This is a genomic window from Bacillus sp. AFS029533 (assembly GCF_002585125.1).
GTDB lineage: Bacteria > Bacillota > Bacilli > Bacillales > Bacillaceae_G > Gottfriedia > Gottfriedia luciferensis_B.
The window spans coordinates 1-57671 of the sequence record NZ_NUQC01000027.1 but is presented as its reverse complement, the minus strand read 5'-3'; the positions used below and the strand labels follow the sequence as shown (position 1 = coordinate 57671).

64 protein-coding genes (1 of these 64 running past the window's edge) are annotated in these 57671 nt (G+C 32.5%); 16 read left to right on the top strand and 48 right to left on the bottom strand.

The window, feature by feature from the left end; genetic code table 11:
• The 6 genes from COE53_RS15735 to rluB form a co-directional block, all read right to left on the bottom strand.
• Positions 1–1687, bottom strand: the 5' portion of a protein-coding gene (locus tag COE53_RS15735) for an ATP-binding protein (RefSeq protein ID WP_098948371.1). It extends 74 nt beyond the left edge of the window; only the first 1687 of its 1761 coding nucleotides appear in the window; the start codon lies at positions 1685–1687; its stop codon lies beyond the left edge, outside the window.
• Positions 1687–2406: a response regulator transcription factor gene (locus COE53_RS15730; RefSeq protein ID WP_025672290.1), complete on the bottom strand. Its 720-nt coding sequence runs from the start codon at positions 2404–2406 to the stop codon at positions 1687–1689. The genes COE53_RS15735 and COE53_RS15730 overlap by 1 nt, the downstream gene beginning before the upstream one ends.
• Positions 2407–2640: 234 nt before the next feature.
• Complete coding sequence (gene ccsB, locus COE53_RS15725; protein ID WP_069031836.1) at positions 2641–3807, bottom strand: c-type cytochrome biogenesis protein CcsB; 1167 nt, start codon at positions 3805–3807, stop codon at positions 2641–2643.
• A 20-nt stretch (positions 3808–3827) separates the two neighbouring features.
• Positions 3828–5444 carry a cytochrome c biogenesis protein ResB gene (gene resB, locus COE53_RS15720; protein ID WP_069031835.1) on the bottom strand — a complete coding sequence of 539 codons (1617 nt, stop codon included), beginning with the start codon at positions 5442–5444 and terminating at the stop codon, positions 3828–3830.
• A 28-nt stretch (positions 5445–5472) separates the two neighbouring features.
• Positions 5473–6000, bottom strand: a complete 528-nt coding sequence (resA, locus tag COE53_RS15715) for a thiol-disulfide oxidoreductase ResA (protein ID WP_069031834.1) — start codon at positions 5998–6000, stop codon at positions 5473–5475.
• Between the two features lie 281 nt (positions 6001–6281).
• Positions 6282–7010, bottom strand: coding sequence for a 23S rRNA pseudouridine(2605) synthase RluB (gene rluB / locus COE53_RS15710; protein WP_069031833.1), 729 nt, complete (start codon positions 7008–7010; stop codon positions 6282–6284).
• A 241-nt stretch (positions 7011–7251) separates the two neighbouring features.
• Between rluB and COE53_RS15705 the strand changes: the two genes are divergently transcribed.
• Complete coding sequence (locus COE53_RS15705) at positions 7252–7530, top strand: hypothetical protein (RefSeq protein ID WP_069031832.1); 279 nt, start codon at positions 7252–7254, stop codon at positions 7528–7530.
• Positions 7531–7598: 68 nt separating this feature from the next.
• Positions 7599–7871: a hypothetical protein gene (locus COE53_RS15700; protein ID WP_069031831.1), complete on the top strand. Its 273-nt coding sequence runs from the start codon at positions 7599–7601 to the stop codon at positions 7869–7871.
• A 454-nt stretch (positions 7872–8325) separates the two neighbouring features.
• Here COE53_RS15700 and COE53_RS15695 read toward each other — a convergent pair whose 3' ends face one another.
• The 13 genes from COE53_RS15695 to COE53_RS15635 form a co-directional block, all read right to left on the bottom strand.
• On the bottom strand, positions 8326–8799 hold the full coding sequence (locus tag COE53_RS15695) for an S-ribosylhomocysteine lyase (RefSeq protein ID WP_069031830.1): 474 nt from the start codon (positions 8797–8799) through the stop codon (positions 8326–8328).
• Between the two features lie 28 nt (positions 8800–8827).
• Positions 8828–9469: a class I SAM-dependent DNA methyltransferase gene (locus COE53_RS15690; RefSeq protein ID WP_069031829.1), complete on the bottom strand. Its 642-nt coding sequence runs from the start codon at positions 9467–9469 to the stop codon at positions 8828–8830.
• A complete protein-coding gene (locus COE53_RS15685) occupies positions 9470–10624 on the bottom strand; it encodes a bifunctional cystathionine gamma-lyase/homocysteine desulfhydrase (RefSeq protein ID WP_069031828.1) in 1155 nt (384 codons plus the stop codon). It lies immediately after the preceding gene.
• 3 nt (positions 10625–10627) lie between these two features.
• Complete coding sequence (locus COE53_RS15680) at positions 10628–11548, bottom strand: PLP-dependent cysteine synthase family protein (RefSeq protein WP_069031827.1); 921 nt, start codon at positions 11546–11548, stop codon at positions 10628–10630.
• Between the two features lie 687 nt (positions 11549–12235).
• On the bottom strand, positions 12236–12766 hold the full coding sequence (locus COE53_RS15675; RefSeq protein WP_069031826.1) for a spore maturation protein: 531 nt from the start codon (positions 12764–12766) through the stop codon (positions 12236–12238).
• Positions 12767–13360, bottom strand: a complete 594-nt coding sequence (locus COE53_RS15670) for a nucleoside recognition domain-containing protein (protein WP_069031825.1) — start codon at positions 13358–13360, stop codon at positions 12767–12769.
• Positions 13353–14498 (bottom strand): D-alanyl-D-alanine carboxypeptidase family protein, encoded by a 1146-nt coding sequence (locus COE53_RS15665; protein ID WP_420488136.1) that lies wholly within the window; start codon positions 14496–14498, stop codon positions 13353–13355. Before COE53_RS15665 ends, COE53_RS15670 begins: the two co-directional genes overlap by 8 nt.
• A gap of 144 nt (positions 14499–14642) precedes the next feature.
• Positions 14643–15566, bottom strand: coding sequence for a superoxide dismutase (locus COE53_RS15660; RefSeq protein WP_069031823.1), 924 nt, complete (start codon positions 15564–15566; stop codon positions 14643–14645).
• A 152-nt stretch (positions 15567–15718) separates the two neighbouring features.
• Positions 15719–16705, bottom strand: coding sequence for an aromatic acid exporter family protein (locus COE53_RS15655; RefSeq protein ID WP_084006687.1), 987 nt, complete (start codon positions 16703–16705; stop codon positions 15719–15721).
• Between the two features lie 168 nt (positions 16706–16873).
• Complete coding sequence (locus COE53_RS15650; RefSeq protein ID WP_069031822.1) at positions 16874–17368, bottom strand: DUF3907 family protein; 495 nt, start codon at positions 17366–17368, stop codon at positions 16874–16876.
• 18 nt (positions 17369–17386) lie between these two features.
• Positions 17387–17782, bottom strand: a complete 396-nt coding sequence (locus tag COE53_RS15645) for a hypothetical protein (protein ID WP_069031821.1) — start codon at positions 17780–17782, stop codon at positions 17387–17389.
• A 72-nt stretch (positions 17783–17854) separates the two neighbouring features.
• The gene (scpB, locus tag COE53_RS15640) at positions 17855–18436 is read right to left on the bottom strand and encodes an SMC-Scp complex subunit ScpB (protein ID WP_069031820.1); all 582 of its coding nucleotides are present in this window, start codon (positions 18434–18436) and stop codon (positions 17855–17857) included.
• Positions 18436–19206, bottom strand: a complete 771-nt coding sequence (locus COE53_RS15635) for a segregation/condensation protein A (protein ID WP_069031819.1) — start codon at positions 19204–19206, stop codon at positions 18436–18438. Before COE53_RS15635 ends, scpB begins: the two co-directional genes overlap by 1 nt.
• 209 nt (positions 19207–19415) lie before the next feature.
• Here COE53_RS15635 and COE53_RS15630 point away from each other — a divergent pair, with 209 nt between their 5' ends.
• Positions 19416–19532, top strand: coding sequence for a YjcZ family sporulation protein (locus COE53_RS15630; RefSeq protein ID WP_084006686.1), 117 nt, complete (start codon positions 19416–19418; stop codon positions 19530–19532).
• A gap of 111 nt (positions 19533–19643) precedes the next feature.
• Positions 19644–20147 carry a DUF309 domain-containing protein gene (locus COE53_RS15625; protein WP_069031818.1) on the top strand — a complete coding sequence of 168 codons (504 nt, stop codon included), beginning with the start codon at positions 19644–19646 and terminating at the stop codon, positions 20145–20147.
• A 552-nt stretch (positions 20148–20699) separates the two neighbouring features.
• Here COE53_RS15625 and COE53_RS15620 read toward each other — a convergent pair.
• Entirely contained in the window at positions 20700–21059 is a 360-nt protein-coding gene (locus COE53_RS15620; RefSeq protein WP_069031817.1) for a GNAT family N-acetyltransferase, read from the bottom strand.
• A 330-nt stretch (positions 21060–21389) separates the two neighbouring features.
• Here COE53_RS15620 and COE53_RS15615 point away from each other — a divergent pair, with 330 nt between their 5' ends.
• On the top strand, positions 21390–22019 hold the full coding sequence (locus tag COE53_RS15615) for a cupin domain-containing protein (protein ID WP_069031816.1): 630 nt from the start codon (positions 21390–21392) through the stop codon (positions 22017–22019).
• Between the two features lie 337 nt (positions 22020–22356).
• Here COE53_RS15615 and COE53_RS15610 read toward each other — a convergent pair whose 3' ends face one another.
• Positions 22357–22794 (bottom strand): peptidylprolyl isomerase, encoded by a 438-nt coding sequence (locus tag COE53_RS15610; RefSeq protein WP_069031815.1) that lies wholly within the window; start codon positions 22792–22794, stop codon positions 22357–22359.
• A gap of 222 nt (positions 22795–23016) precedes the next feature.
• Between COE53_RS15610 and COE53_RS15605 the strand changes: the two genes are divergently transcribed.
• Positions 23017–23850, top strand: a complete 834-nt coding sequence (locus tag COE53_RS15605) for a DUF1002 domain-containing protein (protein ID WP_069032241.1) — start codon at positions 23017–23019, stop codon at positions 23848–23850.
• Between the two features lie 561 nt (positions 23851–24411).
• Here the strand turns inward: COE53_RS15605 and COE53_RS15600 are convergent.
• The 11 genes from COE53_RS15600 to COE53_RS15550 all read right to left on the bottom strand — a co-directional run bounded on the left by COE53_RS15600 (position 24412) and on the right by COE53_RS15550 (position 32453).
• Positions 24412–25872 (bottom strand): spore germination protein, encoded by a 1461-nt coding sequence (locus COE53_RS15600; RefSeq protein ID WP_069031814.1) that lies wholly within the window; start codon positions 25870–25872, stop codon positions 24412–24414.
• Positions 25869–26432 carry a stage V sporulation protein SpoVABEA gene (spoVAEA, locus tag COE53_RS15595; RefSeq protein ID WP_069031813.1) on the bottom strand — a complete coding sequence of 188 codons (564 nt, stop codon included), beginning with the start codon at positions 26430–26432 and terminating at the stop codon, positions 25869–25871. The genes COE53_RS15600 and spoVAEA overlap by 4 nt, the downstream gene beginning before the upstream one ends.
• A 3-nt stretch (positions 26433–26435) precedes the next feature.
• Entirely contained in the window at positions 26436–26786 is a 351-nt protein-coding gene (gene spoVAE / locus COE53_RS15590; protein ID WP_069031812.1) for a stage V sporulation protein AE, read from the bottom strand.
• A gap of 11 nt (positions 26787–26797) precedes the next feature.
• On the bottom strand, positions 26798–27805 hold the full coding sequence (gene spoVAD / locus COE53_RS15585) for a stage V sporulation protein AD (protein WP_069031811.1): 1008 nt from the start codon (positions 27803–27805) through the stop codon (positions 26798–26800).
• Positions 27806–27818: 13 nt separating this feature from the next.
• Positions 27819–28271: a stage V sporulation protein AC gene (spoVAC, locus tag COE53_RS15580; protein ID WP_069031810.1), complete on the bottom strand. Its 453-nt coding sequence runs from the start codon at positions 28269–28271 to the stop codon at positions 27819–27821.
• 12 nt (positions 28272–28283) lie between these two features.
• Entirely contained in the window at positions 28284–28700 is a 417-nt protein-coding gene (locus COE53_RS15575) for a stage V sporulation protein AB (protein WP_069031809.1), read from the bottom strand.
• The gene (locus COE53_RS15570; protein WP_069031808.1) at positions 28693–29316 is read right to left on the bottom strand and encodes a stage V sporulation protein AA; all 624 of its coding nucleotides are present in this window, start codon (positions 29314–29316) and stop codon (positions 28693–28695) included. Before COE53_RS15570 ends, COE53_RS15575 begins: the two co-directional genes overlap by 8 nt.
• A 286-nt stretch (positions 29317–29602) precedes the next feature.
• Positions 29603–30358, bottom strand: a complete 756-nt coding sequence (sigF, locus tag COE53_RS15565; protein WP_069031807.1) for an RNA polymerase sporulation sigma factor SigF — start codon at positions 30356–30358, stop codon at positions 29603–29605.
• A 12-nt stretch (positions 30359–30370) separates the two neighbouring features.
• Positions 30371–30811 (bottom strand): anti-sigma F factor, encoded by a 441-nt coding sequence (spoIIAB, locus tag COE53_RS15560; protein ID WP_025672021.1) that lies wholly within the window; start codon positions 30809–30811, stop codon positions 30371–30373.
• The gene (spoIIAA, locus tag COE53_RS15555; RefSeq protein WP_069031806.1) at positions 30811–31161 is read right to left on the bottom strand and encodes an anti-sigma F factor antagonist; all 351 of its coding nucleotides are present in this window, start codon (positions 31159–31161) and stop codon (positions 30811–30813) included. The genes spoIIAB and spoIIAA overlap by 1 nt, the downstream gene beginning before the upstream one ends.
• 128 nt (positions 31162–31289) lie before the next feature.
• Positions 31290–32453: a D-alanyl-D-alanine carboxypeptidase family protein gene (locus COE53_RS15550; protein WP_069031805.1), complete on the bottom strand. Its 1164-nt coding sequence runs from the start codon at positions 32451–32453 to the stop codon at positions 31290–31292.
• Between the two features lie 192 nt (positions 32454–32645).
• Between COE53_RS15550 and COE53_RS15545 the strand changes: the two genes are divergently transcribed.
• The 3 genes from COE53_RS15545 to COE53_RS15535 are packed head-to-tail and all read left to right on the top strand — an operon-like array spanning position 32646 to position 34903.
• A complete protein-coding gene (locus COE53_RS15545) occupies positions 32646–33029 on the top strand; it encodes a GntR family transcriptional regulator (protein WP_069031804.1) in 384 nt (127 codons plus the stop codon).
• A gap of 1 nt (position 33030) precedes the next feature.
• Positions 33031–33909 carry an ABC transporter ATP-binding protein gene (locus tag COE53_RS15540; protein ID WP_180242436.1) on the top strand — a complete coding sequence of 293 codons (879 nt, stop codon included), beginning with the start codon at positions 33031–33033 and terminating at the stop codon, positions 33907–33909.
• A complete protein-coding gene (locus COE53_RS15535; RefSeq protein WP_069031802.1) occupies positions 33902–34903 on the top strand; it encodes an ABC transporter permease subunit in 1002 nt (333 codons plus the stop codon). Before COE53_RS15540 ends, COE53_RS15535 begins: the two co-directional genes overlap by 8 nt.
• Before the next feature lie 76 nt (positions 34904–34979).
• Here the strand turns inward: COE53_RS15535 and COE53_RS15530 are convergent, their stop codons facing one another.
• Positions 34980–36278, bottom strand: coding sequence for an NCS2 family permease (locus tag COE53_RS15530; protein ID WP_069031801.1), 1299 nt, complete (start codon positions 36276–36278; stop codon positions 34980–34982).
• Between the two features lie 357 nt (positions 36279–36635).
• On the bottom strand, positions 36636–36935 hold the full coding sequence (locus tag COE53_RS15525) for a hypothetical protein (RefSeq protein ID WP_069031800.1): 300 nt from the start codon (positions 36933–36935) through the stop codon (positions 36636–36638).
• A gap of 339 nt (positions 36936–37274) precedes the next feature.
• On the opposite strand from COE53_RS15525, the gene COE53_RS15520 reads away from it, so the two are divergent.
• Entirely contained in the window at positions 37275–37748 is a 474-nt protein-coding gene (locus COE53_RS15520; RefSeq protein WP_069031799.1) for a hypothetical protein, read from the top strand.
• 126 nt (positions 37749–37874) lie between these two features.
• Here COE53_RS15520 and COE53_RS15515 read toward each other — a convergent pair whose 3' ends face one another.
• The 13 genes from COE53_RS15515 to COE53_RS15455 form a co-directional block, all read right to left on the bottom strand.
• Positions 37875–38819: a nucleoside hydrolase gene (locus tag COE53_RS15515; protein WP_069031798.1), complete on the bottom strand. Its 945-nt coding sequence runs from the start codon at positions 38817–38819 to the stop codon at positions 37875–37877.
• Positions 38820–39476: 657 nt separating this feature from the next.
• Positions 39477–40784, bottom strand: coding sequence for a pyrimidine-nucleoside phosphorylase (locus COE53_RS15510; RefSeq protein ID WP_069031797.1), 1308 nt, complete (start codon positions 40782–40784; stop codon positions 39477–39479).
• Positions 40785–40880: 96 nt separating this feature from the next.
• On the bottom strand, positions 40881–41699 hold the full coding sequence (locus tag COE53_RS15505) for a purine-nucleoside phosphorylase (RefSeq protein ID WP_069031796.1): 819 nt from the start codon (positions 41697–41699) through the stop codon (positions 40881–40883).
• Between the two features lie 13 nt (positions 41700–41712).
• The gene (gene deoB, locus COE53_RS15500; RefSeq protein ID WP_069031795.1) at positions 41713–42894 is read right to left on the bottom strand and encodes a phosphopentomutase; all 1182 of its coding nucleotides are present in this window, start codon (positions 42892–42894) and stop codon (positions 41713–41715) included.
• Positions 42895–43180: 286 nt separating this feature from the next.
• The gene (locus COE53_RS15495; RefSeq protein ID WP_069031794.1) at positions 43181–43882 is read right to left on the bottom strand and encodes a TerC family protein; all 702 of its coding nucleotides are present in this window, start codon (positions 43880–43882) and stop codon (positions 43181–43183) included.
• A 327-nt stretch (positions 43883–44209) separates the two neighbouring features.
• Positions 44210–44956: a type I methionyl aminopeptidase gene (map, locus tag COE53_RS15490; protein WP_069031793.1), complete on the bottom strand. Its 747-nt coding sequence runs from the start codon at positions 44954–44956 to the stop codon at positions 44210–44212.
• Positions 44957–45140: 184 nt separating this feature from the next.
• Entirely contained in the window at positions 45141–46067 is a 927-nt protein-coding gene (xerD, locus tag COE53_RS15485; RefSeq protein WP_069031792.1) for a site-specific tyrosine recombinase XerD, read from the bottom strand.
• A gap of 6 nt (positions 46068–46073) precedes the next feature.
• Complete coding sequence (locus tag COE53_RS15480; protein ID WP_056466929.1) at positions 46074–46292, bottom strand: YqzK family protein; 219 nt, start codon at positions 46290–46292, stop codon at positions 46074–46076.
• Between the two features lie 201 nt (positions 46293–46493).
• Positions 46494–46943 carry a ferric iron uptake transcriptional regulator gene (gene fur, locus COE53_RS15475; protein ID WP_056466931.1) on the bottom strand — a complete coding sequence of 150 codons (450 nt, stop codon included), beginning with the start codon at positions 46941–46943 and terminating at the stop codon, positions 46494–46496.
• A 67-nt stretch (positions 46944–47010) separates the two neighbouring features.
• Positions 47011–47661, bottom strand: a complete 651-nt coding sequence (spoIIM, locus tag COE53_RS15470; RefSeq protein WP_069031790.1) for a stage II sporulation protein M — start codon at positions 47659–47661, stop codon at positions 47011–47013.
• Between the two features lie 251 nt (positions 47662–47912).
• Positions 47913–48779 (bottom strand): alpha/beta fold hydrolase, encoded by an 867-nt coding sequence (locus COE53_RS15465; protein WP_069031789.1) that lies wholly within the window; start codon positions 48777–48779, stop codon positions 47913–47915.
• A 501-nt stretch (positions 48780–49280) separates the two neighbouring features.
• On the bottom strand, positions 49281–49967 hold the full coding sequence (locus COE53_RS15460; protein WP_069033358.1) for a DUF975 family protein: 687 nt from the start codon (positions 49965–49967) through the stop codon (positions 49281–49283).
• Positions 49968–50045: 78 nt separating this feature from the next.
• Complete coding sequence (locus COE53_RS15455; protein WP_069033359.1) at positions 50046–50591, bottom strand: NUDIX domain-containing protein; 546 nt, start codon at positions 50589–50591, stop codon at positions 50046–50048.
• A gap of 90 nt (positions 50592–50681) precedes the next feature.
• On the opposite strand from COE53_RS15455, the gene mciZ reads away from it, so the two are divergent.
• The gene (mciZ, locus tag COE53_RS24500; protein WP_139116353.1) at positions 50682–50831 is read left to right on the top strand and encodes a Z-ring formation inhibitor MciZ; all 150 of its coding nucleotides are present in this window, start codon (positions 50682–50684) and stop codon (positions 50829–50831) included.
• 37 nt (positions 50832–50868) lie between these two features.
• Positions 50869–51777, top strand: a complete 909-nt coding sequence (locus COE53_RS15450) for an aldo/keto reductase (RefSeq protein ID WP_069033360.1) — start codon at positions 50869–50871, stop codon at positions 51775–51777.
• A gap of 28 nt (positions 51778–51805) precedes the next feature.
• Here the strand turns inward: COE53_RS15450 and COE53_RS15445 are convergent, their stop codons facing one another.
• Entirely contained in the window at positions 51806–52303 is a 498-nt protein-coding gene (locus COE53_RS15445) for a GrpB family protein (RefSeq protein WP_069033361.1), read from the bottom strand.
• A 355-nt stretch (positions 52304–52658) separates the two neighbouring features.
• Between COE53_RS15445 and COE53_RS15440 the strand changes: the two genes are divergently transcribed.
• From COE53_RS15440 to hcp, 4 genes are all read left to right on the top strand, one after another.
• Positions 52659–53135, top strand: a complete 477-nt coding sequence (locus COE53_RS15440; RefSeq protein ID WP_069033362.1) for a MarR family winged helix-turn-helix transcriptional regulator — start codon at positions 52659–52661, stop codon at positions 53133–53135.
• The gene (locus tag COE53_RS15435; protein WP_069033363.1) at positions 53135–54652 is read left to right on the top strand and encodes an MDR family MFS transporter; all 1518 of its coding nucleotides are present in this window, start codon (positions 53135–53137) and stop codon (positions 54650–54652) included. The genes COE53_RS15440 and COE53_RS15435 overlap by 1 nt, the downstream gene beginning before the upstream one ends.
• Positions 54653–54827: 175 nt before the next feature.
• Positions 54828–55907, top strand: coding sequence for a glycerophosphodiester phosphodiesterase (locus tag COE53_RS15430; RefSeq protein ID WP_286162583.1), 1080 nt, complete (start codon positions 54828–54830; stop codon positions 55905–55907).
• Positions 55908–56202: 295 nt separating this feature from the next.
• Complete coding sequence (gene hcp / locus COE53_RS15425) at positions 56203–57492, top strand: hydroxylamine reductase (protein ID WP_069033364.1); 1290 nt, start codon at positions 56203–56205, stop codon at positions 57490–57492.
• Positions 57493–57671: the final 179 nt, after the last annotated feature.

Genomic DNA, 57671 nt, shown 5'->3' with positions numbered 1-57671 from the left:
CATGTGCTGTTACAATATTTTTAACGATTGATAATCCTAAACCCGTTCCACTTCTACCTCTTGTACGAGCTTTATCCGCTTTATAAAAACGTTCAAATACAAATGGTAAATCTTCTTTTGAAATCCCTGCACCTGAATCAATAAAATTAAATGTAGTTGATCGTTCATTTTGATTTACTGAAACAATTATTCTTCCATTTTCATTCGTATGTCTTATAGCATTATCAATTAAATTTGTAAAAACCTGTTCCATTCGATCCTCATCTATGTATATATTTATTTGTGGAATGTTGTCGATTTCTCCAAATAGCTTAATATTTTTTTCCTTTGCTAAACCTTTAAACTTACGTAAAATTCGATCTACAAATTGTACTAGAGGAACGAACTCTCTATTTAATTCAGTAAATCCGTTCTCCATTCTTGCTAAATCTAACAAATCATTTACTAATCGACCCATTCTAAGTGACTCATCATAAATGATTTGTGACAATTCTTGCATCTCTTCTTTGGATTCAGCTACACCATCAACAATCGCTTCGCTATAACCTTGTAATAAAGAAATAGGCGTACGTAGTTCATGAGAAACATGCGCTATAAAATCTTTTCTCATCTTTTCTAAACGTCTTTGTTCTGTAACATCCCGAATCACCGCTACAACGCCTCTTATATTCGTTTGATTATATAGGGGGGACATTAAAACTTGCCAATTGCCTTGATCGAAATTTAATTCTATAAATTGCTTTTTCTCACTTTCGACTACTAATACAAATAAATCTAATAGTTCCTTCGTTAAAACAAGTGAAGAAGGTTCTTCAAATTGATCATCATTAAGCATTTTCAAAAAGCGTTCAGCTGGTGGATTTGATGTCACGATTTCACCTTCTTTATCAATCGAAATTACACCATCTACCATACTTGTAATAATATTAGAAACTTTCTCCTTCTCTTGTTTTAATGCATTCATATTAAAATTTAATTGTTTACTCATCTTGTTAAATGAATAGGCAAGTTCTCCAATTTCATCACTTGAATGGATTGGTACTTTCACATTAAAATCCCCTGAAGTCATACTACTTACAACTTCTTTCATCTTTCTAAGAGGTGCTGTAATTTTAGAAGAAAGAAAGAATGAGAAAAATGTTGTTAACACGATTCCAATAGATGCCGCGAGCAAGACAAAGTTAGTCGTTTGGTGAATCATCACTTTTACAGGTTGTAATGTTTGGTATATAAATACAGCTCCATTATTGGAGTTTGTATGTAATGGAACACCTACAACTAATTTTTCTCTCTCACTATTTTCACCATATACAAGTCTTTTACTGACCTCTTTATTATCAGTTAACGTTTTACTTAAATTTTCATCACTTTTTATTTCTTTAAAAGGTAGCTCCTGTATTCCATAAGTATTATTCGAATACCATGGCTCTTGACCGTCAATAGAAATGATTACTCTTGAATATCTACTAACAATATTATTTGATAAATACTCAATATTGGAGATTGATTGACCATTTTCTATTAATTGTGCAATTTTTGTGGCATCATCTTTCATATTTTGTACTTGAAGGTCAATATAAAATTTTTCAAAAAATCCTATTAAGACAAAGGTCAAGAATGATAATACAAGAGAGACTAGTAAGATAATTGTCAGCCAAAGCTTTCCGACTAAACTTCTTACGATCATTACTCCTGACCTACTTCAAATTTATAACCGACACCCCAAACCGTGACGATCATTTTCGCAGCATCCTCAGAGCTTTTACTTAATTTTTCTCTCAGTCGTTTTACATGTGTGTCTACGGTACGTAAATCTCCGAAAAAATCATATTGCCAAACTGATTTTAATAAGGTTTCACGATCAAATACTTTGTCAGGTGCTTTCGCTAAAAACAACAGTAGTTCGTATTCTTTTGGCGTTAAACTGATCTCTTCTCCTTCAACAATTACTTTATGAGCATCATTATCAATCGTTAGATGCGGAAACACAACGATATCCTTCGCTGAAGAATTGTCTGAGGTAAATACCGGTACAGGAGAAGAACGTCTTAATAGAGCTTTAACTCGAAGAACGACTTCACGCGGACTAAATGGCTTAACGATATAATCATCTGTACCAACTTCAAAACCTTGAACTCGGTTTGTTTCTTCACCTTTTGCCGTTAACATGATGACAGGAGTTGTTTTTGTTTTTCGTAATTCCCTACAAACTTCAATTCCATCAATTTTAGGCATCATCAAATCTAGTACGATTAAGGAATATTCATTCTTCAATGCTAAATTTAAAGCATCCTCGCCGTTTTCAGCTTCATCAATACTATAACCATCACGTTCCAAATACATCTTTAACAATCGTCTAATACGATCCTCATCATCTGCTATTAATATTTTTATATTTTGATCCATAATTTCGACCCCCTCTTCATAATTTTACATAATAAAAATTGTATATTCTAGTATAATTTGTGAACATTTTTACATAATTCTTAGAATTTATTATTTCCATAAAATAGTGAAAAAAAACTAGGAAGTAAGTGCACCATTTTTAAGGAACCACATTTAAATATATGTGAATCGAAAATATAAATTAGATAAAAAGCCCTGTAAAGGAAGGTTTATCCTTTACAGGGCTCTATTTAATTACGCATATGAGTGTAAGCCTGCAATGATTAAGTTAACAGCAATTAAGTTAAACATAATAATTGCAAATCCTAGTACGGCTAACCAAGCAGAATTTTCACCTTGCCAATTTCGTTTGAAACGAAGATGTAAGAACACTGCATAGAATAACCATGTTATTAATGCCCAATCCTCTTTTGGGTCCCAGCTCCAGAACTTTGTCCAAGCAATTTGAGCCCAAATCATTGCAAAGATTAGACCACCAAGTGTAAATACCGGAAAACCAATTGCTACAGCACGGTATCCGATTTCATCTAATAATTCACTATCGACTTTTTGTACAAAAGGCTGTAAAAATGCACCAATTCGTTTTCTTAAAATTAAACGGATGATTGCATATAATGCCGCTCCAGCAAAAATTGACCAAATTACAGTGTTTAATTTCTTAGCATTAACCATAGCTGGCACTTCTGCAAGGGCTTCAAAACGATCTTTTGTAGTCAATTCACCTTTATGTGGACCAACAATTGATGGTAGATTATAGACCATTTCTTCTTGTACTTTATCTTTATTAATCCAATTATATTTTGCTTCGTATCCAGATGCAGTAAATGCTGTTGAAATAACGACGAAACCAACAACAGTTACTAAGAAATATAAAACTGCTTCTAACCAAAATGTTTTCTTTGTTGATACTTTTTGATCGATATTCTTAATTAAATAAATTAGTCCTGTAATAAAACTAATAGCTAAAATTGCTTCCCCTAAAGCTGCTGTCGTTACATGGATATGTAACCAATAGCTTTTTAAAGATGGAACTAATGGTTTGATTTCATGTGGAAATACTGATGCATAAGCAATGATGATAATTGACAAAGGTAATGCGAATAATCCAATTATATTTAAACGATACATAAAATAAATCATGATAAACGCAAAAATTAACATCATTCCAAAGAATGTAATAAATTCAAATAGATTACTTACAGGTGCATGTCCAGCAGCAAACCATCTTAATATAAAATAAGTAATTTGCGATAAGAATCCAATTATTGTAATTGTAATTCCAATTGTACCCCATCTATTAGGACCATTATCATTTGTTTTCATCGAGCCGCCAAAAAAGAAAGTAGCTACAATATAACAAATAAACGCGATAAATAAAAAATTACTACTTAGCTCGTACATATTTTCCCCCTATTTAAACACTATTCATTAGCTTGTTGATCAATCGGCAATTCTATTTTTGTGTCTTTAAACACTTTCTTTAATTCCATCTTTAAACCATAATAGTTTTTATTTGTAAATGCCGCAACCCAAACTTCCCCATCTTGATTCTGAATCCAAACACGTCGGTGATACCAATACATACCTTGAATTACACCGATCATAAAGATTGCTCCTCCAAGTCCTAGTAACCAAAGAGTTAAATCTTTACGTACTGTTAAACCTGTTGAATCTTTTGTTTCAATACCTGCAAATGACATTTTATATTTGTTTTCACCATTTGGTTCAATATTTTGTTTGATCGCAACAAATGCTACTTCACCTTTTGGTGTTTTTGGAGTAGTCATTTTAAATACAAACGCTGGATTGTTCGGTTTTCTTGTTTTTGTATCAGGTTGACCATCAGAGTTAAAATAGAAATCTGGAAAATAATTTTTAAGTTCTACTTTATATCCATTTTTTAAGTCATATACTTCTTTAGGATTTTGTAAATCTACTGTGATTGGCCCTAATTTTTCACCTGTTTGTTTATTTTGTAATGTAAATAAAAATGCACTAAATTCACCAATTCGATAATCTACTTGATATAGAGCGAAGTTTTGGAACTTTAGAGGTTCGTTAACTTTAATACTATAATCTTTTACTTTTTTAAGTTTTGGATCTTCTCCTGGTATTAAATTTCCTTCGCGTTTATACAGCGTCACATCGGCTTGATAGTTTTTAGGAATTTTATCATTTCCAAAGCGCTCAATCGCTTTCTTATAAACCTTACCCTCTTTATCTTTATCATACGTTTCCATATGGAAATCATTTAATTTAATATAATAGTTTTGGTTTGTACCAACGACAGGTTTTAATTCGCCTTCTTGAACCCAAAGGGCCTTATCCATATACATGCCTGGTACATATCTCATCATTACACCAATAAGGAAGATAATTAACCCTATATGATTTACATATGGACCCCAACGAGAGAAACGACCTTTTTCTGCTAAGATATTGCCGTTTTCTTCACGAATTTTATAACCTCTTTTTCGTAAATTAACTTTAGCTTTTTCTATTTCGTCTGGAATATGTTCAACTCTACTAATTCCAAACATTTTTTGTCTTTTTAAAAAGTTTGGATGTCTAGTAACAGTTTGTTTGTTTAGAGCTTTATAGAGTGGTAAAATTCGATCTAAACTACAAATTACTAGTGAAATCCCAATCGATGCAACAAGTAACATGAACCACCAAGAGTTAAACGTATTATCCAAACCAATTGCATCGTATATTTTACCAAAGATGCCATATTCATCTTGATAATACGTTGCAGGATTCGCAGTAGGCGGTAGTAAATCTCTTTGCGGAAAAATAGTACCTAAAGCTGCTGCTACTAGTGTAATTAGGATGATTACAACCGCTACTTTTACAGATGAAAAAAACGTCCATATTTTATCTATATAAGTTTGATTATTAACGATCGATCTTCTAGCAGTCCCTTCATAGCGCATATCAAGTATATCGGTTGCTTTTTCATCTTGAGGTTTACCACATGACTCACATATTACAGTACCTACATGATTAAGATGACCACATTCACATTTAAAAGTCTCCATTTTATTTCCCCTTACTAATGTACACTCATCATTTTGGTAATATTTCTTTAATATAACTTTCAAAAGAATTTGGTGTCATTTGACCAGTTACGATTCTCTTTATTGTCCCATCCGGACTTACAAAAAACGTAGTTGGTAAAGGGTTAACACCATATATATTTAAAACCTCTTGATCTTTATCTATTCCGACTGGAAAATCAAGTTTATAATCGCTTACAAATCTTTGTACTGAAAATTTTGATTCATCTGCGTTCATTGCTAGTAACTCGATCCCTTTTCCTTTATATTTCGAATAGATTTCATTCATAAAAGGCATTTCTCGCTTACATGGCTCACACCAAGTACCCCAAAAATTAACAATTACGCCTTTTCCTTTTTCACCTGAAAGAGTATAACTCTTACCAGTATTCAGCTCCGTCATAGCAAAGTTTGGTGCTTTACTACCTTTAGTAATAACTTCATCTTTCTTAAAGAAATTTATGTAAAAAGTATAACCAATTGCACAAACCAAAACTAATAAGATAATTGTTCGTATTAACGTTCTATTTTTCTTCATATATACAGTTCCTCCCATATGATAGAATATCATTATTTCCTATTCTTGAATAGAAATTTGATACGTTTCAAAAAAGACTAAATTTTCAATCTTTTTTTCTGAATTATTAAATATTTCAAGCAAAGAAAAAACTCGGTATTTACCGAGTCGTAGTGGAAAAAATAAGGTATCAGATTGAATTAAAACACAGCTTCTAAAAGTGTTAACCGGTTTATAAATAAGGACGAAAAATAGCAACGGTAACTAAATAAGAAAGCAGCGATCAATTGTCTGACTTATCATTAGCGTGGCTTTGCTGTAGCCATTGCTCTTAATTTTTTTACTTCATGAGGTGATAGTTCTCTTGCATCACCAGGAGTTAATCCAGTCAAGTCTAAAAACGCATATCGTTCACGTTTTAACTTCATAACTGGTGTACCAATTGCCTCAAGCATTCTCTTGACTTGACGGTTTCTTCCTTCATGAATGATCAGTCTTACAATTGCAGTATTTTTGCTTTTATCAAGTGAAATCATTTTAACTTGAGCTGGAGCCGTTTTCCCATCCTCAAGTACAATTCCTCTTTCTAATTTACGTAACTGCTCTTTAGTTGGAATCCCTTTTACTTTTGCGATATATTCTTTATCTATTTCATATTTTGGATGTTGAAGTATATTTGAAAATTCTCCATCATTTGTTAATAGAATGATACCTGATGTATCAAAATCCAATCTACCAATTGGATAAATACGTTGTTTAATCATTGGAAAAAAGTCTGTTACCACTTTTCTACCTTTATCATCTGAAACACTTGAAATTACACCTGATGGTTTATATAAAAGGAAGTAAACTGGTTCTTCTTTATCAATCGGAATCTCTTCCACTTCAACACGATCGTTACCACTTACTTTTATACCTAATTCGGTAACAACCTGACCATTTACTTTCACTTTTCCTTCTTTAATTAACTCTTCTGCTTTTCGACGAGAAGCAATTCCCGCTCTAGCAATAACTTTCTGTAATCTTTCCATTCGATCATTTCACCTCTTCAACCATCATACAGATTTATACAATTGAAAACAAGTGGCAGCTACAAGGTTTTTTGTGAATAAAGTGCATTAAACACCAAATCTAAACCTTAATTCCATTTTTCAAGTCGTGCCCATCGTCATTCTTCCACTTAATCCCTTATACCTTATTCGTTCTCTCAATATCATAATTTTAAAAATCTATCATATAATTTACTAGATTTGCAGAAATGAGGTAATAGATATGAATTTAACTTTAAAACACTCCTCAGCCTTTGACCGGTCTAAAATTATTACGCCAGGTAGTGTACTTATTACTAAAAAGAATGAAACAATCTATATGCTTGTTTATGAAGAAAATGAAGACGATTTTCCATATGTACTTGTCTCATTAACCGATGCAAGACTAGTCCAAAATTATGACATTATGCCAAGCCTAGGAGATATTGAAGACTGGATTGGTGAAGTCACAATGGTAACTCAAAAAAACAAACTATCTATTACAATTCAAGCAAATTACTAGTTTGCTGTTTAATCTATTAGAAACCCGTCAATAATATAATAAGTAAAATGACAAAAGGAGCTTACTATATGAATTATTCTTTTAATCCAGCAGTAAAATATAATTCAGTTGGTTCGTTTAAATTAGGCGATGTATTTTTCACTTCCGATAAACCTACAAAAGCATACAAATTAATCTATGACTCTACAGAAACTAACTTCCCTTATATTTTATTATGCTTAGATGATGCTATTTCAATTCAAAGCTTTGATGATATTCCAACTATTGAAGATATTGAAGAAAATATTGGAGAAATCAAATTCACCGTTCCAAAAGAAAAATTACTTCTTGTGATCAATTAATAAATAAACGACATAAATTAGTTAATCAAAAACGCCATCTAATTCGGATGACGTTTTTTTCACTCTGTTAGAAAAAGATTTTAATGAATAAGGAACCGCCTGTATTAACTTGATTTCCATTTCGAGATGTTGATTTGTTCATTTCTCAACTCAATTTAAGATTAATCCTCGAGATTCTTGTTCGTTTCACTCAAAATTATTAATAATTCGTGGTCTTATTTTCAATTAACAACATTTTAATTGCAGTTTTGACTTTTTTATTTGCTGTTCCGTCATTTTTAATTGCAGTATCAGTTTTTTTATTTGCACTTACTTAATTTTATTTGCAGTTTCGACCTTTATATTTGCAGATTTGCTCTTTTTAATTGCAGTTTCACCTTTTTTATTTACACTCTACAATTTTCCTTATTCAACAATAAAAAAAACGTCATCCATAAGATGACGTTTTTCACTATTAAGCAAATACACTTTCCAACGTTTCGTCTGTTTGCTCGCTCCAATATTTTAACCATTTTTTTGCGCCTTCAAGGTCATGAAGTTTTGCTTGGCCGCATTGAAGCTCATTTGCAGCGGGTACTTCTTCAACTTGAAGTCCAAGTTCAGCTGTTTTACGTAATAATGTGATTACTTCTGAAATTGAAGGTGTACCAGCGATGATTAAATAAAATCCTGTTTGGCATCCCATTGGTGATAAATCAATTATTTTAAAAGGGTCACCCGCAGGTACTGCTTCACGAACGTTCAATGCTAATAAATGTTCTAAAGTATGAATTGTATCTGGCTTCATTGCTTGTTTATTTGGTTGGCAAAAACGAATATCATATTTTGTAACGACTCCGTCTGTACCAACTGCATGAGTACCACAGTGTCTAACGTAAGGAGCAACAACTTTTGTGTGATCTAATTCAAAACTTTCAACTGATGGCATATTTTATTTCCTCCTAAATTACATCTCTCTATTTTTTTGTAGCTTCAACGATCCATACAAAATCATTATATTGTTCGAATTTGACATCAAAACCATTTTTTTCAAAATGTGAACGAATAACTGGAATTAATGGATAGTATTCTCTAATTAAATCATCTCTTAGATTGATATAATTTGCATTTTCTGCATTTGCAATTTCATTCTTATAATCGTTTTCTGTTAAAAACATTGTATCCGCAAATACGATTTTCCCATTCGAGTTCAATAATGAGCTATATATTTTAATAGCTTCATATTTTTCTTGATCAGTAAGATGATGAAAAACGTATGAGCTTACAATTGTATCGATCCCGGCTTGTGGTTTTGGAAAATCAATTAAATCTCCGTCATGAATCGTAATATTTTCTCCTAATTTCTTTGAGGCAATAATTCTCATCTCAGGAGATGGTTCGATTGGAAATACAGTTTTTCCTTTATCAAGAAGTAACTTTGTTAAATTCCCTGTACCAATACCAAATTCAAGGACGCTGTTTCCACTTCTATTAACAATTTCATTCAGTATTTCATCATAACGTCGAAATGCTTCTTTATATTCTGGGTCATGGCCTTGAACAAATGAATCGTAACTTTCTGCCCAACCAGTAAATACATCTAAAAACTCTCTACCCATTTATCTCACCTTTGATGTTTGAAATATTAATGCTTGTTCTAGGTCTTCAATTAAATCTTCTAAATCTTCTAGACCAACTGATAATCGAATTAATTCATCAGAAATTCCTGATGCAATTCGTTTTTCCCTCGGTATTGAAGCATGCGTCATTTTTGAAGGGATACCGACAAGACTTTCAACTGCTCCTAAACTTTCAGCTAATGTAAACCACTTTAATTTTCCTACAAATTCTTCTGGATCTAATCCTTCTTTTAATTCAAAAGATAACATGCCACCAAATCCACTGCTTTGTTGTTTTGCTAATTCATGATTTGGATGCGTCGATAATCCAGGATAGAAAACTTTATTTACATTTGGATGATTCGATAAAAACGTCACAATTTCATGTGTATTTCTTTCATGCTCTTCCATTCTGATTCCAAGTGTTTTAATACCACGTTGTAATAACCAGCTGTCGTTTGGTCCTAAAACTCCACCAATCGAGTTTTGATAAAACGCTAATTCTTCAGCTAACTCATCTTTATTCGTTACAACAATTCCAGCTACTACGTCACTATGTCCTCCAAGGTACTTAGTTCCACTATGAACAACAATATCAGCACCTAGTGTAAGAGGTTGTTGCCAGTATGGAGTAGCAAAAGTATTATCAACAACCGTTAATAAGTCATACTCATTTGCAAGTTTTGCAATTGCTTTAATATCAGTAATTTTTAATAATGGATTACTAGGTGACTCAATAAAAATTGCTTTTGTATTTGGTGAAATAACATTTTCAACTAAAGTAATATTACTTGTATCAACAAATGTAGCTGTAATACCTAAATTTGATAATACTCTTGTAAGTAATCGGTAAGTACCACCATAAACATCATCGCCGACTACGATATGGTCACCAGTCTTGAATAAACTAAACACAGTATGAATAGCTGCCATACCAGATGCAAATGCAAATCCTGCAACACCGTGTTCAATATCTTTCATTAACTCTTCAAGAGCATGTCGTGTCGGATTGCCTGTTCTGGAATATTCAAAGCCCCTATGTTTGCCAACAGCATCTTGTTTATACGTACTAGTTTGATAAATTGGAACACTAACCGCACCAGTTGTTTCATCTCTACTAATTCCCCCGTGTATTAACGCCGTCTTTTTCTTCATCTTTTATCCCTCACTATATATGTTTTTACTTAAGTATCTTTCACTACTATCTGGGAAAATCGTTACGATTGTACTCCCTGGTTTTGCTTTTTTTGCTTCTAATAAACTTGCATATAACGCAGCTCCTGAGGAACTTCCAACTAAAAGTCCTTCTTTTGTTGCTAGTTCTTTTACTAAACGAAATGCGTCTGAATCAAGTACTGTATGAATAGCATCAAATAAGTTTGTATCTACAAAGGCAGGAATGAATTCCATTCCAATTCCTTCAGTATCATGCGAACCTGGTTTTCCACCATTTATGATTGACCCTTCTGGTTCGACAATAACTGTTTTTACATTTTGTAATTTATCTTTTAAATACTGAGCTGTTCCAGTAAATGTTCCTCCACTACCAGCTCCAGCAACAAATACATCTATTTTTCCATCGAGTTGGTCAACTAACTCTGGACCTAATGTTTTGTAATAGGTTCTTGGATTTGCTTCATTACTAAATTGTGAAGGTACAAATGAATTCGGTATTTCTTTTGATAGCTCATTTGCTTTTTTAATTGCACCTGTCATTCCATCTTCTGTAGGTGTGTTCACAATTTTTGCTCCAAGTGCTTTCATCAATGTTTGTTTTTCAATACTGAATTTTTCAGGAACAACAAATATCACATTTACGCCATATTTTATAGCTGCTAGAGCTAAACCAATTCCTGTATTTCCGGCGGTTGGTTCAATTACTGTACCACCTTTTTCTAATTTACCTTCATTAAGTGCACTTTCTAATAATTCCATTCCAAGTCGATCTTTTACACTTCCACCTGGGTTACAGAATTCTAGCTTTGCAAATAGTCTTGTTCCTTTTGGTAAAGGGAATGTTGTAATTTCAAGCAATGGTGTTGATCCGATCAGCTCGTGTACTGACTTTACAACTTTCATAATTTCAAACTCCTTTATGTCACAAAAAGGTTAGTTTCTTCCAATCCATTATATGCAACATGGGTAAAATTGAATGTTGTCTTAATACCAACTATTCTTATTGGTATTATAAGATATTAATTTTAAATGCGCAATAAAAAAGTACTTTTATCCTAAAATAAAAGTACTTTTTTCACGCAGTTGAAAAAAGAAGTTGTCAATTAAATAAGTAAAATCATGTTGATTTCCACTACAGNNGGGCGAGATTCTTTAGCCTCCTCGGCTAGCCTGCGGGGTCTCAGCCTTCCTGCATATCCCATAGGAGTCGAGCACCCTTTCGTTCCAATCAACTTATTCATCTAAAAAAGTTTATCTATAAAAACTTTAGAATAAGCTTCTTGAGGAGGTACTCACAAAAGCCCATATCTTAAATAAAAATCAAGAAGCTTCAATAATAGCCAAGAATCATGTAGAAATGAGTAGAAGAATTTTAAAAATAGTAGAAATTAAAATAATCATTGAAACAAAAATTAAATCTTCTCAATTCGTGTTCAAAAAAACTGTTTAAACTTTTTATAAAAAATCTTACCAATACATAAATAACTAACTCTTTACCCAAAAAAGTACTTTTACCTAATATAAAAGTACTTTTTTTAAAATAAAATGATTAAAATATTCTCAAACTCATTGAAATCACATGGGTTTTAGTTAAGAAAAGAACATTGTTACAAAAATGATTGAAAAAATAATACTGATTGCATCTGCGATTAATCCTACTTTTAATGCGTCACCCATTTTACGAATACCTACCGCTCCAAAATACACCGTTAGAACATATAGTGTTGTATCTGTACTACCTTGCATAGTTGATGCTAGTCTTCCAATAAATGAATCCGGTCCATATGTTTTAATTAAATCCGACGTAATACCTAAAGCAGCCGAACCAGAAATAGGTCGAATAATTGCCAGAGGAAAAACTTCTGCAGGAATACCTAGTGAATTTAATAAGGGGCGCATAAGTTCTACACAAAACTCTAGAGCACCTGAAGCTCTAAAGATCGAGATGGATACTAGCATTCCTACTAAAAATGGAATTAATTGTACAGCAATTGTTACACCCTCTTTTCCACCTTCTACAAAAGATTCATACGTCGGTACCTTTTTCCAAGTTCCATGTATTAAAATGACAGCGATAATAAATGGAATGATATAAAGTGAGATCGTATTCATATATCCCATTTATTTTCTCCCCTTTCGATTTCGCCTACTTGCAAAAAAACTATTAACCGCGAGTCCCCCAATGAATGAAACGACTTGTGCAAGAATTGTAACACCTACTATTTCAGTCGGATTTGAAGAATGATAGGACATTCTAACTCCTATGACAGTTGTAGGAATTAAAGTGATTGCACTTGTATTTAACGTTAAAAATGTAATCATGTCATCACTTGCTTCATTACTATTTCTATTTAATACTTTTAGTTGTTCCATCGCCTTTATACCTAGTGGAGTTGCAGCATTTCCTAAACCGAATAAATTGGCGACCATATTTGACATAATATAACCAAGTGCTGGATGGTCTTTAGGAATTCTCGGAAATAAGAACGCTAGAAATGGTTGAAATAATTTCGAAAGAATTTTTAATAATCCTGATTCTTCTGCTATTCGCATTAAACCTAACCAAAAAACAAGAACACTAACTAGTCCAATAATAATGGTAATTGCTTGCTTTCCTCCGTCAAATACAGCTTTATTTACTTCGTCCATAGTGCCATTAATCATCGCAAAAATAAAACCAATTATTGTAAGAGCAACCCAAATAATATTAACCATCAGAGTGCTCTCCCATTAAGTTTAATAAAACTTGTTTCCCGTTTTGGATTATTTCTTTCGTAAATACTTTGACTTTACTATCACTATAAAAAATATTTCTAAATCCAATTTGTTCACCTTCTAATTCGATAATCGCTTTACCAACAATTGCATCATTAGCGATTTTTTTCTTAGTCGGCTTTTGCATTTCAATTGTGATTCTTACTTGATCTCGCTCTTTTTTATCTAATGGATAAGAGAAGTCATTTTTCATATAAACATGTCCCTTATATTTTTTATTTGTGACCTCTTTAATTCCACCTTTACTTAATACTTTCGTTAAAGGATAGTTACTGAAACCATACTCGAATAGTGACATATGATCTTGCCAATCTTGCCCATCGTTTAGTGTTACAACAATTAAATCCATTCCATTTTTTGAAGCAGTTGAAACAAGTGTTCTTCTTGCTTTTTTAGTAAACCCAGTTTTTCCTCCAGTACTATACTTGTACATAAAAGTAAGCAATTTGTTTTTATTCTTCCAAACATAATCCCAAGATTCTGCCGTATTTGGGGCACGGTGTACTTTTGTACCTGCAATTTTTGCATATTTAGGATTTTCCATAGCGTATCTCGTTAATAACGCCATATCATAAGCAGATGAGTAATGCTCTTTACCTTGTTGATCTAGTCCTGATGGATTGCTAAAATATGTATTACTCATTCCGATTTCTTTTGCTTTCTCGTTCATCATATAAACAAATCCTTCGATGCTACCTCCTACTGCCTCGGCAATTGCATTAGCCGCATCATTTCCAGACCTAAGCATTAAACCATACACTAAATCTTCCAGCTTAATTTTTTGTCCAGGTTTTAAATAAATGGATGATCCTTCTGTTTGTACTGCTCTTGAACTTATTGTTATTGTGTTTTGCATTTTACCAGACTCTACAGCAAGTATTGCAGTCATTATTTTTGTAATGCTGGCGATTCTTTCAGAGTCATGCATTGCTTTACCATATAAGATTCGTCCAGTTTTTTGATCCATCAAAACAGCATTTCTAGCACTAACTCCTCCAAATGCTTTAACATTATTCGTCGGAATCATAATCCCGATTAAAAATAAGCCAATGATTCCTACTACTAGCCATTTTTTCATCTTTCGCATCAACTCCACAGTTAGTCCTAATTAGTACAAGTTTACGAATTACATTATAAAAAAATGACTTTTTTTAAGAAAAAAAGTGCTGAACTTGTTCAGATTTATAACCTGAGCAATTCCAGCACCTACATTTTTCACCAATTAATAAAAGGGTTGCCATTTTAATTGACTAGCATAATCATATCGATAATTTACATCCGGCCAATTAACTATGTTCCAAAAATTTGTAATATATGCGTCTTTATCAAATTTATACTGTAAATAATAAGCGTGCTCCCAAACATCCAAAACTAGCAATGGAATTGTATCCCATTGGGTAAAGAATTGATGTTTTTCTGTTTGAAGGATTTCCAACCGATTCGCTCTTGGAACCCAAACTAAAATCGCCCAACCGACACCTTCTACTTTTTTAGCAGCTTGAGTAAAATGCTCTTTAAAATCCTCATAGCTTCCGAAGTCATCTTCAATTTGTTTTAAAAGAGCTCCATGAGGCTGCCCTCCACCTGATTTACTTAAATTATTCCAAAATATAGTATGCAAATAATGACCCGACCCATGAAATGCAAGCTCTCTTTCCCAATGCTTTAATAAATCGTATGCCTTATTTTTTCTTGCCTTTTCTAATTCAATCTCAGCTTTATTTAAACCATCTACATAACTTTTATGGTGCTTATCATGATGCAGCATCATGATTTCTTTTGATATATATGGCTCGAGTGCATTATATGGATATGGTAAAGGTGGAAGCTCATGTTTACCAATCCCTACTCTCTCTTCGACTTCTATTACCCGATACGCATAGCTATCATCATATTCCTCTTCATTTAAAATTGAAATTAATCGTTCTTGTATATCGTCCACATCCATACTAATTTCATCCAAAAAGGAATTTTGATCTACATAATGACCTTTTGTCCCCATTCTGTTTAACAAGAGCTTTACTTTATATTCTAATAGTTCTTTTTCTTGAATATGGTCAAATCTTTCAGACAGCAACTGTAATACATTCGCACACCAGATTTCTACCTCCTGAAAGTAAGTGACGAGTTCAGATTGATTTAACATCATACACCTCCATCAGAGAAAATAAATTTCTCTTCTACTTTCCATTGTATGATATTAAATTTATAGCTATTACCGGTATTCACGTGTTTCACGCGATAAATAGAATTCGCGTAATAAAGGATATTAATTTCACATCTTCTAATATAAAGTGATTAGTTTAGCTTCTCTAAAATAGTCTGATTTTCTGAGTAAAACTCCATTTTTAATGAAATTACTTTTTCCAATTCATAAACAATCATCATTAAACTAGCTCTAGTCTCAAACTCATCCCTTGATTCAGGTAAAGGCATCTTTCTAAAGTCATTCATCATATGACTGAATTCCCCTAATAATTCAATCCCCGTAGATTTTTCTTTCAAGTAAACACCTGTGTCCTCAAAAAATTCAGCGATAATTTTTGAATGCGGATAATTTAGCGCAACCTTTTTTAATAAAGGAATGATTTGATTCGATATGATTTCAAATTGGCGTTCTCTCATTTCAAAATAATTAATATAATATAAGTTCGATTTTATAAAACTATTTTCAACTTGCCTATAAGCTAAAGTTTTCGCCGTATGTAAAAGCATTTTAGTTTCATCAATTAAATCATTTTGTGAATCTTCATCCTTACCCTTCATTTTTAAAGCAATACCTAGCAGTAACATTTTAAAATTTTGTTCGATTTTCTTTTGAGATTCAATCATCTTCTTCTCAATACTTGGCATATATGTATTCATAATTAATGCAATTAAAATCCCAACTGCTAAAATTTCAACTTGATTTAATAAGAAAGAGATTGATTTATCGCTACTCACATAAATTTGTAAGACGATAACTGAGCTCGGAATGATCCCTTCTTGTAACTTCAATGTGACTAACAAGGGGATCGTTAAAAGAAAATAAATGACAACTGTTAATGGCGTATAGCTTAAAAATTCAAACATCATCCATCCTATTAACATGGCTATAACTGATGCAACAAATCTTTGAATTGCAACAATAAATGATCTGCGTTTTGTATTTTGAATACTTAATAGTGTAACTACAGCAGCAGTACTGTAATTTTGTAAATGTAGAGCTTCTGCAATTAATAGGGATATACCACTTCCAATTGCTGTTTTGATTGTCCTTTGTCCAATTGAATACATTTGTTTCATTACTAATCCTCTTCTCTTACAAAGAAATTTCTATTGTATTGTAACGTATCTTAGATAAAAATTACTAGATATATCCAATTTTTTTGGAGTTTTGTACAAAATAAAAAGACTAGAAATTTTCTAGTCTTTTTCTCTTAACTTTACTATTTACATATAACTATTTTCTAATTACTGTTTGTATTGTTGCATAAGTTTTGTTGAATAATCTGTTTCATAATACTCAAGTTCTTCTCTCATTTGTTGAAAAACTTTTTCTAATGAAGAGAATAGGTCTTGGACTGTACCTGGTACAGCTTTATAGAATGTAATTGCTTGATTACCAGTGTATGCTGCACGACTATTTTCATACCATGCATCGTTTTTAGGAGAGAAGAATTCTGCGATACATCTGTGATAAATTTTATGTAAAGTATCTTCAGCTGTTGCTTTATGGAACTGTCCACTTAAAATTTTCTCACAAACTTCTTTAGCATCCTCACAATATACTGTAATTCTACGTAATGAAGAAAGTATTTTTTCTAAGTAGTTAAGATCCACTGCTTGGTTTTCATGTTGAAATGACGGTAAAGAATTCTTATTTAAAAACAAATTACACTCTAGACCAACAATCCCTAATTGATTTCCAACAATTTTTAATTGATGCTCTACCATCTTATTCGACATTTTTTTCCCTCCGTTAAATTAGATCGATATTTCAATTCTATTTGAATTTTGCTTAATACTTCTCACATATCCTGCTAATTTATCAAAATCAGCACCTTGTAGCTCTTTTACAAATTGATCTAATTCATTAATATATATTCGCTTTCTTCCAAGATAATCAGGATTTTTAATAATTAGCGCAAGTGCCACTATATCACGGAAATCTACTGACTGATCGCCATTTTCATATAATCTAGTTGTTTTTAAATCACTTACTTCAGAAAGTTGTTCTTCAAAAAAACGAACATATAAAACAGAAGTTACAATTTTTTGACCATTGTATTCATATTCAACTTCAGAACGATTAAAAAAATCTTCCGAAGTATTTGGTTGAGCCTTTACTAATTCATACCCAAGACAATTATAAATTAACAATTCTTTCACCCTCCAAGATTTCCATAGTATTAGTTTAACATAGGATACAGAAAGATTTGCAGAATTTTTTAACTAATCTTGTTTTTCAAATTTGCTAAAAAATAAATCTGCTTCTTCTTCAACCTCTTCCAATTTTAAATCTTGTGGTAGTGGAGGTAATTCTTTAATGTTTTTTAAACCAAAATAATCTAAAAACTCAGAAGTAGTACCATATAAAATTGCACGACCAGTACCTTCAGCCCGTCCAACTTCTTTAATTAAATATTTCGAGACAAGAGTTTGAATTGGTTTTTCAGTCTTAACTCCACGAATATCTTCTATTTCTGTCCTCGTAATTGGTTGTTGGTATGCAACAATTGCTAAAGTTTCTAATGCAGCTTGTGACAACGAAGAGTTCGATGGGCTTTCAACTAATTTTTTGAAAAACTCACCATGTTCCCTCTTTGAAGTAAGTTTATATCTGTTTGCTAAAATTCTAATTTGTAAGCCTCTGTTAGGATTTTCATACTCTTCTTTAAGGCTCTCGATTAGTTCTAGAACTTCGGTTTGACTTAATTCTAAAGTCTCAGATAGCTCGACAATCGATATTCCTTCATCGCCAGCTACAAATAAAAGTCCTTCTAGAACTCCTACCAATTTTTTTTCCTGTTCCATTACAAGTACACCTCAGCTTGCTTATCTTCAAAAACCTCTCGTGATGTAAGAAAAATTTCTGAAAAGTTTTGTTCCTGTTCTACTATAATGTCTTTTGTTTTCATTAACTCCAAAATCGCTAAAAAAGTAACTACAATACTTTCTTTATCATTATATGGAAATAAACTGATGAAATTAGTTCTCTTTTTTATACTTTTTAAGTAGGTAATAATTTCATCTATTCTTTTTTCGATCGATATTTCTTCCCGAACAATTTTAGTTTGAAGTGGTTCTTGCAGCTTTTTACGTTTAAAAAGCTTTTGAAGTGCACCAAACATATCGTAAATCGTAACATCAGTCGGCATGACAATATCTTCTGGTCTAGGTCCATATTCGGACAAATCAACTGGGTTTCGAGTAAAAATCATTGCACGTTCTGATTCTTTTTCCTGAAATACGATCGCTGCTTCTTTAAATTGCTTATATATAATTAATCGATTCATTAATTCTTCTCTAGGGTCTTCTTCAAGTATTGCATCCCAATCAGCTTGTTCCTCATGATTAGGTAAAATACTTTTACTTTTCATCGCAAGTAATTCAGCTGCCATCACTAAATATTCACTTGCAATATCCAATTCTAATTCTTTCATTGTATGAATATATGAAACATATTGATCTGTTATTTCAGATACAGGTATATCATAAATATCAATTTCAAATCGTTGAATTAAATGAAGTAATAAATCTAATGGCCCTTCAAATGCATCAATTTTAACTTCATATTGCTTCACAAACTACTCACCAACTTACTTTAAAATAAAAATATACTCTATAACAGTATAAAGTATTATTTCATAAAACTATATAATTAGAAAAGGTTTTTTCATTGATGAAGTTAGTTTGTTCCTAAATTTTTAGTTTTGCGCCTATACCATTTTCTTAAAATTTTCATAAGATATCAGTGCAAGAAGAATTATTTTTTTGGTAAGGAGGTTATTTCATGAGTAAAGGTGCTGTTTCTCCAGAGTTCGGCGGTTTCGGCCACGGCAGAGGCTTTGCTTTAATCGTAGTATTATTTATTTTATTAATCATCGTTGGATGTGCTTTCGTCTGTTAATTTAACCCCGTGAATAAACAAAACGTGAAAGTCTAGACATTAGCTCTAGGCTTTCTTCTTTTTAAATAATTCCATTTCTGATAAAATTTTAGTAATAAAGAGGTGAAAAACTTGGTCCATTATAATAAAAACGAGCGATACATAAAATATTTATGTCATTTTCATTTTGATCAAGATTTTTTTGAATGTCATGAAATTCTTGAAGAACAATGGAAACTTGAATTAAATGATCAATATAAAAAGGTATGGTTAGGTTTAATTAGATTATCAGTAGTGTTATATCATTATAGAAGAAGAAACTTTACTGGTGCTAAAAAATTATTTCGACACGTCATTACCTTTTCAAATGATTCTAATTTATTAGAAATGGCTGGTATTGATCAATTACGCTTCCAACAAATCGTATCAGATTTACAGCTAAACCTTCAAAACGAAACGGAATATCACCCTTTCGATCTCCCAATAAATGATCAAGAATTGATTGAAAGATTCCAAAATCAAAAAGAAAATTACTCGTCTTTTACGGAAGATTTAATTAATAAGCATTCTACAAGAGATCGAACAGATGTCATTTCGGAAAGATTAAAGCAATTAGAATTACGAAGAAATATTTAGCGTAAAAGGAAAAGGTGCTCAAATAATTGGGCACCTTTTTTAGTATTTCGAAATATATTGAAGTCAATATTGCGAACATTAGATGAATCTTATTCATAAAAGTTTGAACTTTTTTGCAAATGTGTAGTTTTTGTTGTTTGTTAATTTCGATTTTGTTGTTTATAAATCCTTATGAATCATCAAATCTAACTAAACATATATGAAAATATTTATAAATATCATTCTTTTCAAGGGATAAAATAAAATATATATTCCAAAGTAGTATTGATTTAGTAGTAGTTTTTTTAATTAATAAAAGGTAATTCTATAATGAAATGATTATTCTTTATGGATTTAAGATTAATTTCTAAAGTTGAATAAGTTGATTGGAACGAAGGGTGCTCGACTCCTGTGGGATATGCGGGAAGGCTGTGACCCCGCAGGCTTGCCGAGGAGGCTCGCCCCGCGAAAAAGCGAGCACCCTGTAGTGGAAATCAACATGGTTTTACTTATTTATTTGACACTTTCATTTTACAGTAAAGAAAAGGTGCTCCAAAAATTGAGCACCTTTTTCTATAATACTTTCAAACTAACATGACAATGTTCAATAAATGAAGCTACTTCTTGCGTTGTTACGATTGTATAGTCTGTATATTGAGATCTAATAGCATCGTAAAGTGAAGTTGCAATACCTTGATTTCGGAATGAAGGGTTTACACTTAAATGTTTAATCATAATAACCTTATCTGGTAGTATTTGTATTCCAATAATCCCAACAATATCGTCTAATTTCCAAAGGAACAAATGATTATCATCTTTAGTTTCATAATCTTTAATCGTATTTACTAAGCTCTTCACATTCTTTTCATTCGGCATAAACGAAAGCAGGCCCATTGCAATTTTCTCATATGTTTTCTTATACCTAATTAACATGTTAACCCCTCTTAAAAATTATTAAAACTCTAATTAGCTTCTAAACCAATACAAAATATATGATTGATTATCCCTCTATAGTACGGTAAATAGTAAAATTCGTTCCAAATATATCAATATTTCAAATATATAATTCTCACATTTTTCTGTCAAGTCAGAAAACCAGTAAGAAGGAAAAACGGGATATATGGTACAGGAGAGAATTTTAAATAATTTAGTGTACTAGTTAAGTATTTTTCCTTTCAATGCCATCTCATAGGCTTTTGTCACCAATTTGATAAATTTGAATACAGTAAATTTTAGTTAGAGTTATATAAAAGGGTGATCATTATGAGGTTGGATTTAGATTATACATCGCCAAGTATTCAATTTACTTTTGATATAAATAAAAACAATTCCTTTGTGAAAGATAATCAAAATTTTATCAATCAATTAAGCGTTAATGATTTGAATACTTTGGATAATTTGTCTTTATTGGATATCTATTTAAGTGTAAATAATGTTGTAGAGCCACATTATCATCAAAATTCATCAGAATTAGTATATTGTATTTCTGGCAACGCAGTTGTATCGATTTTAAATCCTTATACAAAGCAACTATTAAATTTCCCTATTGCCCCTGGTCAGGTTGCAAACGTACCACAAGGCTGGTGGCATTATGAAATTGCAACTGTTGACAATACTCATTTATTAGCAATATTTAATGCACCTTCCCCTGATGTCATTTTATTCTCGGATTTAATGAAATTTACACCTTCAAATATTGTCTCACATACTTACTGTCTTGATGAAAACCAATGGAAAATTGCAACAGCAAATTTACAACCTTCTGTATTTATAGGACCACCAAAAAACTGTAATCGACAAGTTCAAAATCAGCAAGAATTTACAAATCAGCAGAACCAAAATTATTATCAAAACGCATATTACAACCAGCATTATTATCAACAGCGTTTTTAATTGAAGATCATGGTGAGATTAGTTAGTGCAATTAAATTTTGGAGATCTGCAATTAAAAATAAGAAAACTGCAAATAAGACGAGGAATCATGTGGAATTAGATTATAAGAATCAAGAATAGTGAAGAAATAACATAAAAATAGCCATGTGAAACAATAAAAACTAAACATAATACAAATAAACTTCAAATAAGTCTTCGAATTTAGACTAGTCCGAACTGCTATCAATTATTTCACCATTTAACCAAATATGAACATGTTAAAAAACCACAAGGAAAATTTTTCCCTTGTGGTTTTCTTCTTTTGAAGTCTATTTAGAAAGACCTCTTATTGGTTTGACTATTCTTCGTCCCAAACCTTAACTTCTTGCATAACGTCGCCATTACGCATTCTTAAAACTGTATCCATACCTTCGATTACTTGACCGAAAACTGTATGTACGCCATCTAAATGTGGTTGTGGCTCGTGAACGATAAAGAATTGGCTACCACCAGTATCTTTTCCAGCATGTGCCATTGATAAAGCTCCAGCTTTGTGTTTTAATGGGTTACCAACAGTTTCACATTTAATTTTGTATCCTGGGCCACCTGTTCCGTTACCGTTTGGATCTCCACCTTGAGATACAAATCCAGGAATTACACGGTGGAAAGTTAATCCATTGTAGAAACCTTCACGGATTAATTTTTCAAAGTTTTCAACTGTACCTGGTGCATGCTCTGGGAATAATTCGATTAAGATTTGTTCACCATTTTCAAATGTTATACTTGCTTTTTTCATAATAAAAATCCTCCTTATGTATGTACAATTTCATAAGACTTAATTGTCCTATATTTTTCATTACTGAATAAACTAGTAACGCTGATATAATCATACAAAAAACAAAAAGTAATGACAAGTTTTCTAAAAGTACTATAATAGTGTTGTAAGATGTAAAATTTGGATTATTGTAAAGGGAGTGTCTCTTTGTTAAAACGAAAGTTATTAGCGTTCACCATCTCAATGGGATTAATAGCTATGCCTTTATCGGTATTTGCTGATTCTGTTCCTGGTGATACGATTGTTACTCTTGGACAAAATCTGTCTGAAACGCAAAAGAAAGCATTATTAGCTGAAATGGGTGCGCCATCTGATGCTAGAATTGTGACTGTTTCGAATCAAGAGGAACATAAATATTTAGATGGTACTGTACCTAGTGCTCAAATCGGTACTCGAGCTCTTTCATCTGCTATGATTACAATCGGTGAAAAAAATACAGGCATCGTCGTTCAATCAAATAACATTTCATGGGTTACTAACTCAATGTATACAAATGCTTTAATCACGGCTGGATTAAAAGATGCAAATATTGTAATTACTGCTCCATTTGAAGTCTCTGGTACTGCTGCTTTAACTGGGATTATGAAAGCATATGAGCTGAGTTCAGGTAAAGTTATACCTGATGATGTTAAAAAAGTAGCAAATGAAGAAATGGTTAAAACTGCCCAACTTGGTGATTCAGTAGGTAATGAAAAAGCTGTACAACTTGTCACTAAAGTGAAAGAAGAGCTTGCTAAAAATCCAAACATGTCAACCGATGAATTAAAATCATTAATTGATCGATTAGCAAAGGATCTTGGTATTACACTAACTGCAGATCAAAAGGCTAGTTTGATGTCTTTATTTGAAAAAATGAAAGATTTAAATATTAATTGGGATCAAGTAGGAAACCAATTAACAAAAGCTAAAAATAAAATTTCAGATTACCTAAATTCTAAAGAAGGTCAATCTTTTATTCAAAAACTTAAAGATTTCTTCTCTGCATTATTTGATGCGATTCTTTCATTCTTTAAATAATGGAAAAACAAACCCGGTTACTAAAAAAGTAACTGGGTTTGTTTCTTTTATAAAGGGATTTGTCAATTTAGAAAAAGCGAGATGAGCCTCGCATAAGTAACGAGCTGAGTACATGGGTCCGACTGTGCAAATAAACGTTGAATTTTTGCAAATAAATCGTGTGGTGCAATTAAAATCTGAAAAAGCGCAATTAAAATTGGTAAAATTGCAATTAAAATTTGAGAATCGCAATTAATTTAAACAAAACTGCAATTAAATTCCATAGAACCGCAAATAAAAATAAAATTTACCTATACTAGTATAGGTATTACAGTTTCAATATTGTACAATATAAGCAATTGATAGCTCTAATTCTTTTCTTTTTACAATAAAAACTTAATAAATCGGCTAATTTCTATAAATAAGTTCGATTTTATCTACTACAAATGAAAAGTGCTGTTGAGATACCTCCTCACTAGCCCTAGTACATATTTTAAAATTAAAATGAGGGCGTCTATTCGTCAGTTAATCTAACTCCTAAGACATCCCCTCTTTTTATTTCACAATATAAGACTTACCAGATTAAATGGTAGCATCACCAATTGTTTTTCCGCCTTTTTGTTTTTGACTTTCACTAGCTTTTGTACGGATAACTAAATGCCAGAAGGCTCTTCCATCAAATGGGATGAATGGCCAAAAATAAGGTGTATTTAAAGTATTCAAGCTTGCTAAGAAAAGTATAAATAGTGTTGAACCTATCATAAAACCTTTAACACCTAATATTGCAGTTAAAATTAATATAAAAAATTTGGCCAATTTATTTGCAAGTGCTAGCTCATAACTAGGTGTAGCATATGATCCAATCATTGACACAGCCGTATATAGGACTACTTCCGGTTGGAAAAGTCCTACATCAATTGCGACTTGTCCAATCAATACTGCTGCAATAATCCCCATTGAAGTGGAAACTGCATTTGGTGTATGTATACTTGCCATTCTCAGGAATTCAATCCCCATATCAGCAATAATTAATTGTAAATAAATTGGTATATTACTTGTTTCCTTTGGACCAATATAACTTAATGATTTTGGTAATACCTCTGGGTAATTACATAATAGTAACCAAAATGGTAATAAAAAGACTGACATAAAAATTCCTATATAACGACACCATCTTAGGAATGTTCCAACTGAAGGAGTTTGTCTGAATTCTTCTGCATGTTGCATATGGTGGTAATACGTTGCAGGCGTAATGATTACGCTCGGAGATGTATCAACGATAATACATACATGTCCTTCGAGAATGTGGTTTGCAACAACGTCAGGTCTTTCCGAATATCTAACTAAAGGAAATGGATTGTATCCTTGTTTTAAAATAAATTCCTCTAATTTCTTATCTGTCATTGTAAGTCCATCAACGTGGATACCTGTAATTCGATCCCGAACTTCTTTAACAAGTTCCGCGTGCGCTAAACCTTCTATATACGTTAAACAAACATCTGTTTTTGAACTTTCACCTACTTGAAGAATTTCATTTCTTAAATTTTCATCGCGAATTCTTCGTCTAATTAGGCCAGTATTATTTATAATGTTCTCAGTAAAGCCATCTCGTGATCCACGTACTACTCGCTCTGTATCTGGTTCTGTTGGGCCACGCCCAGGATAACTTCTAACATCGACTGCAAGTCCTTTATCTTCTCCATCAACTAATACTACAATTAAACCAGATAGTACTTTCTTAATAACATCTTCAAATGTTAAAACGATCTCTACTGATTGATGGACAATCGTATCCTCAATATTTTTAAACATTGATTTATTTTTCTCGACTTTTTCTAACCCAATTAAGTCATCTAAGAATCTTTGAATAAAGCTTGTATCCGTTAATCCGTTAACATAATATAGATTAACTTCAACTTTATTTACAAATATCACACGTTTTCCGACATCAAAACTTACTCCATAACCTATACGGTCACTTATTGTATGAGCATTTGTAACTAGTTTATTTGTGAGTTTTGTCGGCTCTTTTTTCGTAGTCATTGGAGTTCACTCCTCTCGAGGATATATTCAATTGCTTTTCTTGTAATAGGTGATCCGATTTCAATATCATCTCTTCCACCCATTTTTCCAATATCGCCGATTCCTAAAATGAAAGGAATATTTAGTTGATCTAAATTATAAACGGTGTCTCCATTTATTCTTCCGATTTCAATATCAGGTACTCCATACTTATCGACACCGTATTCAGTTAAATTCCCTTCGTTATCGATACTTACATCCACTTTTGTCCATTCTTGATGATGTGTATTTGATGCTACTGCTAGTGCAGCAATAACTTCAATATGTTTATCACTTGCTACATATTTTAAAGCTTTTTCTCCAGGACCTTCTCCCATAAAGCCACTGTCATCAAACAATACAAATACTGGTTCTTTTTGTGCTTGCATTATGATTTCAACCATTCTCTTTCCAGAGAACTTAGTGGGATTACCTTGCGATTGTGATATTGTGCATCCGCCAAATTGTTTTGCCAAATACTCAATACTCCGATGCGCATAAACATCTCCGTCGGTTACGATAATGATCCTTTTCTTTTTCATAAGTTAACCTTTTGGCTTAAAAATAAGTGCAACTATAAATGAGAATAAAATTGCTGCTGAAATTCCAGATGAAGTTAGGGAAAAGATCCCCATTCCAATACCAATAAATCCGTGATCACTTGCTTCTGCCATCGCTCCATGTAATAAGGAATGGCCAAAACTAGTAATTGGAACTGTTGCACCTGCACCAGCAAATTTTATAAGCTTATCGTAAATCCCAAACCCATCTAAAATTGAGCCAATTACTACAAATATGCACATCACATGCCCTGGTGTTAATTTTGTGAAATCAAAAAATAATTGACCAACTACACAAATTAGACCACCTACTATAAAAGCATTAACAAAATCCATCTGAACACCTCCTAACAGCTTTCGAAAACGACAGCATGTGAAATAGTTGGAATTGATTCTTTTTGTTGAATCATTGTTGGGCTTAAAAGAGCGCCGGTTGCTGCTACTAAAATTCGTTTATAAGTACCTTTATTTAACTCTTGAAATAAATGACCATATGTTACAACTGCTGAACAAGCGCATCCACTTCCTCCAGCAAAAACTTCCTGATTTTCTCGATCGTAGATTAGCAATCCACAATCATTGTATTTTCCTACCATATCATATCCTTCTTCTCTAACCAGTTGTTCGCAAATCGGTGCGCCTACAGCTGAAAGATCTCCAGTTACGATAAAATCATAATCATCAGGTGTCGTATTTGTGTCCTTAAAATGTTGTACAATTGTATAGGCTGCCGCTGGTGCCATCGCAGAACCCATGTCGAATGGATCAGTCAATCCTAAATCCTGAACTGTACCAATTGTGGCGCATTTTACTTTTATTTTGCTTTTTTTATTTGAAAGGAGAACACTTCCTGCTCCAGTTACTGTAAAAGTTGCAGAATCCGGTTTTTGTCCACCGTATTCTGTAGGATATCTATATTGCCTTTCAGCAGTAGCATTATGGCTACTTGTTGCTGCCAATGCCATTTTTGCGTACCCACTATCGATTAACTGTGCACCAAGTGCAGCTGTTTCCATTGAAGTCGAGCATGCACCAAACATACATAAAAAAGGAAGTTGCAATTCCCTTGCCATAAAGTTCGCAGTAACATTTTGATTTAGTAAATCACCTGCTAAAAATACATCGATATCATCTACGGTTTTATTTGCTTTTTTTAGCGCAACGGAAACTGCATTTCTCATTAATGCTCTTTCTGCTAATTCCCAATTATCTTCACCACAATGAAGATCTTCATAAGCATAATCAAATTTGCCACCTAACAGTCCTAAGTTCTCTCTTGGTCCGACAGCAGTTCCAGATGCTTGAACATAAACACCATTTTGAAACTCCCAAGTTTGTTTACCGACTAAAGCCATATGTGCTCACCTCCTATAAGAATACTTTAAATGCGTATCGTATCATTCCAACGACGTATGCCGAAACAACTCCATAAACAATTACACAACCAGCTAGTTTAAACATATTTGTTGCAACCCCTAGAACGAGACCTTCACTTCTATGTTCCATAGCAGCACTTGTCATAGAGTTGGCAAAGCCTGTTACAGGAACTGCAGATCCTGCACCTGCAAATTGTCCAATTTTGTCATATATACCAAACCCTGTAAGTAAGCTAGAAATTAATACAAGTGTAGCTACTGTTGGATCACCCACATTTTTTTCTGTAAAGTTAAAATAGTTAATATAGATTTTCGTAATACACTCACCTAAAAGGCAGATAAATCCTCCAACTAAAAACGCTTTAATACAATTTTTTAATACCGGCTTTTTCGGTTGGTATGGTTTTATATTCTCTTTATAATTAGCTTTTAATTTCCCACTCATTTCATCCATCCTTTACTCTATAAAATAAATCCAATGAAATAACGATCCAAAAACTTTACCTAGTGCAATTGCCATTAATAAGTACACAATTTTCTTTTGAATGCCAATACGTTTCGCTAAGATTGGAAAAACATTTAATACTTCGGTTAACGCTGCAGCTAACATTCCAATAAAAATACCTGCTAACAGCCCAATAAAAACGGAAAAGATATTTGGCAAATTAAAAACGGTATTTCGCAAACTAATCCAGCAACCAAAAATTGCTCCCAAAATAACTGCAAACTCATAAGCTCGAATTTTTTTAATCGTTTTTGTTAACTGTGTTAGTCTCGGAATGATTCCAATAACCGATAAAAATGCTACAAAGCCCGTACCAACAGCAATACCTCCTGAAAAACCTACAAACACTATAAACAATTCTCTAATCATCGGTATTTACACTTTTGTTTGGCTTTTTATTTTCGTTGACTAACACATATTCGTCCATTGACCGTTGATACTGATACATTTCTACTTCAAGAGGACTCGGTTCTTCGTTTAATCTAGTCTTAAACCACTGATTAAAAAATAAAATCATCCCAATTCCTAGACCAAAAGAATAAGGTACTTGAAGTAATAAAGGTTTATGATTATGTTCTCCTGTAATCATGTAGTAAATTCGTTGTTGAACCTGTTGCATGCTAACATCTTCGTGGAAATAAATAATCGCTAATGAAGAACCTGTAAATAGCAAGATCCAAACGAAACAAAACAGAAAAAAACGATCCTTTGAAACTTCATTTTTAAGTTCTATTATGCACATTGTCACTCCGACGAGCTCGAACGAAATATCAGGTTCAATTTCAAGAATTAATGGTAAAAGCTCTAGAATATCAATAACTGTATGTGTACCATCCTCCTTTTTTGATTCATGTACAATGATGTTTTGAATTCGGGTTAAATCAACATTAATCCCTTGTAATCGTGCAATCTCTCCAAGATGTACACGTTTACCTACTTGTACAACGATTCGATTGAGTAATTTAATATATAACACCTTATTCATACTTTCCCCTCAGTTTCAAAGCTTTATGAATTCAATTACAACTAGTATGTGAAAACTTCCCAAAAATATAAGTACAGTAAGATTGATCTAAGTAGTTCAGTTAGTAAAAATAGGAAAATGTAGTCTTTAGCACTATCGAAAAAAAGCATCTGATAGTGTAACTTGAAGATATTGATCTTTATTTGAAACCGGAGTTACAGTATAAAAACAATATAAAGAAAAAATAAAAAAGCTGAAAAATCGTATAGTATTCCCTACGATTCTTCAGCTTTTTTAGCTCAAGATTTTATTTAATTTTGTCTTTCATTTGTTGGAGAATCTTTTTCTCAAGTCTTGAAACTTGCACTTGAGAAATTCCTAATCGTTCAGCAACTTCTGATTGAGTTTGATCTTTATAATATCTTAAATAGACAATTAATCGCTCTCGATCATCTAGTTGTTTTATCGCTTCTTTTAATGCAAATTTTTCAAACCAATTAGTTTCATGGTTATCAGCAATTTGGTCTAACAATGTAATAGGATCACCATCATTTTCATACACCGTTTCATGTATTGATGAAGGAGCTCTACTAGCCTCTTGTGCAAGTACAACATCCTCTGGCGTAATTTCCATATGAGTAGCAATCTCGTTAATTGTAGGCATTCTTCCAAGCGTTTTACTTAATTCTTCTTTTGCTTTTCGAATCTTATTATTCGTTTCCTTTAATGAACGACTCACCTTAACCGTTCCGTCGTCTCGAATAAATCGTTGGATTTCTCCGATAATCATCGGAACAGCATATGTAGAAAATCGTACATCATAAGATAGATCAAATTTATCTACCGATTTCAATAATCCGATACAACCAATTTGAAATAAATCATCTGGTTCATATCCACGGTTAATAAAGCGCTGAACAACTGACCATACAAGTCTCATGTTGTGCCCGACGATGCTGTCTCTAGCCAATTGATCTCCAGCCTGACTACGCTTAATTAACTCTTTTAATTCATGATCCTTTAACTGCGTACGGGGTTGATCTTGCTTGACTTCTACGTCCATAGGCGATTCTCCTTAATTACTTAAAACATTGCTATTTGATAAGTACTTTTTAACCGTAATCGTTGTACCAACATTAATAGTGGATACAACTTCACATTGATCCATGAAATTCTCCATAATCGTAAATCCCATGCCGGATCTTTCTAAATCTGGTTTAGAAGTGTATAAAGGTTGCATTGCTTCATCTAAATCAGCAATACCAATACCTTCATCTCGAATTGTTAAAGTTACTGTTTGATCTTCAAGTAGAACTGAAATGAATACGATACCTTCAGGATTATTTTCATAACCATGAATAATCGCATTTGTAACAGCCTCAGATACTACCGTTTTAATTTCAGTTAATTCATCTAATGTAGGATCTAGCTGTGTAATAAATGCAGCTACAGTTACACGAGCAAATGATTCATTTTGACTTAATGCGGAAAATTGAAGGTTCATTTCATTTCGCATTATGCCACCCCCAATACATTAAGTCCATTTGACTCATCATCAGCTAAATGAACAATCTTAAATAAACCAGACATGTCGAACAACCGTTTAATTGATGGAGAAATTGAACAGACAACCATTTCTCCACCTTTATTTCGAATAACTTTATATCTACCTAAAATGACACCTAAACCAGAACTATCCATAAATGTTAAATGCTCAAGATTTAATAAAATATGTTTGATAGTCTGTGACTCTAATACCTCGTTTACTTGTAAACGTAGATCCTCAGCAGTGTGATGATCTAGTTCCCCTGCAAGTCTTACACAAAGGATTGCATTTTTCACTTCAAGTTCAATATTAAGACTCACTACAATAACCTCCTTATTTGACGGTTATTGAAAGTTTCGTTAAAACTAAACCGAATTCCTTCATGCATGACAAAACTAGTGGTAAAACGCCAAATCTTTTAGTAATACTCGAAATTAGTCGGAAAAAATCAGTTGAATCCCCCAACAGAACGTTTAAATAAATCGTACCAATTAGCTTTACTTACCGATTTATTAGCAACTAAGTCTGTTTTAGATAAAACTTTAGTACCTTGTTTTAATATTAAAACTCCGACAACTTGCCCTTTTTTAATTGGGGCTTGAATATTTTTGTTCAGCTGAATATCTTTCGTAATTTTATTCAACTCTTGACCTTTCTTTAATACAACTGAAACTGGGCTTTTAGTTATAACATTTACACCTTTAGACTTACCTTTACTAATACTAAGCCTTTCGATATTCTCACCTTGTTTAATTAATTGCTTTACTTGATATTGATTAAATGCATAATCAAGTAAATTTGTCATTTGTGCATTTCTTTCTTTAGAAGTTGGTGCACCCATAATCACACTAACTACTCGCATGTTGTTCTTCTTAGCAGTTGCTGTTAAACAATATTTTGCTTCTGCAGTAAATCCAGTTTTCAATCCATCCGCTCCTGGATAAAAACGAACTAGTTTGTTCGTATTAACTAGCCAAAATTGTTTTTCAGTATCTTTTCTCAAATAATCTTCATAAGTACCAGTAAACTTCGTGATTAATGGATATTTCAAAAGCTCTCTTCCCATGATTGCCATATCATACGCAGATGAATAATGACCAGGTGCAGGAAGCCCAGTTGGATTTTCAAAATGTGTATTTTTTAATCCTAACTGTTTTGCTTTTTTATTCATTAAAGCGACAAACGCCTCTTCTGTACCTGCAATTTTCTCTGCCATTGCGACCGATGCATCGTTTCCTGATGCGATTGCAATTCCTTTTAGCATTTCTTTTACTGTCATTTCTTCACCAGGTTCTAAGAAAATTTGTGATCCACCCATTGACGCAGCATGTTCACTTGTCATTACTTTATCATCTAACCTGAGTTTTCCTTTATTGATTTCTTCCATAATAATAAGCATTGTCATAATCTTAGTCATACTTGCTGGTGGAAGCTCTTTTCTAGCGTCTTTTTCATATAAGATTTTTCCAGTATCTTGTTCAATAATTACGGAAGATAATGCACTTTTTGCCAAACTTACATCATTATTTTGTGTCTCTCTTGCATTTACTTTAGGTAGTGATAAAGAAAAGATCATAACACTACTTAAAAGAGTTAGTAATACCCTTTTCATCTATAACCCTCCATTCTTTTCATACATATTTTTTCCAAATATAAGTAGTTTAATCAACCTCAGAAGAAAATATTAGAAAGAATGGAACTATTTACATACATGAAAACATATGATATAAGTAAAGTGTATTAATCACATCCATACACTTAATACACTCCATACACTTAAGAAAACATTTGAGGTGGTGATCTCTTGATAATTATTTTAGACCCAAGAAGCCATTTACCCCTTTGGGAGCAAATTGTTCTACAAACAAAAGAACAAATGCTAAGAAAGATTTTGGTAAATGGAGATAAACTTCCTTCCGTACGTGAATTAGCAACTACATTAGTGATCAATCCAAATACTGTTAGTAGAGCCTATCAAGAACTAGAGCGCACTGGAGTCATCGAAACGATTAGGGGTAAAGGAACATTTGTAATTGGTTTAACAAAAGAGACTGTTACAACAGATACCCTTTTAAAATATAAAAATAAACTTTCAAATTTATTAATTGATTGTTTAACAGATGGAGTAAAAGAGGAAGAAATAATGAATTGGGTAAAAGAGTTCTATTCTAATAAAGGAGCTGAGTAGTTTGTTGAAAATCCATCATTTAAGTAAAAAACTCGATGAACATGAAGTGTTAAAAAATCTAAACTTTCAAATAGAAAAAGGTAAAATTACAGGCTTAATCGGTAGAAATGGGGCTGGTAAAACGACACTTTTAAGGACAATCGTTGGCATTCTATCTCTAGACGAAGGCTCAATCAGTATTGATGATGAAGAGATTAACTCATCACCTAATACTAGAAGACAAATTGCATATATGAGTGATTCTACAAATTTCATTAATCAATATAGTGTGAAAGAGCTTATTACAATCTATGAAAATTCATATCCAAACTTCAATAAACACAAATTTCTAGAAGCATTAAATAAATATAAATTACCTAATACTTCTTTACGTAAATACTCAAAAGGGATGAAAACACTTATCTATTTACTATTAACCTTTTCAACAGATGCAAAATATGTCATTTTAGACGAACCAACTAACGGTTTAGATCCAGTCGTTAAACGGACAGTTTTGCAACTAATCATTGAATATGCAAGCACAAATTCAGTCGGTGTGATTATTTCATCACATCATCTCGCTGAGCTAGAAAAAATAATTGATCAATATTTATTTATTAAGGATGGACGAATTAATTCAATCTCTACAATGGAAGAAAGTACGAGTCAATTTTATAAATTACAAGTAGCATTTGAAGACGGCTTACCTAAAATATTTGAAGATGACCCGTCTATATCTGTATTCTCAAAAACTGGCAAAGTAGCAATTATCATTATTAATGGAAATAAGAACGAATATATAAAACGAATGGAAAAAGAAAATCCGCTCCTTTTAGAAGAACTTCCATTGACATTAGAGGATTTATTTTTCATAAATGATGGAGGCGACTTATATGTTTAGTAAAGCATTGTGGCTAATTAATTCCAAGCAATCTAGACTTGCACTTATTTTATTATATCTTGTCTATCTGATCATTCTTCCATTTAGCTATTACAATAACACTGACGAATTAAATCGAGCATTACTAACTAATCCTAGTAATCCGTACCTTTATATATCAGACTTTAGTATGCTAGCATTTATTTCACCGATCATTGTATTAATATTAAGTATTTTATTAATAGGGATTGGACGAAATACAGGAGGAATTGATTTCCAATTTTCGCTTCCGTACTCACCTAGAAAACTTTATTTATCAAAATGGGTATTTGGAATTGCTCATATTTTTATGGCGACTGTTGGATTAATTATTTTAACTCTATTAATCCATTACAATACGAATCTACACAAATATATTGATGCTTCATCATTTGTTACCATTTTTTCTGTCATATTCCTATTTACGATTGCTTTTTTTACAATTGGTCTATCGATTGGAACAATTACAGGTCATTATTTTTCTCAAACACTTTTCACTATTTTTACGATTTTCTCACCTAGTATTATCTATTTTAGTCTTTATTCAAACTTAAATGGTATCTTTAACTATCAATTACCTGACAAAAGCTTTGAAAAAACGATCACTAGTTGGTCTATTCCATATCAAGCAGGCCAACTATCAATTTCAAAGGATTTTAATGAAAAAATCGTTCATTATCCAACTATAGACTACGGAAATTTAACGATCATTATCCTTTATATCGTTGCATTTCTACTAATTGGTTTATTATGTTATAACAGATCTGCGAATGTCAATAACGGCAAATTATTCGTTTATAAAAAATTCGGTTTATTCGTAAACGTCTTATTTGTCTATCTTTCAGCGACATTAATCGCTTTATTAACATCTACCATTGCAAATGGAAATAACACGATTATTTACGTGATTGGATTAATAATTGGTACTGTTGTTGGCTATTTCTTCTATAAACGATTAAATAAATTTTTTGATTAATGTTTTGCAAAATCTAAATTTCTAAAAACAACAAATTAAAAAGCGCTGGTTCTAGTAAAAGAATCAGCGCTTTTTTTTATGCAATAAAGTTTAATGCAAAACGTACAAAGAATAATGCTGAAATTGCCACCATATATGGTGTGATTTCAGTTTTCTTACCTGCTGCCATTTTTACTAATGGATAAGCAATAAAACCGAATGCAATTCCGTCAATAATACTATATGTTAAAGGGATGAATGCTAAAATTAAGAAGGCTGGTATTGCCTCAGTAGGATCATCCAATTGAATATCTGTAATATGTTTAACCATTAATGAACCGATAATAATTAAAATTGGTGCAATCGCAGATGTTGGTATATATGCGATTAATGGCATAAAAAGTAAACATCCTAAAAATAAAAATCCAGTTACAACAGAAGTAAGACCTGTTCGACCACCAGAACTGATCCCTGCACTACCTTCAACAGCAATAACTGTTGGACTAGTTCCAAGTAAACCGGATAAAATAATACCAAACGCAGTTCCTTGAACAACCTTTTGTTGCTTATGCTCTTGGTTCATCATGCTTAATTGACCATGAATAATACCGATTGATTCGAATAATACAACCATCGTTAACGAAAATACTGCAATCCAAAATGGAAAACTCAACACATGAGTAAAGGTCAGTTGTCCGACAACCTCACTAGCAGATTTCATTGTAATTTTTGTTGTATCATGTGCTTTTTCAATTCCACCATGTAAAATGAATGAAATGATTGTACCTAAAATAACCGTAATTAAAAAGTTTGCAGGTACATTTTTAATAAAAAGATAAATTGCAATACCTAGCGTAATAACTGTTGCTAAAACATCCACATTTGTAAAATTTGCAATCGATACAAACGTACTTTCATTTTTTACAACAATCCCACCAGCTTGAAGTCCGATAAACGTTAAGAAAAATCCAATTCCAACTGTAATTGCACTTTTTAGAGATAATGGAATCGCAGTTGTTAATTTCTTAATTAATTTTGTGAATGATAAAATTGATAATAAGATTCCACTTACAAATACAACAGCAAGTGCTTCTTTCCAATTCATTCCCATTTCTCCAACCATTGTATAAGTAAACAATGCGTTGATGCCCATTCCTGGTACTAATACTAAAGGTGAATTACTCCATAATCCCATCATAACGCTTCCAAAGAAAGCTGACAGAATTGTGGCAATCATTGCACCTTGGAACGGTATACCTGCATCATGCAAAATTGTACTATTAACGGACAAAATATAGACAAGTGTTAGAAATGAAACTGCACCTGCAATCAACTCCGTTTTAATGGTCGTACCGCTACCTTCAAGATTAAACTGTTTGTTCAATAAATTTTTCAAAGAAATTCCTCTCTTTTAGTGTCTCCCTCTCCCACCCATGCAACAAGGCACGATTACAATTATACTAAATTTAATCAAATAATTAAACAAGAAAATAATTTTCTTTAGTGTTTTAATGACAAGTGCTTCACGATCACAACAATACTAACAGTTTCTCAACTTGTTATAACTTATAGTTATTTAGTGTTTCGTTTAGAAAAATATTTTTTATGATTAAGTTGATTGGAAATAAAAAAGTACTTGATTTATATAAGAAATACATGGGCAAAAGACCTCAAGTTGTTAGGCAACACCTTAGGCCCCTGCTGCTTAGAGGAACGTGAGCATCACTAATCCCCGTAATTGAAACAATTAATATTAGGCATTTCCATAATAATCAGCCATATAGATAAAACCTTTTTTTCGAAGGATATAATTTTCTTCATTTAAAGAATAACATTTTGCGTGTTCATTTTTTAGGAATTCTTTATCACCCTGATTATGTTCTTGGTCATCTGCAATTTCAGACTTTACGGCTAAAATAGGATGGCCATTAAAAAATACATGAGTCCTCAATGCAATAGATGGTGAAGAATGTAATACAAAAAATAAAATGATCGGTATTAATATTACCGGACTAAACATCAGAATGATTTCTTTCCACGTCGTTTGTCTCAATTTACACCTCTTATTTCATAATAACTTTTTATCATTCTTTTTGTTAATTAAATAAAGGAACTGATTTAAGCTCAGGTAGTCTTGCTTTTGAAGAACTTCAATTAATTTGTCTAATTTATTTTTCTTGATTATGTGTTAATTCGCTAAAAACTTTTTAACTCCTTTGTTCTGTAATCATCCTCTATTTGAACTGGAAGTTCGATCATATATTAGACTTAAATATATATTAGTTGTATACCGATTATATTAAAACAATATAAGGATTCACTAATTTCTCCTATATTTTTTTAATTTCATCTCGTAAGATGAAACTAGAGAATTAAATTAGGAGTGTGTATTTTGAAGGAATTATTAAAGAAAGTGTCAGCAACAATTGGTTTTACATTGCTAGTTACAAGTCCCATTATCTTCCCAATGTTGTTTTTTATATTTGGGATGTCCACTGACGCCGATGGTACTGGGGCAGGTGGGGAATTATCAGGATCGTTTTACTTTACGATGTACTTGTTAGTCTATTTTATTGCCATCATACTGATAACTTCTATTATTACTAAATTGATAATCAATAAAAGTATTGGATTTAAGCTTATTAGCTGTACTGTTTTGTTGTTTTTACCCTTTATTTTACAGAAATTTTCATTCACTGAAATGTATGGCTTCCTATTCATTCCAATAGGGGTTATTTTATTAATCACTTTTGCAGTCTATAATAAACTTGATACGTGGAAAAAGCCTTTTATTTGGTTTTTAATCATCTTTCCATATATCATTTTTGCACTTATGTTATTGGGTAGCTTAAGCTTAAGTATTTAAAAAAAATAATAATGTAACAATAAGCAAAAACAAACCCTTGCTTAATATGGCAAGGGTTTGACAAAAGTAGCAATAAAGCTAAAGTTCGATTCAATTAATTTGATAATTTCTCTATTAATTTTTAATCTAGAATTTCTCCCCGGTCATAACAGACATAAAATCCTTATAAAACCCTTCATAATCTAATCCTACTGCGATATGTTGTTGAGGTCTCCCCTCAAATTTCTCTGGGGTATCGGTTACACGAAAATCTGCAATACTTTGACCTCTAGCCACATCGGTTGAATCAATTACAACAGCGGATTGATAAAATTTAAAAAGATCGCTACGAATGACTGCCATGAGAGTTACCGCATCATGAACTGGACTCCCTTTTATGCCGGGTACCTTCTTTTGATAGAAGTTGTAATAATAGAAATCTAATAATGGTTTTACAAGATCTGTTTTCCCTTTAGAATGAATATAATTGGCCATTGAAGGAGTAACGATGGCATTTTGTGTTACATTTAATGGGAAAATATAAGCACCTTCTACATACTTCATTACGATATTTGCTGCGATCGGATCTCCATGAATATTCGCTTCTGCAATTGGTGTAACATTTCCCGGATATAGAAAGGCCCCACCCATGATATAGTAAGAATTAACACTTTTCATCAGATCTTCGTATAAGATAAACAGGGTGGCTAGCGAGGTTAACCTCCCAGTATTTACAATAATTAGTTCATGCTTATACTGCTCAATCAAATCGATAACTTCACAAAAATTTTCTAAGTTCTCCAACTTTAAACCCGGATCGATTGGACCTAAACCGAATGGACCATGTATATCAAGGTAATAGGTTGGGACCTCCCCCGTCATTGGTTTCTCAGCACCTCCATAGACTTTAATATATTCTTTTCCTGACCTTTTAAGTAAAAACCGAACATTCCTGGTCGTTTCTAATTTAGATACATTCCCATAATCCGCCACAATCCCAATAATATCAATATCTTCTGTTAATCGTGCATAAACCAAAGCGATCGCATCATCAATACCAACATCACCGAAGAATAACACTTTCTTTCCCATTAGATTAGCTCCCTTTATATCAAAACTTTAGAACATTTCTTTTATTATTTATTCCTTTGATATAAAGGTATGTTGTTATCTTTTTGAAAAGTATAAAAAAAAGATCGTATATTATTAACTTAAAAAGTAACATGACATTTTGTTTAATAATTAGAACAAAAAAAGCTATTCTCATCTTTAGAGAATAGCTTTTTCATGTTGTTGAAAAACAACCTTGTCAATTTAATTACCAAATTTTCGAAAAAGGGGTAGAGTGATGTTGATTTCCANNAGCCTTCCCGCTAATCCCATAGGAGTCGAGCACCCTTTCGTTCCAATCAACTTATTCATCGAAAAAAGTCTGCAATAAATCCTAATCAGATTGCCTTTACTAGAGTAACCCAACTATTTTATATTAATCAGCTTGTAGTTCAATAAATATCGAACATTAATTAAACTAATCAACTGAATTTGTTTTATAAAAATTAGTCCATAGTATTTTAATCTTCTGAAAAAATCATTACTAGTGATTATTGGAATCATGAAATTACTCAACCATATTAACATTTAAAACCTTAATAGATCATCCCAGAAATGATAATTTCATCATTAAATAAATCTTCATTTAATGTCCGTTTTCCTATTGACCATTTTATATTTCAACACTTTGAAAAAGTTTTAAGCTTCCATAATTAAATCGTAAACTAATGTAGGTTCTTCTACTTTTTCTGTAGAAATTTTAATGTTTTCTAGTAAGTCTTTTTCAACTTCACTAATATCTTCTGTGCTTGAATATACAGTAACTAAAGATTCACCTTTTTTAACTGCTTCGCCTACTTTTTTGTTCAGCATTAATCCAACAGCTAAGTCAATAACTGATTCTTTTGTTGCACGTCCTGCACCTAATTTCATAGCCGCTGTTCCAACTGCATCAGCGACGATTTGTGAAACATAACCGTCTTGCTGCGCTACTACTTCTTGTACAAATTTAGCTTGAGGTAGTTTTGATGGATCATCTACTACTGAACCGTCTCCACCTTGAGCTACTAAAAATGCTTTAAATACTTCTAAAGCTTTTCCGTTTTTCATATTTTCTAGAAGTTTAGCTCTTGCTTCTTCTAATGTTTCAGCTTTTTTAGCTAATACAACCATTTGGCTTCCTAATACTAAGCATAATTCTTCTAAATCTTTTGGACCTTCACCTTTAAGCGTGTCAATTGCTTCTTTCACTTCTAATGCATTACCAATCGCAAAACCTAATGGTTGGCTCATGTCAGAAATAACTGCAACTGTTTGTCTTCCGACGTTGTTACCAATCTTAACCATCGCTTTAGCTAAATCACGTGCATCATCAATATCTTTCATAAATGCACCTGCACCAGTTTTAACATCTAAAACAATCGCGTCAGCACCAGCAGCGATTTTTTTACTCATAATTGAACTTGAAATTAATGGGATTGAATTAACAGTTGCTGTTACATCACGTAGTGCATATAACTTTTTGTCAGCAGGTGTTAAATCTCCTGTTTGTCCGATAACGGCTAATTTAATATCATTTACTTGTTTAGTAAATTCTTCTTCTGTTAATTCAACATGGAAGCCTTCTACAGCTTCTAATTTATCGATTGTACCACCAGTGTGACCTAAACCACGTCCGCTCATTTTGGCAACAGGTATATCTAAAGAAGCTACTAATGGACCTAATACAAGTGTAGTTGTATCACCTACTCCACCAGTTGAATGCTTATCAACTTTGATTCCCTCAATGTTAGAAAGGTCAATTGTATCACCAGAATGTACCATAGCCATTGTTAAATCACTATATTCTTTTTCAGTCATACCTTTTAAGAAAACTGCCATTGCAAAAGCACTCATTTGGTAATCAGGTACACTACCATCTGTGAAACCTTTGATTACAAAATTAACTTCTTCCGTTGTTAATGTTTTTCCGTCACGTTTTTTTTCGATTAAATCTACCATTCTCATTTTTGAAACGCCTCTTTCTAATTTGTATAGATTACTTCTAATGAAAAGTGACTTCCACATAATGTAGAAGTCCTTTTATATTTGTTAACTTTTGAATTAACCAATTTTACGAATAATCTCTTTTACTAATGATAAAAATGATTCTCTTACTCTTTGTGTTGTTTCTATAACTTCTTCATGGTTTAGTGGTTGGTCTAAAATGCCCGCTGCCATGTTTGAAATACATGAAATACCAAGTACTCTTAATTCAGCATGACGTGCCACAATTACTTCAGATACTGTTGACATCCCAACAGCATCAGCACCTAATGTTCTAAACATGCGAATTTCAGCTGGAGTTTCATAAGATGGTCCTGTCAGTGCAGCGTAAACTCCTTCTTGAAGTTTTACATCTACTTCACTAGCAGCACTTTTTGCAATTTCTCTTAATTCACGGTCATATGGATAAGACATATCTACAAAACGAACGCCTAGCTCTGGGTTATTTGGTCCAATTAGTGGACTAGTACCAGTAAAATTAATATGGTCTGTAATTAACATTAAATCACCAGGTTCGTATGAAGTATTAACTCCACCTGCAGCATTCGTTACGATTAATTTTTCTACACCTAATTCTTTCATGATACGTACAGGGAATGTTACTTTTTCCATGCTATATCCTTCGTAGTAGTGAACTCTTCCTTGCATTGCTACTACTTCAATACCGTGTATCGTTCCAAAAACTAGTTGTCCTTCATGCCCTTCTACTGTTGATGTTGGGTATTCAGGAATCGTATGATACGGAATTTTTTCTTGGTTTTCTATTTCATCAACCAGTACTCCTAAACCTGATCCTAAAATCAATCCAATTTTAGGCTGTCTGTCAACTTTACTTTTAATAAAATCAGCGGCTTTATCGATATTTTCTTTATTCATATGTAACTCCACCTTATCTCAATTTTTCAAAAAAACTTGATCCATGTGATGGCATTGCAACTTTAAAGTTTTCTGCAATGGTTGCTCCAATATCAGCAAAAGTTTTTGGTATTTCTAATTCTTTACCTTCTGAAAACTGTTTACTATAAACTAGTAATGGAACATATTCTCTTGTATGGTCTGTACCAGTATATGTCGGATCATTTCCATGATCGGCAGTAATCATTAATAAATCATCTTCTTTTAATAAATCAAATACTTCAGGCAATCTTGCATCGTATTCTTCTAAAGCTTTACCGTAACCTAGTGGATCTCTTCTATGACCGTATACTGCATCAAAATCAACTAAATTTAGGAAGCTTAAACCAGTGAAGTCCATTTTTAATGTTTCAACTAATTTATCCATACCGTCCATATTTGAAACTGTACGTAATGCTTTCGTAATTCCTTCACCATCGAAGATATCAGCAATTTTACCGATTGAAATTACATCAAAGTTTGCATCTTTTAATTCATTCATAACAGTACGTCCAAATGGTTTTAATGCATAGTCATGACGATTTGGTGTACGTTTGAAGTTCCCAGGCTCACCTACAAATGGTCTGGCGATTACACGACCAATCATGTACGGATCATCTAATGTTAATTTACGTGCAATTTCACAATAACGATATAAATCTTCTAAAGGAACAACTTCTTCATGAGCTGCAATTTGTAAAACAGAATCAGCAGACGTATAAACGATTAAATCGCCTGTTTTCATATGCTGTTCACCAAGTTCAACTAATATCTCGGTTCCAGAAGCAGGTTTATTTCCAATTATTTTACGATCAAAATGGGTTTCCAATTCACTTATTAATTCTTTAGGGAATCCATCAGCAAAAACTTTAAATGGTTTATCAATGTGAAGACCCATGATTTCCCAATGTCCAGTCATTGTATCTTTACCAACTGATGATTCTTCCATTTTTGTGTAATAAGCAAGTGGCTTTTCGGCCTTTGGAACCCCTTTCAATTCTCTAATATTACTTAGTCCTAGTTTTGCCATGTTCGGCATATGTAAACCATTCATTTCTTCAGCAATATGGCCTAGTGTATCTGAACCAACATCATTAAATTTTTCTGCATCAGGAGCTTCTCCGATCCCTACAGAATCCATAACAACGAGGAACACTCTATTAAATTTTCTATTCATTTGTTTTCCTCCTAACTCATCGAAACAAACTGAAACTTAAATGATAGCGTCAGATGTCTGACAACTAAAGTATACTTATTGTCCTAATTCTTTTCAAGAATTATATTTTCCAATTTGTGTCTATTGATACTATAATTCCCCAGAATCCTGTTAATTTGACATAAATATTTCATAATTATTTTCTTTTTTTTTAGTCGCTAATAAAAATGATATGCGAAAATTTCTGCTTACATACTGTATTGCAAAATAAAAAGCCCAAGCTTTATAAGCTGGGCCTTTTATCGTATTATGCTGTTTGATTTTCTGAACTTGTAACTTGATGTTTTTGTGCTTTTCTTTTAGCAACTATTGTACCAGCTGCAATTACGATTGCTGTCATGACAATTTTAAACGCTAAAGCAATTGTATTATTTTCAAAAGCATCGTTAATCATTTTTTCATGAGTAATCATACCAGCAGCAGTCCAAGCTAAGATACCTGAACCAATTGTTGTTATAATTGGGTATTTGTTCATAATTTTCATTAATAATGAGCTTCCACCAACAATAATTGGAATTGAAATTAAAATACCAATTACGATTGCAACTAAGCTACCATGTGATACACCAGCTAAAGCTAAAACATTATCAAGACTCATTAACGCATCAGCAATGATAATTGTTCGAACTGCTCCCCATAATGTTGCACCACTTTTAACTTCACCATGTCCTGAATCATCGACTAATAATTTAAATGCAATCCATAATAACATTAAACCACCGATTGCATAGATAAACGGAATTTTTAATAAATACACGATTACTGCTGCAAATACTATACGTAGTCCAATTGCACCTAAAGTACCAAATAATACTGCTTTTTTCTTTTGGTCTGCTGGTAAGTTTTTCGCTGCTAATGCGATTAGAATAGCATTGTCACCACTTAATAACAGGTCGATAAAAATTACATTCAATAGTACGCCAATACTTAATCCACCTAATAAATCCATGACTCTTCCCCCTTATGAAACTACTATTTTTAATTAAACAACCTGTACTGTGACTACAAAATAAAAAGACCTTTGCCAATAGTTGTAATTCTACGGCAAAGGTCTTGCTGAGCACACATATGTATGCCAACAAAGCCGATGAGAATTTCTTCTCATGTAATGACGACTTTGTTTCAGGATCTCTCCTGACGCTACTCCCCTTTGGAGTATTCGATTGTTTATTAATAATATAATAGTATTCTAGCTAGTCCATTATGTCAATAGATTTTTAATTGGTTTTTAATTATAGTTTTTATGCTTTCATTATCAATGCAAATAATAATTAACTTATTGCATTGTTAATATTTTTGGTCCATTACTTGTAATTGCTAAAGTATGTTCATATTGGGCTGAATTTTTTCCATCTCTTGTTCTTGCAGTCCAGCCATTTGAATCCATTGTTGATTGCCATGATCCTAAATTAATCATTGGTTCAATCGTAATGACCATCCCTTCACGCAGTCTTAAACCTTTACCTGCCATACCGAAATGAGGAACATATGGCTCTTCATGAAGAGTTGGTCCTATGCCATGTCCGGTAAAATCACGCACAACAGAATAACCTAATGACTCAGCATAAGATTGAATCGCAAAACCAATATCACCAATACGGTTTCCTACTACAGCTTGCTCTATCCCTTTATATAGGCATTCTTGCGTAACTTTTAATAAATCTTTGTTTTCTTTAGCTATATTTCCTACACCGTATGTCCAAGCCGAATCAGCAAGCGCACCATTTAAATTTACAACCATATCAATCGTTACAATATCTCCATCTTTTAATGGTTTTTTACGAGGAAATCCGTGGCAAATCTCATCATTAATTGATGCACAAGTTGCATATTTATATCCTCGGTAACCTTTTTGCTCCGGTTTTGCACCATTTTCTGCTAAAAACTTTTCAACAAATTGATCGATTTCCCATGTAGTAATCCCCGGTTTAATCATTTTGGCAATTTCCTTATGCGTAGCAGCCAATAAAGTACCTGCTTCATTCATTAAGTTAATTTCACGTTCAGTCTTAATCGTAATCATTTATTTCATCCTTTCAAGTCACCTAGTTTCAGTTCATCTATGATTAATTTAATATATTATGCTATTCACATTATAACAATCATTATCCAAGAAAAAAGAGCTTAATTTAAGCTCTTAATGTGTAAATAAAATTTTAATAATCTGAGTTTCAGGCTGATTCAAGCGTTTGGCGGACAGTCTGAAATTAAGCTCTTGGATGAAACTCTTTATAAACATCCTTAAGTCTATTTTTCGTTACATGTGTATAAATTTGAGTTGTAGATATATCTGCATGTCCTAGCATTTCTTGAACTGATCTTAAATCAGCGCCATTTTCTAATAAATGTGTTGCAAATGAATGACGTAAAGTATGCGGTGTTAGTTCATGTTGAATATTTGCTTTTTCGGCTTGTTTTTTTAAGTTTTTCCAAAATCCTTGTCTAGACATTCTATTTCCATGATGATTTAAGAAAAATGCATCATTATTTTTTTTACCCTTTAATTCATTTCTCGACAATTTTAAATAATTTTCAATTGATTCAATCGCAAGTTTACCTAAAGGAATAATTCGTTCTTTACTTCCTTTACCAAAACATCGCACAAATCCCATTGTTAAATTAATGTCAGATAGATTTAATGATAATAACTCTGACACACGCATGCCAGTAGCATATAACAATTCTAACATTGCCTTATCTCTAATACCAAACGTAGAGTGATCAGGTACTTCTAATAAAGCCTCTACTTCCTGTAGTGATAAAACCTTTGGAAGTACTTTTGGCGCTTTTGGAATTTCTATTAAGAGTGAAGGATCGTCTTTCATACCATCAACCTCACGAATTAAAAATTGATGAAATGAGCGAATTGTTGCTAATTGACGAGCCATTGTTCGAGCTGTTAAATCTCTTTCTTTTAAATATTTTAAATAACTAATAATATGTAACCTAGTTATATTTGAGAGACCATTTATATTTTCAACAACGTCCAAATATTTTCCGTAGCTTTCTAAATCCTTACCATATGATAGAATTGTATTTTTAGATAAACCTTTTTCAACTTGGATAAAATGGATAAAATCCTCCGTAGCAAAATCAAATTCTTTTTTAAAAGGTGTTTTATCAGTCGTTGTCACATTTCATTACTCCCCGTTTTGATAAAACCGTACCAATTGGTTAAAAGCACCATCCTTTTTATGAATGTCCACCTTTAACATTGAGCCTTCTGGTCGGTCATATCGATGCATATTTTCATATTCAGAATGAATCCATTGAATAGCAAAATAAAATAAAATTGTACATGTAATGAATAAAATTGTAACTTTTATTACATTAAAAACAATACTTGCTCTTTTTTTCATATGACCACCACCTTTTGCTAGAAGTAAAGACATCATTACTACATACTATGCAAAAATAGGACAAATCATACTTCAAAAAATCAACATTAATCATTCAGTGTCATTTTTAGAACATGAAAAAGAGCAGACTCTTTTTATTGAACTGCTCCGTCTTTTAAGAATCAAAAATAAAATGATTTTAATTAAATTAAAATCATTTTACTACTCTTCGTTTTGATCATGGCAACGATGACATACACCATGAAATGATAATCGATGATCTTTAATTTTAAAATTCCAACGTTCTTCAACTGTCTTTTCAACTTCACTTAATAGATTTTCATGAATTTCATCTACTGCTCCGCAAACCGTGCAAATTAAATGATGGTGAAAATGTTGCGCACCTTCATGTCTTAAGTCGTATCTTGAAACGCCATCACCAAAATTTATTTTATCAACAATTGTTAACTCAGTTAGTAATTCTAACGTACGATAAACAGTAGCAAGTCCAATTTCTGGCGATTTTTCTTTCACTAGGAGGTAAACATCTTCTGCACTTAGGTGATCTTCTTCGTTTTCTAATAAAACACGAACAGTGGATTCCCGTTGTGGTGTTAATTTGTATCCTGCTAAATGTAGTTGTTTCTTTATTCGTTCAACTCGTTCTTCCATTCTTTTCACTCCCTCGCCACTTGATAATAATTATAACAAAGAAAGAGAAAGTGTCAAAAATTATTTGTTAATTTTTTGAAACAATTATTTCAGAGATGGCTTTTAAAAAATAAGTTGAACCATATGCCTCAATAATACTTGCAATACTTAGGCAAACCGCAACAACTCCAAAGACAATAGAATACGAGACTAACTGTTTCATAATTGGTTCATTATCATTTTTAATAAATTGTTTTCGAATCATTCGAATGGATAGCTGAACTGCTAAAACTGTTAATAGTATATATAATGGTAAAACGATAACATTTTGTGGGAAAACTGAAGAAAATGCTAATAAAATACCGTGCCAACCTAATTGATTGACTAAAAATCCAACTGTAAATCCAACTACCAATCCTTTCATAAATAATAAAATAAGAATGATTGGTAATCCGATAATTGAGATCCCTAAAACCCAAATCAATGCTAAAAACTTCAAATGAGAAGAATAGCTAGAAAGGAATACTTCATTTCCGCTAATATAATCACCATTATTAACTTGTCCAAAAAAATGTGTAATAAAGGATAGAATATCCTGCTTTTGACTCACATTCATACTATTTACGATGACTGCTCCAAATACTACACCAAAAAGTAAGATCACACTAACAAAAATATAGAGTGACAAATAATCTTTAACATGTTTTTTCATCGTTGATTTGACTGAGCTTCTTGTCATGATATCATCTCCTGGACTATATTCTCTCTTCATTTTATGAATGGACAAGTAATTTATTCTATTAATTTATTAAAGTTGGAAAATTAATAATAAAGAAAAAGTGGCTTTTGTTCTTATTTTATAGAGAGGAGTAATAAGTTTTGTTCCAGGATACTCGCTGTTCGTGGGGCGAAATTGAATTATTTCAACAAAATTATTAAAAAAAATATAAAAAGCTGTTTAAGTCAGGCAACGACTAAAACAGCTTTGTTTTAATTTAATAATTCAATTTGTTTTTTTATGATCTGACCAATCGATTTTGCATTTTCTTCATTATTTCCATAAATAGTTGAATGTGTGTGACCTTCTAATGTTTGACGGTTCCCTTGATTCGTTGTTTCACAATATTCAATATGATATTTTTCGACTTTATGTAGTAATTCCTTTTTTTTCTTCAGATTAAGCTGTAAACCACTTTGATTTGAAGCTGTTAATACTAGTAAAGGAATATTCATATTAATTTTTAATGCGTCCTTTATTCGTAAGTTACTATAATTTAGATTTTTCCACTCACTGACAACAGTCTTCCAATGTTTATAGCTTTTAACTGCGCTAATCATTTCCAACTGATTATCTGGGGCCGTTTTCAATATTTTATTAATTAGCTTATTTGGAATTACCTTAGTAAGATTAAATTGGTTCGCGTTCTTCATCATTATCGCAAATTGATAAAGTAACTTATCATAAAATTTCTGCTCATGCTCCTCTAGAGTCGGATGTGTTGGATCGAGTAAAATCATAGATTGGATAGCATTTGGAAAAAGACGAGACAATTGGAATACAATATATGCTCCCAGAGAATGCCCTACAGCAATTAATGGACTTTTAATATTTAATGCTAATAACATATCATAGCATTCAAAAGCTTGTTGCTCTGTTGATCGTTCTGTTGTCCATATTCCACTTTTTCCATAACCTAAGCGATCGTATGTAATAACTTTGGCATATTTACTCAACTCTTCTTGTAAATACTTCCATTGATGAAGAGTATGCATCATTCCACATTCTAAAAGAACTGTGACTTTGCCATCCCCTTTTACTCGAACGTGATATGTGCCAAGTTCACCATTAACAAACAATATTCTCACCTTCATCGTATTTGATTAGTTGTCTTATTGTATTCATTTTTCCTGTTTTCTATTTTATCTACCTTCTCAATTAAATTACCAAATTTNNCATAGGAGTCGAGCACCCTTCCGTTCCAATCAACTTTTTCATCAAAAAAAGTCTGCAATAGACCTTAATCAAATAGCCTTTACTTAGAGTATCTTAACTGTTGTAAATTAAGTATCTTCTAGGTCAATAAAAATGGAACATTAATTAAACTAATCAATTCAATTTGTTTTTCTTAAAATTAGTTCATAATATTTTAAACTTCTGAAAATGCCATTACTAGTGCTATTAGAATCATGAAATTACTCAAACAGATTAATATTTAAAACCATTAATAGTCATCCAGAAAATGCTAATTTCATCTTTAATTAACTGTTCATTTAATCTCCGTTTTCCTTATTGACCATTTTATATTTCAACACACAGAAAAGACGTTAAAAAAATTAACGTCTTTAGTCTTAAGATTTTTAAATTGTTTCCTTTTTTTCTTCGTAGGCTTCTTTTACTTCTGCATAGAATTGAGCCTGAGTAGTATAAAAGTATGGTGCTACATAAAACAATGCAAGCCCAAAAGTGATGATGACTAATAGACCCCAACCGATGAATGAAAGTACTAATAAAAAGTATTTCCATTTATACCCATCCATCATTCTTCTACTTAATGTAATGGCATCAAGGGCATTCATTTCTGGATAATCTTTTAAAATATAGCCAACTTGTGAATAAGCAATCGATTTGATAATACCAGGAATGATTAATAAAAGCGTCCATAATACTGTAAATAAAGTTACTAAAAACCCAACTATTATTCCTCTTATAAATTGATGACCACTTTTAAAATAGTAAAATAAGTCCGATATGCTTTTTTCCTCATCACGAATCAACTTTAAAAAGTAAACAAGTAATCCATAACCTAGTAATGTATTTATGATCGCAGATATAACTTCAATTACTGTAAGTACCCCACCTGGAATTAGTTCTTGTTGTTTTGAACTTGGAAATAAAGTTCCAGTGTAATGCTTATCTACTGGTGCATTAAGTAACATATAAATAAGTCCTTCTAAAATACCAAAAATTACTAACGTTAAAATCGCTTTTCCCCAATTACCGGATAAATGACTTTTAGCTGTTTTTTTAATTGACGAAATTCTCATCTACTCATCCTCTCAAAAAATGTCACTTTATTTTAACATGTTTATTACCATATTTTGAGATTTATTTTTAATTTTATTTTAATTTTTTTGTAATAATTGTAAATATTGGACTGCAAAACATGTTTTTGCATCATGGATTGAACCTTTTTTTAGTTCCTCTAGACACTCATCTAATGTTAACTCAAACATTTCAACAAATTCATCTTCGTCTAACGCAGCACTATTTTCTAATTTCTTTAAACCTTTTGCTACATATATATGTATGTACTCATCTGCAAACCCCGGTGAAGTATAAAAAGATTGGATATGCTCCCAATTTGCTGCTTCATATCCTGTCTCTTCTTCTAACTCTCGTTTAGCTGTTACAAGTGGCTCTTCGCCTTTTTCTAGTTTTCCTGCTGGAATTTCTAGAAGACTTCGTTCTAGCGCTTTTCGGTACTGCTCAACAAAAACAATTTTTCCTTCATTTGTAATTGGAATAACAGCCACGGCGCCAGGATGCTTTACGATTTCACGCGTACTGGTATTTCCATTCGGTAATTCTACCTTTTGATGATAAAGAGATATAACTCTTCCTGTGAATACTTTTTCTTCTGCTAGTGTTTTTTCTTCAAATTTTTTCATTTTTTTCATCACCTTGTTCTATTTAATATGGTTGTCACATACATTTTATCATTTATTTCATTTAAATACTTTCTGAAATGAGGTAGTCTGATGAAAATGTGTATGACGGAAAATTCTGTTGTCCTCGTGGGCTCCAAAACAGAAATTTTAAAAACCCTCGAAGTTATTAGTATGCAATATAAAACCGTTCAAGAATGGATTCAAAACTCAAATGGCAAGCTTCTCTATGTTGTAAAATAATTCTCTTTTCCCTACAATTAAATTTGGAGGGATTTATATGAAAAAACGTAAGCTTGGTTCTACTTTATTAGAAATATCCGAAATTGGTTTAGGATGTATGTCTCTTGGGACAGAAGAAAATGAGGCGATTTCGACTATTCATGCCGCAATCGATGCTGGCATCAATTACTTTGATACTGCTGATTTATATGATTTTGGTAAAAATGAAGAAATCGTTGGAAAAGCTTTAAAAGGTCGTAGAGATCAAGTCGTTATTGCAACGAAAGTCGGAAACCGTTGGAATAATTCAAATGATAAATGGGATTGGGATCCATCGAGAGCATATATTAAAGAAGCTGTAAAAGACAGTTTACGCAGGCTAAATACAGATTATATCGATTATTATCAACTTCACGGTGGGACTATCGAGGATCAATATGAAGAAACTATTTTTACTTTTGATGAACTAATAAAAGAAGGCTTAATTCGCCATTATGGAATTTCTTCAATTCGTCCGAATGTTATTAATCGATTTGTAAATCATTCATCTATACAAGGTGTTATGATGCAATATAATGTACTAGAGCGTAGGCCTGAAGAATTTTTTCCGCTTTTCGAAAAACATACTATTTCTGTCATTGCACGTGGTTCCGTGGCAAAAGGGCTATTAACTAGTAAATGGGAAAAGAAACTATCTAACAAGGGCTATATGTCTTATTCAGAACAAGAATGTAATGATACAATCCACAAGCTTCTCGGGCTTCTCGATGAGAAACAATCCTTACATAGCTTAGCTTTACAATATGTTCTTTCTCATAAAGCAGTTTCATCATTAGCTGTTGGAGCTAGAAATAAAGAACAATTACTAGATAATATTAACGCTTACTTTGCAAAACCATTAAATTCACAACAAATCGCCCAAATAAAAGAAATTTCACTTCTTACGAAATATGAAGAACATCGTTAAGCCACTCCTTCCTTCCCTGGAAGGAGTGTTATTTCTTCCATCTACTTGCTTTTCTATCGATTTCATCTAAAAATTCTTTTCGTCCTCTTTTATATTCTGATTTGTTTTCAGCAAGTTCTTTTTTTAATTTTATATATTCCATTGCTTGATCAGTATGCGCAATCATATACTCCCTAAATGCAATATTTCGTTCAACAGCAGCATTTCCTTTTGCGTATACTTGAATATGAAAACTACAATTATCATCACATTTGATAAAAAATCTTCTGTCTTGATTAGATTGGTCCCCCAATTGTTCGTACCCTATTGTTTTTAGAACATCACTATACTCATCAAACTTTTTTAAGCATTTGACTACGATCATTAAGTCAATGATTGGCATCGCAAACATATTCGGAATTGAAGTACTCCCTATATGATAAATCGCTGCTTTCTCCGGTAATAATAGATCAATTGCCTTTTTTTCAGACTGAAAATCATCTTCCCAGGAAGTACGATAAGGTACAATTTCAATATTCTTATTCATCTGTTTCCACCTACACTTTTTTCATTTACTTCCTTTTATAGCATTCGTTAAAGGACACTTAATTATTGAAAAAATTAATTAGTGAAGTAAGCGCATAAAAAAAGATTTGATGACTTTTTACCTATCTCCCAATCCCTAGAATTAAGCTATTTCAAATTATATAACCTAATCCCTTTTTCCTTTGTCATACTTAAAAAATGTTCAAAAATCATAATTTAATACTAAATTAAATTTTGGTTAAAATACTCACAATTTCTTCTTTAATTGGTTCCTTTGAATTATAATTATTTTAGTTACTAAGATATTTAGTTACGTTAACTTTTTAGTACTTCCTATATTTTAAGGAGAGAATGAAATGTCAGAAAACCCAATCATTCGAAGTGAATTTATTCCATCTCTAATAATGGAATTTAGAAAATTTAGCACTTCTATCGTTCTTTTTAACGAAGGGCTTGCCTCAAACCTTCATTTAAATGCGACTGATTTACGATGTCGAGAGTTACTTTGCCATACTGGTCCGATTACAGCTGGAAAGTTATCTCAATTAACACATCTTTCTACTGGTGCTATAACAGGCGTTATTGATCGACTTGAAAAAGTCAACTTTGTTGAACGTATTCAAGATCCGAATGACCGTAGACGAGTAATAATTAAACCTGTATATGAACGTGATGATGAATTATCAGAGCTTTTTAAACCATTATCTGACTCTCTTTCTAATATTTTTAATCAGTATGATGACAAAGAGTTAACATTATTATTTAAATTTTGGAATGATATAAATGAATTGATTCCAAAAGAGACTAAAGCATTAAATAAGGGGGAAACTTAATGGTTTCAAAAGACAGCAAGGTTGGCTTTGTCGTAGCAGGTCTATTATTAGGAATGCTAATGGCAGCTATGGATAATACAATTGTTTCAGCTTCGATGCCGACAATTGTTGGAGAACTAGGTGGTTTAGATCAATTCATTTGGGTAACCTCTGCATATTTGGTTGCTACTATGGCAAGTATGCCGATATTTGGTAAGTTATCAGATATGTATGGACGTAAACGATTTTATTTATTAGGACTTATCATTTTCTTAATTGGTTCTGCATTATGTGGAACAGCAAATAGTATTGTTCAATTAAGTGTTTATCGTGCGATTCAAGGAATTGGTGGAGGCTCACTAATGCCAATTGCATTTACTATTATTTTCGATATTTTCCCACCTGAAAAACGAGGAAAAATGACTGGTTTATTTGGTGCAGTTTTTGGTCTTTCTAGTGTATTTGGACCACTTTTAGGAGCATATATTACTGATCAAATTGATTGGCGTTGGATTTTCTATATCAACTTACCTTTAGGTATTATTTCTTTATATTTAATTTCTCAGTTTTATAAAGAAAATCTACACCTTAGAAAACTTAAAATCGACTGGTTTGGTGCAATTACACTTGTCGGCTCTGTTGTCAGTTTAATGTTTGCACTTGAACTTGGTGGAAATGAATACGATTGGAATTCTGGTCCAATTATTTCCTTATTTGCAATCTTTGCAGTATTGTTTATCGCATTTATTCTAATTGAAAGAAAAGTTGAAGAGCCAATTATTTCATTTAGCTTATTTAAAAAGCAGCTATTTGCGGCAACTCAAGGTGTTGCATTTTTCTACGGTTCTGCTTTTATTATTACGACTGTATTAATCCCACTTTTTGTTCAATCAGTTTACGGTGGTACAGCTACAAATTCTGGTATCATTCTTATTCCGATGATGCTTGGTTCTGTTGTAGGTAGTCAGGTAGCAGGACAATCGGTACGTAAATTTAGTTATAGAAGCATTATGTTAGTTTCAGTTGTTTTATTCTTTATTGGAATGTATTTATTAAGCACATTAGACACTAACACAGCTCGATCAACCGTAACGTTTTACATGATTATCGCTGGTCTTGGAATGGGTTGCTCATTCTCACTTTTAAGCATGGCAACTCAACACAAAATTGAACCTCAAAAACGAGGCATCGCTACATCAACAAATACTTTCTTTAGAACATTAGGTATGACAATTGGTGTTACTATTTTTGGTACAATTCAAAACCACGTATTTAAAAACAAAGTAAGTGATTTACTTGGTAATTTAGGTGCATTTGGCGGAAAAGTTGATTCACGTGCATTATTATCCGCTGATGCAAGAGCTAAAATTCCACCTGAAGTACTTCATAAAATCTCGGAAGCAATGGCCCATTCTGTTGCGACTACTTTTAAATGGACACTAATTCCGATTACTTTAGGTTTTATCGCGATTATCTTAATGGGTAAAGAAAAGTTAACCTTTGAAGTAAAAGAAAATAGAGCGAAAAAAGCTCAATAAAAATAAAGCCAAATCCGATCTAAGATGGATTTGGCTTATTTTTTCATCTGAAAAACTAATTATTTTTACATTTTTCAACATTTATTTACTTTTTTTTATTATTTTAATCATTTGAACTTTAAATTCGTCATCTATTCTTATAGAGTAATAGATTTATATGAGGAGATGATTAAAATTGAATGGGAAAAAGTTAATTTTAACAGCAATGACATCACTATTGGTATATTCAGGAGTTAGCCAAGTTTCAGCACAAACAACTACTGCGAATCAGAATACGTTTAAGCCATTTGGTCCAAAAGGATTTGACCTTCAAGCACACCGTGGAGGACTAGGGCTTACAGTTGAGTCAACTTTAGCTTCATTCTCTCATGCACTTGAACTAGGCGTAAGTACACTTGAGCTTGACGTACAAATAACAGAGGATCATCAAGCTGTTATTACGCACGACCGTAAGATTACAGGTACAAAATGCTCTGACACGAAACCAGCGTTCGTTGGTGATTCGGAGTACCCATACGTTGGAAAATACATAAAAGATTTAACGCTTACTCAAGTAAGAACCCTCGATTGTGGTTCAAAAGGTCTACCCCATTTCCCTGGTCAGCAACTAAGTCCTGGTGCTAGTATGCCACTATTAACCGAGGTATTTGATCTTGTAAAGAAATATAAAGCTAAAAAAGTGTGGATGAATATCGAAACGAAAGTTGAAGCTGGAGCACCAGAACAAACAGCTCCTCGCGAGGAATTCGTTCAAATCGTTGCCAAACAAGTACGTGAAGCTGGGATGTTGAACCAGGTGTCAATTCAAAGCTTTGACTGGGGTTCGCTCAAACTTATGCATGAAGTTGAACCACGATTGCCTCTTGTTGCGCTAACGAACGGACCAGAATTTCTACAACCTGGCAAACCTGGTAAATCACCTTGGTTAGGTGGAATCGATATTGATGATTTTAATGGAAATCTTGTTACTGCGGCTCATTCATTAGGTGTAGATGCAATATCTCCAGTCCATGGGTTCCCACAGGATGGCAAAATTACTGATGCGAACTACACGCCTTATATTACTAAAAGTATGGTTGAAGAAGCTCATCAGTACGGGATGAAGGTCATTCCATGGACAGTTGATGACCAACCAACTATGCAAAAGCTTATTGATGATGGTGTTGATGGAATCATAACCGATTACCCTGACCGACTACGTGATGTGATGAATCAGAATCATTTTAAGTTACCTAAAAGCTACTCTGCAAAGTAATTCATAAATTTAATTTCAGTCTTTTATTCTCTCATTATATAATTTTTTAAAATTATTGCTTTGTTAAATTTAAATATTGATTTTTGAAAAAAGGGTGTCTATTTAGGCACCTTTTTTTATTAGAAGATAAATATATTTCCTACTCTCTATTTGTTTTCTATGAATTTTAATTTTATATCCTTTTTTTTGAAAAAATTTATTTTTTAGTTTAGAGATTTCATGTGATTTAAGTCACAAACAATGATTATTCCCCCCCGTATAATGAAGTTAGTAAAAATTGTTAGGGGGATGAAGGATGTTTTGTAACCAATGTGAACAAACTCCGGTTGGTGGTTGTAAAATTGTAGGTGTATGTGGAAAAGATGAAACAATTGCAAGTTTACAAGATACGATGGTTTATGGGTTAAAGGGAATTGCAGCTTATCGAACACATGCAGCTCAATTAGGGTATACTGATCCATTTGTGGACCAAGTAACACATGAAGCTCTTTATATGACTTTAACAAATTCAAATTTTAATTTACAAGAACACATAGATATGGCTATGAAGGTAGGTAAAGCTGCAATTCGTGTAATGGAGCTTTTAGATGAAGCTCATATAAAACATTTTGGAATTCCTGAACCTGTACAAGTTTCTTCTAATAAAATTGAAGGAAAATGCATTGTTGTTACTGGTCACAATTTATTTGCATTAGAAGAATTGTTAAAACAAACAGAAGGTAAAGGGATAAATATTTACACTCACTCTGAAATGCTACCAGCTCACGGTTATCCTGAATTGAAAAAATATCCACATTTAAAGGGTAACATTGGAAAAGCATGGTTTGATCAACGTCGTTTATTTGAAAAATTCCCAGGAGCAATTTTAGCAACCACGAACTGTGTGATGCCAATAAAAGGTAGTTATGCAGATCGCTTCTTCTCATATGAAGTGGCGGGATTAGAAGGAGTAACAAAGATTATAGAGGAAGATTTTTCACCATTAATTCAACGTGCTTTAGAACTACCAGCAGCAAATATCGAATCAGAAGAAGTAATGACTACTGGATATCATCATGAAACAGTTTTATCGATTGCGCCTGAAATTGTAGAAGCTGTAAAAAACGGGAAAATTCAACGCTTCTTTGTTGTAGCAGGTTGTGATGCCCCAGGAAAAGGTGGAGAATATTATCGTGAACTTGTAACTTCTTTACCGAATGATACAGTGGTTTTAACAACATCTTGCGGTAAATTTCGCTTTAATGATGTAGACTACGGTACTGTATATGGTACAAATATTCCTAGATTTATAGATTTAGGGCAATGCAATAATTCAGTTTCAACAATTAAAATTGCGGCTGCATTAGCAGAAAGTTTTAATTGTAGTGTCAATGAATTGCCAGTAAGTATTATACTTTCTTGGTTCGAGCAAAAAGCCGTGGCCATATTATTAGGGTTATTTAGCCTTGGAATCCAAGATATTCGAATTGGACCAAAAGCACCTGACTTTATCAATGAGGGAGTATTGAATGTATTAGTTGATACATTTGGTTTAAAATTAATTACAAATGCTCAAGACGATTTGGAAACAATATTACAAGGATAATAGCCTGAATGAACAAGGAACTTCTCTTCAATGAGAAGTTCTTTCTGTTGAAAAAGGAAGTTGTCAATTAATTTTATCACTGATAAATAAGTTGTGTGGTATGATTTCCACTACAGTGTGCTCGCTTTCCATGGGGCGAGATTCTTAGCCTCCTCGGCAAGCCTGCGGGGGCTCAGCCC

Coding starts and splice junctions, on each gene's coding strand:
- COE53_RS15705 (WP_069031832.1), top strand. CDS start 7,252: ATGAATTTAACTTTAAAACACTCCTCAGCCTTTGACCGGTCTAAAATT.
- COE53_RS15605 (WP_069032241.1), top strand. CDS start 23,017: ATGGGATTAATAGCTATGCCTTTATCGGTATTTGCTGATTCTGTTCCT.
- COE53_RS15495 (WP_069031794.1), bottom strand. CDS start 43,882: ATGGATTTATTAGGTGGATTAAGTATTGGCGTACTATTGAATGTAATT.
- COE53_RS15630 (WP_084006686.1), top strand. CDS start 19,416: ATGAGTAAAGGTGCTGTTTCTCCAGAGTTCGGCGGTTTCGGCCACGGC.
- COE53_RS15505 (WP_069031796.1), bottom strand. CDS start 41,699: ATGAATAAAGAAAATATCGATAAAGCCGCTGATTTTATTAAAAGTAAA.
- map (WP_069031793.1), bottom strand. CDS start 44,956: ATGATTACGATTAAGACTGAACGTGAAATTAACTTAATGAATGAAGCA.
- COE53_RS15685 (WP_069031828.1), bottom strand. CDS start 10,624: ATGAAGAAAAAGACGGCGTTAATACACGGGGGAATTAGTAGAGATGAA.
- COE53_RS15615 (WP_069031816.1), top strand. CDS start 21,390: ATGAGGTTGGATTTAGATTATACATCGCCAAGTATTCAATTTACTTTT.
- fur (WP_056466931.1), bottom strand. CDS start 46,943: ATGGAAGAACGAGTTGAACGAATAAAGAAACAACTACATTTAGCAGGA.
- COE53_RS15455 (WP_069033359.1), bottom strand. CDS start 50,591: ATGAAAAAATTTGAAGAAAAAACACTAGCAGAAGAAAAAGTATTCACA.
- deoB (WP_069031795.1), bottom strand. CDS start 42,894: ATGAATAGAAAATTTAATAGAGTGTTCCTCGTTGTTATGGATTCTGTA.
- sigF (WP_069031807.1), bottom strand. CDS start 30,358: ATGGACGTAGAAGTCAAGCAAGATCAACCCCGTACGCAGTTAAAGGAT.
- COE53_RS15680 (WP_069031827.1), bottom strand. CDS start 11,548: ATGAAAGTTGTAAAGTCAGTACACGAGCTGATCGGATCAACACCATTG.
- COE53_RS15670 (WP_069031825.1), bottom strand. CDS start 13,360: ATGGTTAATATTATTTGGGTTGCTCTTACAATAATTGGTTTTATTTTT.
- COE53_RS15650 (WP_069031822.1), bottom strand. CDS start 17,368: ATGTCGAATAAGATGGTAGAGCATCAATTAAAAATTGTTGGAAATCAA.
- COE53_RS15665 (WP_420488136.1), bottom strand. CDS start 14,498: ATGAAAAAATGGCTAGTAGTAGGAATCATTGGCTTATTTTTAATCGGG.
- COE53_RS15445 (WP_069033361.1), bottom strand. CDS start 52,303: ATGAATAAGAATATTGAAATTGTACCTTATCGTACTTCCTGGGAAGAT.
- COE53_RS15515 (WP_069031798.1), bottom strand. CDS start 38,819: ATGGGAAAGAAAGTGTTATTCTTCGGTGATGTTGGTATTGATGATGCG.
- COE53_RS15440 (WP_069033362.1), top strand. CDS start 52,659: ATGTCAGAAAACCCAATCATTCGAAGTGAATTTATTCCATCTCTAATA.
- COE53_RS15575 (WP_069031809.1), bottom strand. CDS start 28,700: ATGATTAGAGAATTGTTTATAGTGTTTGTAGGTTTTTCAGGAGGTATT.
- COE53_RS15695 (WP_069031830.1), bottom strand. CDS start 8,799: ATGCCATCAGTTGAAAGTTTTGAATTAGATCACACAAAAGTTGTTGCT.
- COE53_RS15535 (WP_069031802.1), top strand. CDS start 33,902: ATGTTTAGTAAAGCATTGTGGCTAATTAATTCCAAGCAATCTAGACTT.
- rluB (WP_069031833.1), bottom strand. CDS start 7,010: ATGGAAAGATTACAGAAAGTTATTGCTAGAGCGGGAATTGCTTCTCGT.
- mciZ (WP_139116353.1), top strand. CDS start 50,682: ATGAAAATGTGTATGACGGAAAATTCTGTTGTCCTCGTGGGCTCCAAA.
- COE53_RS15480 (WP_056466929.1), bottom strand. CDS start 46,292: ATGAAAAAAAGAGCAAGTATTGTTTTTAATGTAATAAAAGTTACAATT.
- COE53_RS15610 (WP_069031815.1), bottom strand. CDS start 22,794: ATGAAAAAAGCAAGTATAACATTTGAAAATGGTGAACAAATCTTAATC.
- spoVAC (WP_069031810.1), bottom strand. CDS start 28,271: ATGAGTGGGAAATTAAAAGCTAATTATAAAGAGAATATAAAACCATAC.
- COE53_RS15730 (WP_025672290.1), bottom strand. CDS start 2,406: ATGGATCAAAATATAAAAATATTAATAGCAGATGATGAGGATCGTATT.
- COE53_RS15600 (WP_069031814.1), bottom strand. CDS start 25,872: ATGACTACGAAAAAAGAGCCGACAAAACTCACAAATAAACTAGTTACA.
- COE53_RS15510 (WP_069031797.1), bottom strand. CDS start 40,784: ATGAGAATGGTAGATTTAATCGAAAAAAAACGTGACGGAAAAACATTA.
- resB (WP_069031835.1), bottom strand. CDS start 5,444: ATGGAGACTTTTAAATGTGAATGTGGTCATCTTAATCATGTAGGTACT.
- COE53_RS15675 (WP_069031826.1), bottom strand. CDS start 12,766: ATGGGATATATGAATACGATCTCACTTTATATCATTCCATTTATTATC.
- spoIIM (WP_069031790.1), bottom strand. CDS start 47,661: ATGACAAGAAGCTCAGTCAAATCAACGATGAAAAAACATGTTAAAGAT.
- COE53_RS15690 (WP_069031829.1), bottom strand. CDS start 9,469: ATGGGTAGAGAGTTTTTAGATGTATTTACTGGTTGGGCAGAAAGTTAC.
- COE53_RS15660 (WP_069031823.1), bottom strand. CDS start 15,566: ATGTTAAATCAATCTGAACTCGTCACTTACTTTCAGGAGGTAGAAATC.
- resA (WP_069031834.1), bottom strand. CDS start 6,000: ATGAAGAAAAATAGAACGTTAATACGAACAATTATCTTATTAGTTTTG.
- ccsB (WP_069031836.1), bottom strand. CDS start 3,807: ATGTACGAGCTAAGTAGTAATTTTTTATTTATCGCGTTTATTTGTTAT.
- COE53_RS15450 (WP_069033360.1), top strand. CDS start 50,869: ATGAAAAAACGTAAGCTTGGTTCTACTTTATTAGAAATATCCGAAATT.
- hcp (WP_069033364.1), top strand. CDS start 56,203: ATGTTTTGTAACCAATGTGAACAAACTCCGGTTGGTGGTTGTAAAATT.
- COE53_RS15655 (WP_084006687.1), bottom strand. CDS start 16,705: ATGAAACAAATGTATTCAATTGGACAAAGGACAATCAAAACAGCAATT.
- spoVAD (WP_069031811.1), bottom strand. CDS start 27,805: ATGGCTTTAGTCGGTAAACAAACTTGGGAGTTTCAAAATGGTGTTTAT.
- COE53_RS15620 (WP_069031817.1), bottom strand. CDS start 21,059: ATGTTAATTAGGTATAAGAAAACATATGAGAAAATTGCAATGGGCCTG.
- scpB (WP_069031820.1), bottom strand. CDS start 18,436: ATGGAACAGGAAAAAAAATTGGTAGGAGTTCTAGAAGGACTTTTATTT.
- COE53_RS15570 (WP_069031808.1), bottom strand. CDS start 29,316: ATGAATAAGGTGTTATATATTAAATTACTCAATCGAATCGTTGTACAA.
- spoVAE (WP_069031812.1), bottom strand. CDS start 26,786: ATGGATTTTGTTAATGCTTTTATAGTAGGTGGTCTAATTTGTGTAGTT.
- COE53_RS15460 (WP_069033358.1), bottom strand. CDS start 49,967: ATGAGAATTTCGTCAATTAAAAAAACAGCTAAAAGTCATTTATCCGGT.
- COE53_RS15435 (WP_069033363.1), top strand. CDS start 53,135: ATGGTTTCAAAAGACAGCAAGGTTGGCTTTGTCGTAGCAGGTCTATTA.
- COE53_RS15700 (WP_069031831.1), top strand. CDS start 7,599: ATGAATTATTCTTTTAATCCAGCAGTAAAATATAATTCAGTTGGTTCG.
- COE53_RS15550 (WP_069031805.1), bottom strand. CDS start 32,453: ATGAAAAGGGTATTACTAACTCTTTTAAGTAGTGTTATGATCTTTTCT.
- spoVAEA (WP_069031813.1), bottom strand. CDS start 26,432: ATGAAAAAGAAAAGGATCATTATCGTAACCGACGGAGATGTTTATGCG.
- spoIIAB (WP_025672021.1), bottom strand. CDS start 30,811: ATGCGAAATGAAATGAACCTTCAATTTTCCGCATTAAGTCAAAATGAA.